The following is a 57671-nucleotide window of genomic DNA, read 5'->3' on the forward strand; positions in this document are numbered from 1 at the left end:
TATTTGAAATTGATATATTCTACGATCCACTTCGTTTCATTGAGTTTCTTAAAGGAAATACATATGATTTGTTTATTCTAGATATTGAGTTTCCTACTCGCTCGGGAATAGAGATCGCCGAGACCATAAGGCAGAATAACTATACATGTCCAATTATTTTTATTACCAGTTTCAAAGAATATATGGAAAAGGCTTTTAAGGTTAATACTTTTGATTACATTGTAAAACCAGTAACAAAGGAGAACCTCTACCCTGCCTTGAACCGCGCTATTAAATATTTAGATATAGATGATTCCAAGTTTATGTTTACCTTTAACAAAGTTTTTTACAGTCTTTCATTTCGTGAGATTATTTACTTTGAAAAAAACAAAAGGAGAGTGCTTATTCACACCCCCTCTGATACATATGAAACGATGCTTCCAACAAGAGCTCTTTTATCCAAAGTGAATGACAATTTTGTGCAGGTTCACACCTCGTTTATTGTTAATGTCAGATATATAAAGCAAATCAGCCATAATACAATTGTTGCAAATTTAAACGATAAGCAAACGGTTGAAATACCTATGAGTCGTAAATTTATAGAGCCTGCGAGAAAACAAATTTTGATGAAGTTAAGGGACTTAATATAATGGCTAAATTTTCGCCCAAAACAAAGAAGCGACCCATAAATGTTTTTCTCGTTATTGTACTAATTTCAATACCGATCATGCTATCAGTATTTGTGTTAATTACTTCTGTAGTTTCGGAAATCAACTTTATCAATCATCCAAACTTAATTTTTATATTGATTGCTTCTTTTATTGTTTATATGAATATATGTATTCTATGTCTGTATAAATCCCTTGGAAACTATTATAAAAAACTTGAAAAAGCTACAACGCAAAAAATAGCATTTGAATCAGAATTGAAGTTCTTCAAGCAACTAAAGCACTCACAATCCAGACTCTATTCCATGAAGCATGACTTAAAAAACCAATACGTAGTGCTGAAGGGGATGTTAAGTAAGGGGGATACCGCCGGGGCTGAAAAATATCTTCAAAGTTCGATACTGAAAATCGAACACATTGATTATTTTTTCACAAATAACTATGTCCTAAATTATCTTCTGAATGAAAAAAAGTCTGTTGCTGAAAGAAATGGAATAACTTTAAACATTAAATCTTTCCTTCCAGAAAAGATTAATTTAGATACTGATATTTTGGCAGTTGTGCTAGGGAATTTAATAGATAATTCCTTAAACGCAGTCTTACGTTTTTCTAATTCTAATGAACCAGAGATTTCACTTCTTATCAAACAATTTGATAATAACCTGCTTATAGAAATTTCAAATGTATTTGATATTATGGAGCTTAACACTCGAAAGAACAGACAAATCGAGGGAATAGGAATTAAAAATGTGAAAAAAATTATAGAAGAGAATGGTGGAATTTATGACCAGTGGGTTAAAGATAATCAGTATATTGTAAGTATACTTTTACTCAATGTATATGATATAGAAAATGAAGAATAGAGCAGACTGCTTCGATTAACCCTTGTTCATTGCCATACACACGAAAAGGCACCCGCTGGGTGCCCTTCGTATGCTAAACAACCGTATTACTAATAACCTTCACAAACCCACTATCGAATGCCTTATTGACTAGATGGTTAATGGATCCTAGCGCGCTCTCGCTAAATAAATACCATTGCTGCTCAGAACCGTCATACACCAAAACCTCGGGGTATTGTATGGCAGTATCATCTTCACCACGATATGTGGCAGGAAGTAAAGTATAGATATCGAAGCGCTTTAAACTATTCCCTTTGTTATCTAAAAAGTCATACTGCCCATTTTTATAATACGAACCTGGTACGTCAAGGTTAATAGTCCACGAGTAGCTAGCAGGGGCTTCGACCTTGGCACCTAAGTTATGTACAAACATGTTGTAAATGGCTCTGTTATAGGCATTCCCATTGATTTGCTGTACGACACCGCCCATAGTCATATGGTATTCTTCGCGCAAAGCCTTCACCTGCACACCTTCTATGATCAATGGCTCGGTATCAACAGTTACACCGGACTTGCTGTAATTGACCTTACAGCCAAACGTTTCTACGATAAAGCGGAGCGGAACGAATATACGATTCCTTTTGACATACGGCTTAACATCCAATTTCACGGTTACCCCGTTTTTTACCACCGTATTGCTATTAGGTTTTAGAGTCACTTTCATTCCATCCTTAGTGAATGTCACTTGGGAATTTGACCACTCAACCTTAGCTCCCAAACTCTCACTGATCACACGTAAGGGTACCATAGTACGACTGTTCTTCACTTCAGGGTGCACGTCAGATACGACAGCTACACCGTCAATTTTGATGGATGGGTCATCTGCATAAGCAGGCGGGGAAGTGAAAATCGTGAATGCGAGAATAATTAGCGGAATAATCTTCTTCATTTTGAATCATTCCTTTACTAATTTTTATCAATCATTTAATCCTTTTCCATCTAAAATCTTCTGCGCATATTTCTCAATCCGGGATTCGCGGGTTTTAGATTGTTTGGGTTCAGCAAAATAATGAAGGTATGCTCTCTGCCGCCCCGGCGTTAATGCCTCAAAGGCAGATTTCAAGGCGGGCATATCACTGAGTTTAGTTTGAAACTCTTCAGTAATGGCGTAATCTGCTGTCTTTTTGAAGTCCACTTCCAAACCCGCTTTTTCAACTTCGATAGCTTCCTGGATATAGGCTTTCAAGATGGTCTCCATTTCAACGATTTCCTGAACATTCGTGAACCGAATCTGGCGCGCCGCTTGGACATTCTCCGTTTGCTGAATTAGAATCCCATGGGCATCCTTTAACAAGACACCTTTATGAAACAGAAGCGCAATATATTGCTTGAATCCATGTATTAACACTATGTTCTTATTCTCGTAAGTGTAACAGGGGTGCATCCACTTGAATTCTTCGGTCAGGTCACAGTCAAGAACTATCATTCTCAACTTCTCATATTCTTCCTTCCACCTTTTAGATCGACTTATAAATTCATCAACCTTGGGATTCAATCTGCTGTTCGTCATTAAGAAAGCTCCCCCTTCTATTGTTTCATCTTATGTATTTCGTTCATTATTTCAATCTTGGTATCAAGAATGCTTTCTTGCTCCTACCACTTCTCGTTCATAATCTCTTTCCTCTTTTGACGATATTCATCATCAGAAATAAGGACTTCTTCTTTCAGACGTTCCAATCGGCGCAGCCTTGTTTCAATATCATTCGCCAAGCTTTTCCGAGGAATAGAAAGATCCTTATCATCCACTTCAATCTCCCATGTGGAAACTCCTCTCTTTCCGAAAAAATTAAAGGCGTGCCCAATCGTAATCCCAACTGCTATGAGCGTCCAGACAATCCCAAACCACCCCATGCTAGCAAATAGGGTTAATCCAATATAAGTAAATATTCCCCCTACAATCATTCCCATAAAGGATGCGGCCTTACTTGGTCTAGCACGTCCTCTCAATTAGTTCACTCCTAGCATATTTTATTTAACTTTGAATGAGACTATTTCCAAACATCCTGTCTGCTTAATGTAAATTAAAGTACTTGTACCGAATTATCATCAACAAACTGCTGGAGGTTCAACTCATTAGGTGATGGCTTGTAATCAAATGAAATTTGAATCAAGGCTCCAGGAGCTACTACAGTAGGCGTTTTGCCTTGTGCCAATGTTCTCCCATCAGCGTAATCAGCACATCCCAACTTCCCCCAGCAGTAAGTGCTTTGAGTCACTTGGATTTGTGTTGTCCCAAAAGTAACACGTGGAAGCGGCGGGGAATCCTTCTTAACGCTAATACCAACACTCGTAGCGAATCCTTCGAGCCTTGTATGTGCTACAAGCTGCCCAGCAGCAGGCGTCAAATACAGGAATGCCGTAATCAAAGCTAATAATCCAGAAGAAGCTATAATGATTGGTCTTTTTCTCAGCATGCCAAATTCCCTTGTCCCAAAATCCACTTCTAATAGTAAGACGTTGGAATTGACTAGAAAGTTGTTATTAAACAAACCATTCACCCTGCGCTATTTTTACTACTTTCCCTCCTACATGAACTTTGATTATTCCACTATCATCACTTGCTTCCAAGAACAATAGTGAAGGTCTTTCAATTTCGTACCCTTGTTCTACACGAACGTTTATTTTATTATTTTCAAAATAACGGTATTTGACCAGGTAAGCGGCTAAGCACCCATTCGAACTCCCTGTAGCCGGATCTTCAGGAATGCCGTAATACGCTGCAAAATCCCGCACGTTCAGATCATTTACCGAATGATACGTTTCAGGAGCGAAGACCATAATGGCTTTCGCCTCGGTCTGATCAATTAATTCGAAATATTTCTCTCTATTCAGCCTCACTTTCTTGACACCCTCCAGCGATTTCAGAGGAACAATGATGACCGGCAGTCCAGTTGAAACCTCTTGAACAGGATATCTGCCGTCCAGGTCTTCTTTTGCTATATTAAGGACATCTAGAACATGATGAGCATCCAGAATCCGGCCAAAAGCAGGTTCATTTTGTTTCATCCATATGACCCCTTCTTGAGGGTTAAAGGTAACTGGAATCAGGCCGCCTTTGAAATTTAAAGTTATTTTCTCAACACGCTTCGTTAAAATTTCATTTTGAATAACATAAGCCGTTCCTAAAGCCGGATGACCAGCAAAAGGTATCTCTTCCTTGGGTGTAAAAATACGCACGTCATAGTTATTATTTTTGGATTCAGAAACTATAAAGGTCGTTTCGGAATAATTAATTTCCTTTGCTATCTGCTGCATTTCAATATCAGAAAGATTACCTGCATTTTTAAAAACTGCAAGTGGATTCCCCGTATACTTCCCTTCTGAGAACACATCAACAATAGAATAATTTATAATTTGTCTCTCCATTAGTCCTCCTTGTGAGCTATACCACCAACTGCCCCTTCTCCTCCGCAATCCCGATCATCGCTTCGACCCCGGAGTTGAACTCCAAATAGTCAATTTCAATTCCGTCACTGAAGATCACCCCATCTTCAGGCATCTGAGACACGATTCTCAGAGGTTCATGCCGCTCAATTCTGCCAAAGACTAACTCTGCGCTCGTCGTTCTGCTCGGGAAAGGCTCTCTTACGGTAAAATAAAGATTAGAAGAATTCCACATAGCCCGCGTGTCGGGAACTCTTACCCCTTGCCTGTCAGGTTCTAAATTTCTTGGCTCTGCACCAAGTACCGTGTCCGGTGTAAGGGTTATGCGCTGCTGCATAACGCTCCCTACGATCCCCGCCGCTCCTGCGAGAACACTCTTGAACCAGCCTGTCGAGCCCAGTCCAGTCGACACAATAATCCCGCTTGAGGATTGCTGCTCTGTCACTTGGCCCAGCTTGAGCTGATACCGTGCTGAGACATGTGTCCTCCGTCCCACGAACAGATCATTCACCCCATAGAGACACTGTCCGTCATTTAAATGCGCCTTCGCCAGCGTAACTTCCTGGATCTGCCGCCGGTGATGCAGCACATCCTGTACGATTAGTCTAAGATCCTGCACGGTAAAAGGGAGTAGAATCCCGTCCCATCTACCAGGGTCAGGGTTCACACCAATCAGGGGCTGTGCTGCTGCATACTTCAGTGTATTGGCAACTAATCCATCCTGTCCAAGCACCACCACAATATCCTGTCCGCCAAAAATAAAGTTCGGCACATGCTCACGGTCAAGAGTCTGGACCCTGCCGATAGCAGTCAGTTCACTGACTGCTAAGTTAAGGGCTTCGCGGTAGATCTTATCCTCCTGGATATAATCACTAAAGTCCGCACCAAGTCTTTCGATATAGAATTCTGCCTGCTGAATAGTATTATACCGGACAACCAATTCCTCCAGCCGGGTTCTCCGCTTGACCAGAACTATCTTTCGTTCGGTTAAAGGATTGCTCATCTTGCACCCGCTCCTCTTCCACCATGATTACCATGAGCCGAATCCGCCATTAGACCCTGAAGAAGATCTGGTGTGATGTTAAGCTGACCAATTTTACCAGCATTCTCCGCAAGCTCCTGGAAGGCTATCGCAATCAGCTTATCCGGCTTCATATCCATATTCGTAAGTGCCTGAAGTACATTCGGCGGCACATCTTGAAGGGACTTCATTACCACAGCAAGCTCGTAGGCTTTGGCATCTGCTTCAGCTTTCTTATTGGCTACGGTAAGGCTGATCAATTCCTGCTTCTTCTCCTCGAGTTCAGTATCAAATTTCAATTGCTCTTCCTTCATCTCGTTCTGCTTCTGCTTCACCGATCTCTCGGCATCCAGCTGTGTCTCACGGATCTGTCTCTTCTTCGTCTCCACCGCAATCTCTGTATTCAGCTCATTCTCTTTGACCCTTCGTTCCTGCTCAATCGAAGCATTTCTGCGTTCATATAATGCTTCATCCGCATTCCGCAAAATTTCTTCACGGGCCTGTGCTTCAAGAGCTCTAATCGTCTCTCTGTTCGGCAGAATGGCTAGAATCGAAAGCCCCATTAGCTCGATCCCAAGATTCTCAATTTCTTCGTGTGCCCGGATCTCCCGTGTTACGTTCTGAGCCAATCGCTCACTTGCCTGTATAGCCTCCTTTAGAGGCATATGCTCTAGATGTTTCTTCGTCTGCACTTTGGCAATATTGATCACCCGCTGGGCGAGCTTGGCCGGATCGTCCGAAATGTAATTGTTCTTACGCAGATTATAAGTATAGTTCAGAATTTGCGTAATTTTCTTATAGTCCATGATTCGGTAAGTCAGCTGTCCTTGAACGGTTACAGTCTGATAATCGTTAGTAATCTCTTCGAACATGAAAGGAACATCAATCGAAGATACAGGTACAACCACGACCGAGGTCGTCGGAGCATAATAGTAGAATGACAGACCTACGCCCTCCCGGACAATCTTGCCATTCCGGACCTTCATCACATACTCACTAGGTTGAAATTTAACGAAATTGTATCCAAACATGACAACTACCTCACTTTCTTGTTGGATTGGGGAGTTACCCTCGAATAGCCAAGTCAAGCCGACGGTAAACGAACCGATGAAATCCAAACCGACCCGGATTGGGCAGCCAGCCAGGACATCGTACTCGATCCTACCTTGATGTTAAGCAGTATCCCATCCTCAACTTAGTAACTTTTTGATAATAACAAAACAATACCATATGTATTTGATATTATCAATATGGTACTAACAATAATTTTATAAAAGCATCTTTGTAGGTTGAATGAAATCAGGATCACTCATCGTAAAAAAGATCGGTATACCACACAAAAAATCCGCTCCTAGACAGAGCGGATTAACACAATTCATTTCAGTTATATGAATCGGAAGGCTGACCCAAAGCTCATCTTGAAGGTCTTTGATCCGAACTCCCAGCTAGCCAATGGGTCTCATGTCAGGCGGTACTCTTCTCGCCACACCCGTACGCATCGCAGCCTCGATCACTGCCCGGCGCACGTTTTTGACTACCTTCTCATTAAATATGCTTGGTATAATATACTGCTCATTAAGCTCGGAGGAGGAGACCACCGATGCAATCGCATGGGCTGCAGCAAGCTTGATCTCTTGATTCACCACTTTGGCCCTGCAATCAAGTACGCCCCGGAACACTCCCGGAAAGACCAGTACATTATTGATCTGATTCGGGTAATCACTTCTCCCTGTAGCGAATACGCTTACGAGCGGAAGCGCCAGCTCAGGATCGATCTCCGGCTCGGGATTAGCCATGGCGAAGACAATTCGGTCAGGTGCCATGCGCTCCACATCTTCAGCCCTGAGAACGTTCCCTCGTGATACACCGATGAATACATCGGCCCCCTCGATAACCTCAGGAAGCTTCCCCGGCTTGTCCTCAACCTGCGGCTGACTTGCAAGCCACTGCCACATCGGTTGGGTATAATCTCCCCCTCTAATAATGGCTCCCTCCCGATCAACAGGAATGAGGCGCTGAACTCCTGAGGCCAGCAGCATTTTGCAGATCGACACCCCCGCTGCTCCAATACCATTAACAACCACACGGATATTCTCCATTGATTTGCCTGTTACCTTCAGAGCGTTAATAAGTCCTGCGATCACGACAATGGCTGTTCCGTGCTGATCATCATGAAAAATCGGAATATCAAGCTCTTCAGCCAGACGAGCTTCAATCTCGAAGCAGCGTGGCGAGCTGATATCCTCCAGATTAATGCCTCCAAAAATCGGACTGATCGCTTTAATTGTTCTTATAATCTCTTCTGTATCCTTGGTATCCAGACAGATCGGGAAGGCGTCCACATCCGCAAGCTGCTTGAACAGCATCGCCTTACCTTCCATTACGGGAGCTGCCGCCTCGGGACCGATGTCTCCAAGTCCAAGCACTGCGGTTCCGTCCGTCACTACAGCCACAGTATTTCTTTTTATGGTAAGAGAGTAAGCTTTATCTACATTTTCATGTATAGCCATCGAGACGCGTGCTACGCCAGGTGTATATACTCTGGAGAGATCGTCACGGTTACGGATTGGCATACTGGGCTGAATAGAGATCTTCCCACCCAGATGTGCCAGGAAGGTTCGGTCAGATACGTTGATTATGGTGATTCCCGGCATAACCCGAAGAGCATTCACAACGAGCTTCTCCTTGTCATCGGCCACCTGGACCGTAATATCCCGCACAGAATTGTCAGAACCAGGCCTGATAACATCGATCGATATAATGTCTCCGCCGGCTTCACTTACCGCCGAGGCTACATCACCGAAGCTTACATGTGTGTGATTGAGTTCTAATCGAAGTATGATGCTGTTAAAAGCCATTTATTTCAGACCCCTTCCATGCCTCTTTTATGAAAACGCTTCACAACCTATGATATCCTCTCCGCATGAAACTCACAAGGACAGACACAGCATTTTTAGATGGTCATCAATCATGAATTCGAGCCACTTCACTTCACAGTCAGGCGATTAAAGGAAATAAAGTGTTAGACTCACTGCACAGGAGGGAGTTATGGGTGAATTAGAAAGACAGACCTTAACTAAGGTCTGTCCATCAGCTCGAACGGAACAGAAGCCATCTCTTGTCCGTTCACGATAATACCCAGTCGATGCTCTCCTGGATAGTACTTACGCGTGGTAATCAGCTTGAACGAGTGTTTTTTCACAATAGTGGTGACTCCAGGGTTGTACATCTTCTCGGACAGCTTGAATCGCTTCGATGACAGCTTGCCATTGCTTCTCATATAGCCGACTTCATACTCGATACGAACCTTTCTGGGCTCGGCAGACTGGTTCTGGATCTCGAAGGAGAAGTAAAGGTCTTCGCCTATAGCGACAATTGGATTAATCGCTTTAAGAGTCAGTACTTCCAAACCGGCACAATCTCCAAGACCGAATAGATCAAGAGCTTCCGGGTCACCTTTCTTTATCAGAGTACGCAAGCCATGTCTGACAATCCAGTCCGTAAGCGGGTTATGCCCGTACCACTCTTTAGCAATATCAAGCACAAGCCCTGGATGATCCCTAGAAATGTCATTGAGATTGTTAGCTACACTTTTGCGAACGTAATCGGAAGTGTCCTCTTTGAGTGCGTTCAGAATCGGCAGGATGGGCTGAGGGTCTCTCTTGAATAGGGTCAAGCTGACTCCCCAAGGTAATCTTGGTCTGCATCCTTCGGAAGCAAGCCTGCGGACGTGCTCATTCTCATGCGAGGACCACCTCAGCATTTGCTGCATCATAAGCTCAGGGTCCTGGATAATGAAGGGCCGCACTGCAAATTCTGCACTTGAATATGTAGTGAATTGCTCCAGGGCAGGAATTGAGATGTTGATCTGTTCCAGACCATTCAACTCAACAAAATCCGGGAAGAATAAATATTCAAATCCCCTGCACTGCGGCGCGATCTCGGTAAGAATGCCGATTGCCTCTTCATAGTTATTGGGAAGTGTACGCGTCAAAGTAGCTGCAACGTGCCGGATTCTTTGCTTAAGCTCCCGGCCTTCCCATGCATCGTCATAGATGAGGTCTAGGAAATGCTGCTCATCGAACGAGGAATAGGCTCCCTTCACAATCGATACAAATTGATCAAAAAAAGCTCTTGAATACATATCTTTCAGCGCACTCATCAAGGACCACCCCCTATCTTTGGTCTGATGATACCTGAAATCACTTGCAGTGTCTATTCAGAGCATAACTTCAATCGGTTTTTGTTTCTATTCTACTTGACTCTCTGGGCGGCAAAAGTTATAGACTGTGCCCGAAATTCAGAAGGCACCTCATACTTTTCCTCTTCAATAGATTGTAGAACCGCAGACTGCTCAAGTACATTCCAGTCCCCATAGACCCGCTCAAGAATTTGGACTGCCTTTGTTGATGACAAGTTAAGCTCAATCAGAGGCTCCAGTTCCTTGCCGGAGTCCATTTCAACTTCCTGAACATTGGTATTCATCCCGATACAGTGGATTCCGCCGATCCGGGTCCCCTTCTTCATTCGCTCCAGAACCTGAACGAAAGCTTCCTCTGAGGAGACATGCTCCAGACAGCCGCAGGCAATAATATAGTCATATTCTTCATCACCGAAATCCGTATGCTCCGCATCGCCTTTCTGTACTTCAACAAGTGTCTCCACGCCATACTCAGCTGCGTTCTCACGAAGCTTATTCACAGCCTCATCCAGCAGATCCATACCTATTACTCTGCTGCCTGATCCCTTAAGCTTAAGGGCCAGAGGTATCGTATTCCGGCCAGCACCGCTTCCGAGATCCATAATAACGATATCCTTCTTATATCGCAGCAGACGATCCTGCAGCTCCATTACCAAGGGGATTGGTTCAGACATCCAGGTTCCCGGTTCCAAAATCTCTTTCTCACTATATAATTTGCTATGATAAGTCTCTTCAGCCCTGCGGGCTTCTTCGAAATTAGCCTGGCCCATAAGTTCACTCCCTCTCTAGGTATTTTCGCAGGACATCAGCCCCGCGGCGGAAATGGATCATTTCCGTAGCTGTTGGATTCCGAAATCTTGCCATCCATGTTATGAATCTTGTGTTCCGTCTCTACCTTCTTCGCTTCTTCCCGGCCTCGTTCTTCAGCCTCAGCTTTGGTTCTATGATGGCTTATTTTCTCTCCATCCTGTTGATTATCCCAACCGCCGTCCGGATTTGGTGTAGTATGAATAAATTCATTAATTTTCGACATGATCTTCACTCCCTGGTCTTGAATTATAGTCGTTATTACCCAAATGAACGCCCTACTTCACAAAATCGAGCACAGCGTCCAGCGACTGCTTCGGCGTCTTTGCTATCAGATCCCCGAACTTGTCCAGCCGTTCCTGGATGGTCAGCAGATTAAATTCTTTGGGATCTACACCTTCTCGAACTTCGTCCCATAATAAGGGGGTCGAGACGGTAGCATGCTCCCTGGCTCTTGGAGTGTAGGGAGCCGACAGACTCTTGCCTGAAGCATGCTGTACATAATCTATATAGATCCTGTTCCCGCGGTCTCTGATCAACCGCTCGGTGGTGAACATTTCAGGATACTTTTCAGTTAGAAATTTAGCGAGAAATTGCCCGATCTTACGCAGCTGGTCAAAGGTATAACCCTTCTTCACCGGAATGATAATCTGCACCCCTGTTGCACCGCTGGTCTTGGGGACAGACTGAATCCCCATCGAATCCAGCGCCTCACCAATTAAAGCTACCGCTTCCATTAGCCTTGGCATAAGCTCTTCACTCGGATCAATATCGAGCACCCATTCCGCAGGCTCTTCACCTCCGATATATTCAAAGGAAGGATGGAATTCGAGCGCAGCCAGATTACCAAGCCATAATAAAGTTGGCAGAGAGTCCAGATTAATATAGTCTACGCCATCCCTCGTGGCGGTATGGACGAAATCTGGAAGCGGCTTCGGGGCATTTTTCTGGTAAAAGAACTTGCCTCCCACCCCGTTTGGATACCGGATGGTAGTTAAATACCGGTTCCTGCAATATGGAAGAAGGTAGGGAGCCAGCAAGATCAGCTTTTGCAAATACAGGGCCTTGTGAATCCCGAGCTCTGGCCAGAGCATCTTATCCGGGTGAGACAGCTCCAGCTCATGTCCTTCTACTTCGAAGATTCCAGTATTCTCGTTGCTCATAATGGAATTCCTCCTAAATCTACCAACCTGGGATGACGAAGCAGCCCAAGTGTGGTGGTCTCCCTCCCGCTTACCCTGGCCTCAAGTGGAGAGTTTAGCCATCTGACATCTGCATTTCTCAGCCCTTTCGGCAGATCAGGGAAATAATCCTCCTGCAGCGCATTGGCAGGCAGTTCTCTCAGCCTCATCTTCACCCGCTCGTTCAGACCTGAGGAGACACGCCCGAAATATAGTCCGTCCCTTCTCATGACTAGACTGGATACCCTCCCATCCTTCCAGATCACGCCCACGATCTCCACATCGAAATGAAGGATGGTCTTCCGCTTGAACCAGTCCTGATGATCCTTGCCTACCTTGTATTTGCTCTGGCGCTTCTTGCACACCATACCTTCCCAGCCCTGATGAACAACCCAGTCCCAGAGCGCTTCACCATCCTCGAATTCATCGGCAAGATATAGAGGCGATTCCCAGCCTTCTGTCAGCTTCTGTAGTTGAAATCTCCTCTCTTCATAGGCCAGGCTGCGAAGATTAAGATCTCCAAGCTGCAGGAGATCGAACATAATATACTGTACAGGTTGTCGGTTCGCCGCCCTCTTAATCAGGGAAGCGTCCGAGAGCTTGTCCCTCTGCTGCATAAGCTGAAAGCTGGGCTGTCCGCTGGCGCCATCAAGGATCACAGCCTCCCCGTCCAACAAGAAGGTTCCGGGGTATCGAGAGAGAGCCTTCACGAGATCCGGATAACTCTTGTTTCTTAAAAGCATTTTCTTGGAGTACAATTCAACTTTTCCTTCTTGGACCCAGGCTAAGATCCGGAATCCATCCCACTTCAGCTGATAGATCCATTCCTCCCCGTAAGGAATTTCGTCCGTTAGAATCGGGGACATGGGCGTAAAAGGGCGCATCGGTTAAGATCCCGTCTTTCTTCTGCGCGGTTTAGCTGTTGTCTTGGAAGCCGCTGAAGCTTTGGCAGATCTGGAAGAGGTGCTGCGCGCAGTTGTTGTGGACTTGGAGCTAGACTTGGGCTTGGGCTTGGACTTGGATTGGGATGAACGTTTGGCTGGCGGCTTGCTCGCTGAGGTGGTCTCTGATCTCCCCGTCTCCCCTTGCTTGTCTACGGCAGCTTCCTTGCTCATCTTGAGACTCGCTTTCAAGGCGTCCATAAGATCAATGACATTGGTCTTCTTCTCATCAGGAGCGAACTTCACTTCCTTGCCTTCTACTTTATCCTCAATGGCATCCATCAATCGATCTCGATACTCGTCTTCGTATTTGTCCGGTTTAAAAGGCGCGGCGAGCTGATCGATCAGCATTCGGGCCATTTCCAGCTCACGTTCGTCTACTTTCGTCTGCTTGGGCAGATTAGGGATCTGTTCCTTGGGACGGATCTCCTCAGCATAATACATGGTCGACATCGAGAGGACCCCATCGACAATCCGAACTGCTGCCAGACTGCTCTTGGAACGGATACTGACGTTCGCGATACCGATCTTCTTCGTATCCAGAAGTGCTTCCACCAGCAAATTATATGCGTGCTCCCCGCTTTCCTCAGGAGCAAGATAATAGGTCTTCTGGAAATAGATCGGGTCGATCTCGGACAGATCGACGAAATCTAGAATCCGGATTTCACGCGAGGTCTTTGAAGCGAGCTCTTCCAGTTCTTTTTTATCGAAGGTGACAAAATGACCCGGCTCGTATTCATAACCTTTGACAATTTCATTCCAGCTTACATTCTCTTCGCACTTGGGACATGTCCGGTGGTACTGAATGGGAACATTAAATTCTTTGTGCAGCATCTTCATCGGAATGTCGTTGTCATGAGTTGCCGAGTACATTTTGACTGGAACATTGACGAGACCGAAGCTGACCGCACCTTTCCATACAGTTTGCATAACTAGCCCTCCTCTGGGTCAATTCCCCGTTCGGGTAGATTAATTACTTCGTATTAACCTTAAGTAGCAGCCTGCTAATCAGTGGATACTGGAAAGGAAACCAGAGATCATAAATTGACGAATGCCCAAAATGGGTATAAAATTTAAATTTGCCTTAATAATATGGAATAACTCCCTAGAGATTTAGGAGTTACTCCATAGAAATATGGATGAACTCCATTAATCAAGGTATTTATATATTTCTAATAAGTAAGGGTGATTGCATTGTCCAGTCCATACCAGATTCTATTATTTTATAAATTTGTAAATATAGAAGATCCGGAAGCTTTTACTGCTGAACACCTTCAATACTGTAAGGAACTAGGTATAAAAGGCCGTATCCTGATTGCCAAAGAAGGCATCAATGGTACTTTGTCCGGCACCGTGGAACAAACCGAGAAGTATATGGCTGATCTGCGTGCTAATCCATTGTTTGAAGACATTGTCTTCAAAATTGATGAGTCCGAAGGACATGCCTTCAAAAAGCTGTTTGTACGTCTTCGGCCGGAGCTCGTCACCTTCCGGGTTGACGACAGAGAGCTTGATCCGAACAAGATCAGCGGGAAGAGATTGTCTCCCAAAGAATGGCACGACACACTTGAGCGTGATGATGTCATTGTTATTGACGGTAGAACGGATTATGAATATGATATCGGCCATTTTAGAGGCGCGATCCGGCCTGAAGTGGAATCATTCCGTGAATTCCCGGAATGGATTAAGGAGAACCTGAGTGAGTACAAAGACAAGACCATCTTAACTTACTGTACAGGTGGAATCCGTTGTGAGAAGCTGTCCGGATATCTGATGACGGAAGGGTTCAAGGACGTGGCCCAGTTGGAAGGCGGTATTGTGACTTACAGCAAAGATCCTGAAGTACAAGGCCGTCTATTCGATGGGAAATGTTACGTCTTCGACGAACGGATCTCCATTCCTATTAACCATACCGATGAAGATATCGTGGTTGGAAAATGTTATCATTGCGGAACAGCAAATGATCATTATGTGAACTGCCCTGTCTGCAATCTGCAGCATATCAGCTGCCCTGAATGTGAAGAGAAGCATGAGCACTACTGCTCTGATGCATGCAGAGAGAAAGCTGAGATGGTTGTATAAATGAAGCAAGGGGCGGTCCCTAGGTTGATACCTGGGACCGCCCCTTTTTGCATGTTCAATAAGATTGTGAGGGCGATACATCTTTGTTCAATGTATACTTGATTGAGCTCAGCTCTGCTGCTTCATCTCCTGAGCCAGCGCATTCAGCTTATTCATCGTATTCCAATTGCGGGAAGTGGAAGGGATTTTCAATTTATCTAGCGCACCTCCTAGCTTGGAATCCAGGATACTCTGGCGAAAGTGAAAATACACATCCCGCCCAATAACCGCGAACTCATCATTTCCCTTCTCGGATTGATCAATCTTATGTATTTGTTCTTCAGTCAAAGGTTCTCCCAGCAGGGATACATGCAGACTCTCTCCATCGCTAAGCTCACGATGCGCGAACGGCGAATTAACGATCAGATCTTCTAGTTCCTGAGCGGTTCGCAGCATGACTTTGAGCGCAATCCCGAAAGAAGTATTGATCTCTTCTTCAATTTCTGCCGCAAGTGTACGTTCATCCTTCTCGGACTCAAATAGCACATTTCCGCTTTGAATATACGTTTTGACCCGTTTGAATCCCCTGTTCTCCAATGCCTCCTTCAAATCAGCCATCTTGATTTTATTTTTACCCCCAACGTTGATCCCCCGCAGCAGAGCAATATAGATCATAGTGCAGCCTCCAATCAAATTTAGGATTTACAATACATTTTGCAGGCGTAACGCCTCCCAGAAGTAACCGAGTTCTTCAAGTTTATCGCATATTAAATTAAGTGACTGTATATCAGGGATCGCCTGATTCTGATAATCCCTTACGAAAGCCATAATAGTTTCGATTTGTTCAGTCTTGAGGAAGTGTCTAAGCTCCTCGTAATCGTGGAAAAGAATATCCTGCCCCGACCAAGGGTGCTTTCTAAAGCTGTTACAACGAATGTCTGATACTTGAATTACACCAAGTCCATCCTGCGTTTCGAGAACTATTTGCTGTCTTCGTTCTGCTCTGAGCTGCTGAATGTATGTATATGCATTCTCAATGGGCCGAAGGTTAAGAAAAGACTGTGCTAATTCGGCTACTGCGGCTTTCTCGGCTTTCCAACTTTTATAGTCAAAATAAACGTTAGATATATCCTTGTCTTGTTCTAATAAATACTCTAAATAAGCGTCTTCACTCTGAAAATCGTTAAATAGCAAATCTTGACATCCAAGCAACTGAAGACAAAAGAAATCCTTGATATTTCTGGCCACCAACTGAATCGAAGTAGGGTTCATAGGTGCCACACGAATGATCCTACATTCATCCAGATTATTGAATCGTCCAAAGTCAGTCAGGAATGCATAATGAACTCCGTCAGCACCTGTATTTGCAAATTGAACAGCATCCACAGGAGTACAAAAATAACCATGTGTCCCTTCGTAATCTACTCCCAAAAAAAGTTCAGAAGGCGTTTCTAAATCACGAATTTTTGGAGAAATTTCTGTCTCCCACCGCATCACCTTACTTAGGAAATTGGATTCTATCATTACTACCTCCGCCTAGTTCAGCTTCATTAGATTAACGGCCTACACACATATTACCATATAATACCTAACAGTCTGGTAACCCTTTCAGGTTTCCTTTATACTTATTCTAAACTTGGATTTATTGAATTCGACTACTTCCAGACGCGCTATGGCCTTCCAATTAACAGCTTATCATGGGGGGAAGTACGAATTCTGTATCTATATCTTAGAACAGAACAATGAGACATGGGGGAAAGTATTGATGGAACTTATTCCGTATATCCTGATCATTCTGGTTGCCGTGATTGGCGGGGTCAGCACGCTCGTGATTGGCCATTCCAAGGCCAACAAGGTTAGCAACCCGGAATATGACAACCGGACAAAGGTTAATTGGTCGAAGCTATCCTGGATTTATATTACGGCTGCAGCAGTCATCTTTGCGGCGGCAGCGATCTACCTGTCTATTTATTTTGCATAAGTCGGACTTAGGGTTCGCAAGGCAGCAACCTCATCCCCGCCTAGTGCCTTTACTTTACTTACCAGATTCTTTTCCCGGACATATCGGTTAAGCACATAGACATCCTTACCACTGGTACTCACAAAGTCAAACCCTTTGCCTTCTTTATGCCATACAATAACAGGGGTATCCTTGTATATTACAGAAGTTGGGATGTCGAGCAGCATTTTTTGATCGGCTTGGTAAAGACCCACGCTGCTTCGAGTTGCATCCCCATATGCCAAAGCCAAATGGTTCCCCTTGGGATCCCATTGATACGATTGGACTGTGTCCACCTTTCCCCTGCCATTCCTGCTTAAATAAGCGTTAAGCGAGTAATGGTCCCCAGCCGCCATATTTACGATAACCAGTTGATGTCCTTCGGTATATTTAAGGTGCATAGCTAAATACTGGTGATCTGATGACAACGAGACTGAAGAGATTGAGATAGGCGCTTGTTCAAGATCGATGGGATAGGCGAGGTCCCCATTTGAGACCTTAATAGAACCTATCACCGAGGAAGCCCCGGTCTGATTTGGCTGAACCATCACGGCTGACAGTGACACGTTATCCTCCTGCCAGCTGATCTGATTGTGATCCTGAATCTGAACCTGACCAACCTCCCGTATATCGTAGATTCCCTTATTTGATTGGCTGTCCGCCTGACCAGCGTTCTTGTTCTCAGTGTGCTGTTCTTGAGCCGGAGTCCGCAGCCCGTCTGCTTCTGCTTCTGTAGGGTTGTCCACTGGGGTACATCCAATTACTACAGATATAGTCAAAATGATTACGGCTGATCTGAAGAAGAATCTTATCCCTCTCATCCACTGCTCCCTCCTCACCCCTGGGATCTAGATCTATTATGCATAGCATTTCCTTGCTAAGGTGATTAAAAACATCCTTTACACCCACAAACCTGAACATTTTAAATACATCTTATACTAAATTAATCATCGATTCGCTCAGCAACAAGAGGTGACCATTCCTTCAAGATCCGATCGACTTCAGATATATAGATTGGCTTGGCTATGAAATCTTGCATTCCGCTGGCCAGACAGCTTTCTTTGTCTTCATTCTTCGCAAAGGCCGTTACCGCCACGATAATGGGCTTTTGGACATGTTCCGGATGCTTGCGAATGGTGGAGGTCGCTTCTAGTCCATCCATAATCGGCATTTGCACATCCATGAAGACCAAGTCATAATCTCCCTGTGTAACTGCCTCTACTGCTTCTTTCCCATTAGACACAATATCCGCCTCGTATCCTCGCCTAGCCAGAATTGTATGAAGAAGCTTCTGATTCACCGGATGATCCTCTGCGATGAGTATACGAAGCGGGCCATACTCCGCAGTAACGGTGGACTGACCGGTTGTCTCCACAGCATCTACAACCTCAATCTCCTCCAGATCCACATTCTGCTCAGTAGGATTCCGATACTGGCTTGACAGAAGCGTGAACCTGAAAGTAGATCCCTGACCAGGTTCACTATCCACGCAAATTGCTCCTCCCATGAGCTCAACCAATTTTTTGCTGATGGCAAGTCCCAATCCTGTTCCTCCATATTTCCGGTTAATTGAAGGATGAAGCTGGGAGAATGACTGGAAGAGCTGACTCTGCAGATCCACAGGTATCCCTATCCCGGTATCTTGAATGATGAATTCAAGGACCAGCGATTCCGGCGAGCTGCTTAACTTTTTGGCGGAGACAGATAACTTAATCATCCCTTGATCTGTGAACTTCACTGCGTTGCTAACCAGATTGATCAGTACCTGGCGAAGCCGCACCTCATCCCCCATGATTGGGCTTGGAACGGAAGCATCAATATCATAGATGAGCTTGACCTGCTTCTCTTCAGCCCGGGGAGCGAACAGTTCGATCACGCTCTTCATCACCTGAATGGGGCAGATTGGGTCATGACTGAGTACCATTTTACCGGCCTCGATTTTGCTGAAGTCGAGAATTTCATTCAGAATATGCAGCAGTGAATTGCTGCTCTGTACAATAATATTTGTATATTCCTGCTGTTCCTCGTCCAATTCCGTAGTGGCAAGCAGCCCCGTCATTCCAATGATTCCATTCATCGGAGTCCGCAGCTCATGACTCATAATAGCAAGAAACTCCGATTTGGCGCGATCTGCCTGTTCAGCGGATTCCTTGGCCCGGATGATCTCCTTCTCATCGGTTACGTCGCGAAATACAATAACGGCACCTTTCCGCTCACCCTTATCGACCAGCGGGCTGATCCGGTACTCAACCAGAAAGCTCGTTCCGTCCTTCTTCCAGAAGACTTCTTCCTTGCTCTGGTACCAGCGGCCTTCTTTGACCGCTTTATAGATCGGAGTCTCTTCTGGGGTGTAGTAGGTTCCGTCTCCACGCATCTGCTGGATCCAGTCCAGCTGAAATTGTCCAATAATATCTTTGGAGTCCAGACCAAGCATCGCTGCTGCTGCCGGATTAATGAAGGTCGTCTTCCCCTCATTGTCTACTCCAAATATCCCCTCGGATACCGAATTGAGAATTAGAGTATATTCGCTGCTCAGCTTCTCTATCTGCTTAATATAATCATTACGATCTGTTATATCACTGGATATTCCGTACACTCCCACGATCTCATCATCGATAATAATCGGTATATTGGCTACCGAGATATCCACCAAATGACCTTGCTTATGAAGAATCGAGATTTCGTAATTCTGCGGGAATCCCTTGGCGGCCAGGTTGAAATGATGAAGCGTCTTCTGTACAAAAGCTTCTGGAACAAGTGGGCCAAAATATCGACCAATCAGCTCATCCAGTGTATAACCCGTAAGGAGCTCCAAATTCTCATTCGCTGTTAAATAATCTCCGTCCAGATTCATGGAATAGACTGCTGCGGGATTATATTCAAATAAGGACTTGTACCTGCTTTCACTCTCCTTCAGCAGCCGCTCGGACTGTTTGCGCGAAGAGATATCATTGGCGATTCCATATGCCCCCACAATTTGATGATTCACCACGATCGGAAGCAGAGTCAGGCTGATATCAATGAGCTGCTCTCCCTTAGAAAGTATTCGGGTCTCATAGGATTTCGTATTTCCGCGGAATACATTCTGGGTACTAAGCTTGATCTCTTCCTGGTCATTGACATCGAAGAAGGGCAGCAGGAAGTCTCCCATTACATCTTCACGGGCATATCCAATCAGCGTCTCCATACTGGTATTGATCGAGATTAACCTGCCTTCAAGATTAATCGCAAATATGCCCGCGGGGTTGTATTCAAATAGTGACTTATACCTGCTCTGACTCTCCTGCAGCCGCTGCTCAATTTGTCTGCGCTCTGTAATATCGCGGGAGACTGCGATGATCTCCTCAACCTGCCTAGCCCCATCATAGGCATAGATCGAAGAAGACTCAAACCATACGTAATCGCCATCCTTGCGTTTGAAACGGAATACTACTGTCTCAGAACCAAGACCAAGCTGATTCATCTCAAGGAAATATTTAACCGCATCCCGGTCTTCTTCGTGAATAAAGGATACCCCCGAAACACCAACCAGCTCGTGAGGTTCGTATCCAAGAATCGTACGACAGGCAGGAGACGCATAGAGAAATGTGGCTTCTTCATCGGCTGCATGTCTGGAGATAAAGTCTAGAGAGCTTTCCGTGATTAACCTAAAATCCCTTTCACTCTCTCTTAGCTTGTCAATCGTCTCCTTACGTTCTGTAATATCCTGAACAGTCCCAAGCATCTGGATCGCTTGCCCGCTAACCGGATCCACTTCCATTCTCCATCTTGAGAATAGTGTTCTGATGCTGCCGTCAGGTTTGATCACACGGTATTCCGCCTCCCCATCAATTCCTTTGGATATCGTGCTTTCATACAGCTCTCTGATCCTCTCCAGGTCCTCAGGGTGTATAATTTTTGCCATAGGCTTCATCGTATCAACGGGCTTCACACCATAACTAAAGATCCTTCTCATTTCCTCCGAAAAAGTGACCTTGTTGTTCGGTATATCCCAGTCGAAGGTTCCCATATTCGCTATACTTTGAGCTTCAGCCAGCATTTTCTCAAAGTTAACTCTTTCGGTAATATTACGGCCGATGGCCAGGACTTTCTCAATGTTGTTCGATTCATCTCTGACAATTTGGAATGAAGTTTCAATCCACAGGTAATGACCATCCTTGTGCCGGACACGTCTTCGGTACACATCGCTATCTGAGTATAGAGTATTGTCTCGCATCATTTTATCGGCATCTAAAGGGTGATAGAACATCGTGCGGTGGCGGCCAAGCATTTCACTTTGCGTATAGCCCAGCATGGTTACACAGGAAGGTGAGATATAAGTGATATATCCATCGGGTGTGCTCACTGAAATGAGGTCTGGAGTATTCCTTGTGATCAGTTTATACAGATCATTATTAATCTCAAGCTGACCTTCATCGAAAGGTTCAACTGGAATCTCTGTAAATTGTACAATCAAGCATTCCGAGCTGTCCGAGGAATCCTCCATAATTGGAGAAACATCCAGCTTAAGGGTCAATATCTCTCCCGATCTATGAATATAACGCCCAGTCAGAGTTACTTCTTCTTGATCCTTATGTGAGGCAAGCAGTTTCATCATCTGAGAGGAAAAGCTAGCATGAGTGTCTTCTGGATGAAGCAGATCCGCAGGCCCATAAGCAAGCATTTCCTCTTCCCTGTATCCGAACAACTTACATAAGGCAGGGTTCACCATCAGGAATCGGCTTCCATCTGGTGCCATTATGGCTATACCTATGGGTGAACGTGTATATAATCGCTTAAATATTGCCAGTTGGGTAGATGAGGATACCGTCACTACATAGGCCTCCCTTTACATAGATACGACTAATCTTAGTTGATAACTTAAGTATACGATATTTTCAAACGGAATACTTTATATACGTTATCAAGTATATATATCCTAAAAAGGGCCCCGATGAAGCATCGGGGTCCTTTTTTCCAACTTTATTTTTGGGACTTTATTGTGCAGATCGATTAGTCTTATGGAGTGGCTTGAACAGCTCAGCTAAAGGGGCAACCTTAGGCCTTGAACAAAACAAGTCCGAAACAAGCAGCATTAAGCAGAAATGTAATTACGCCTCCAAGAATAAGTCCCTGGGCAATTCCGACTCTCTTTTTGACTAAAGCAATGACCACGGCAGGAATCAAATAGATTAACTGAGCTATACCAATCGCGAAATAGGCGAAAGGAAAGACAACCAGAAGAAGATGCAGGAGGCCCAACAGCAATACGCCTTTCAGTACTTCTTTGCCATGCTGCTGCTTCTCGTAAAGGTCGTGGAGTTCATTACGGTTCGAGTTATTTTGGTCACCTGGCTGAACGGATTGCGGATCATACGAAGAATCTTCCGTTATTTTGTCCCGGTCGTCACTCATGCCTTGGCTCCTTCCAGCTCGGCCTTCAGCTCGTTCAATTTCTCTTCCAGGTCCCCCCGATAGAACATGTTATAGGTATCAAATGGAATAATTCGTCCATCGGGATGGACGATATGAACACAGGATTTCTTGACTGAACGGACATCGAAATGATATGGGTCCAGAAACTGCATAATAATTACCCGAAATACATTATCGTAATTGATCGTCTCAGGTACTTGCACCAAAGGAAGACAACACAGCAGGCTCTTTAATGAAAGTGCTGAGGATTCCGGCGAATGACTTGTGGAGAACAGTTCAAATATGCGGTTCTTGATACTCTCATCCTGTTCAAAAACAATCGTGTTACGTCCACCCTCGAGCAGAATCTCAGGGTCCATCATACGCGTTAGAGGAATAACCTGATCGTCCAGCTTGAGTGCATACCCCATTGCCAGGCAGTCAGGATGACATGGAACCGGAATCATATCCTCAGCCTGGAACAGATTGGACTGGTCAATGATCTGCTGCCGAACTTCGCTTAAGGTAAGCCGGTCCGTAGCAGGGTCGAACTCTTCTAACCGTCCCGCCGCTTGGATAGGCTGGAAGGTCACCCCTCTGACTGCTCGCTGCTTCAGTCCATACTGAATGATCTCACCAATTTCATGGTCGTTCAGACCCTTCTTTAATGTGACCACCAGGGTCGTAGAAATGTTGAACTCATTCAAGTGCTCAATCGCCTTACTCCGAATCTGTCTGAGGTCCGCCCCGCGCAGCTCCTGTAAAGTGGATTTCTCAAAGCTGTCGAATTGCAAATAGATTTCGAGTCCAGGCGTGAACTGAGCAAGCTCCTTCACAAATTCACGATCCTGGGCAATCCGGATTCCATTCGTGTTAATCATCAAATGCTGTATGGGCTTCGATTTAGCCAGCCTTAGAATATCAAAAAATTGAGGATGAATAGTAGGCTCTCCCCCACTGATCTGAACGATGTCAGGCTCGCCTTCATTGCGCACGACAGCATCCAGCATTCGCTCTACTTCTTCCAGCGAACGCCATAATTTCTTGTCCGGTGAAGAATCAGCATAGCAAATTGGACATTTCAGGTTGCACTGGTCAATGATCTCCACAATCGTCAGGCAGCTATGCTGTTCGTGATCTGGACAGAGACCACAGTCATAAGGACATCCATACTTGATCGGCGTGTTCCAGTGAAGCGGCATTTCCGAGGGCTTGATGAATTCACGGCATCGCTTATAATACTCCACATCGGTGGAGATGAGCACTTTCTCCCGTCCATGCTCGAAACAATATTTAGACAGGTACACGCAGTCATTCTCAATAATAACCTTGGCTTCTACTTTCTTCATACATTTGGAGCAGATACTATTTGTTAGTTCATAGAACAGATATGGTCTGTTTTTGGTAGTCATAAGGAATTCGGCTTCCCTTCTCTATATGTATTGGACTTTATTGCTTGCTCCTGTGGTTTTTGCGGCTTATAGACAAATATGAAGTACATCATGCCCAGCACACAGGCGACTTGAATATTGTTCATCCCCAAATAAAGATGCGGGGTTGGCTTGATGAAATCGACCCAAAATCTGAAGAATAGATATCCAAACATGGACCATTGATATATGGCCCCATCTGGAAGGGGCTGAGATCGCCGGTTTCTCACTTTTTTGATCAAAAATAAGAGGATGACGAATAGAGATAAGAAGCCGATTTCATACAGTTGTGTTGGATGTCTAGGTATACCGTCGCCATAATCAAAGCCGGTGATCCAATCGGTTGGAATTCCATGCGTATGGTCATCCAGCCCTGTCAAAAAGCATCCGATGCGTCCTATGGCAATTGCAATTAATAGAGGAAAGGCAAAGTCATCTCCGGTAGAACGGGTGATGCCTACCCACTTCTTGGCCAGCTCTACGCCGATCAGGCCACCCAGCAAGCCGCCGACAATGGTTTTGCCGCCGAGCAGCTCCTTCCCATGATCCCAGAATGATATTAGAATCGATGGATTCTCAAACCAGTACAGCAGCTTCGATCCCAGTGCTGCACCAACCGCGGCCCCTACAATGACCCAAAACATATTTTTGGATGGGATTTCTGTCTTACGGCGGGTCCATAAGTAGATTCGGAACCCTATAAAGTAAGCCAAAGATTCAAATAAAACATGCGGATGAATAACCAAACTGCCGATATGTATATAAACTGGAAAATGCACGTATTCCCTCTCCTACTCTGCTGTTCTACTCCTATGTTCATATTAAATGAATTAAATAAGTAAATTCCAATCACGAAGTTCCGCGAAGACTCTCCGCCATTGATTCATAGTCAGCATAGCAATCCCCGCCCTAGTGAACTGGGAACTGCTGGCTGCCTGCTGTGGCTGAACGGGCAAACACAGCCGCTTCCTGCTTGCCCAGCTTCTCCTGAAGTGCTTCAAACACAACCTTGTTATAAAGAAAAGTGTAATAGTTGTGCATCTTCTCGGGATCAGACCCATCATGGTACACGACATCGACCGGGATTCTCTCCCCAAAGTCCGTCTTGAAGCTGTCCACGCCCATATCCACCAGTTCACGCAGATATCCCGCATACCAGTCACAGGCTTCCGGATTCGTGAAGTCAACCAGCGCCATACCTGGCTGCCACAGATTCCACTGCCATACATCGCCATTAGGACGCTTTACGAGGTAACCCAGCTTCTTGCCTTCCTCGAACAAGCGCGAACGTTGTCCAATATATGGATTGATCCAGACGCAGATCTTAAGACCTTTGGCTTTCAGTCTAGTCAGCATCCCCTGCGGATCCGGGAATACTCGCTCATCCCATTTGAAATCCGACCAGTGAAATTCCTTCATCCAGAAACAGTCGAAATGGAATACATGCAAGGGGAGGTCACGCTCAGCCATACCGTCCACGAAGGAGTTCACGGTCTCTTCATCATAATTCGTGGTAAAAGAAGTTGACAGCCATAGACCAAAGGTCCATGCAGGCGGAAGCGCGGGCTTACCGGTTAGATTAGTATATTTATTCAGCACATCCTTAGGTGTCGGACCATCGATGACGAAGTATTCCATCGTCTGACCTGTAACACTGAACTGAACCTTTTTCACTTTCTCGGATGCGACTTCATAGGACACGAGTCCAGGATGGTTAACAAACACACCGTAGCCCTTATTCGTAATGTAGAATGGAATGTTCTTGTAAGCCTGCTCGGAGCTCGTTCCGCCGTCCTGATTCCAGATATCTACCATCTGTCCATTCTTTTGGAAGGCTGTGAAGCGCTCCCCAAGTCCGTATACCCATTCCCCGACACTAAGATCAAGCTCTTCCCGCATATAAGCATTCCCTTGTGTATCGGTAACGTGTGCTGAAGATTTGAATCGGCTGCCTGTAAGACGTTCTGTACCGCGGTAGAAGTCAAAGGACCACTGTCCTCCTTTGGCAATACGAACACTTATATCACCGCTCTGCATAATCAATTCCTGTTCATTCTCTGTAATCTTGACGTGATGGCCATTGTCCTTCTTGAGCTCGAAATTCGGGCCATGATCACGTTCACCGTCCCAGTGAATCAACTTAACTCCAATAACTCCAGGGGCTGGAGAGTGGAACTTCACTGTTAATAAAATGGTATTAATCATTCCTCCGCGATCGGCAATAGGTGTAGTCGAGACATAAGCGGTCACACCATGATCTGTAGTTTCATAGTCATGCATCTGAACTGCAGTGGAAAGCGAGAATCCTTCTTTAACTAACCAGTTACCGTCTGTAAACTTCATAATTCGTCACACTGCCTTTTCAATATATTTTTACAAATTTGAATGTAAGCGTTATACTCGCATTATACTGATACTAATTATTTAAAACTTACATTATTGAATGTATATATAGCATTATTTTGATGAGGTGATTTCATGGATTCTACCCTTAAGAACTCGCTTAAGGAAAGTCGTATCCACGGTGAGCATTTACAGCCCTTCGGGGCTTACTGGATGGATTTTGGACCTGGTGAACACGTACTGGATTGTCACTGGCATGATGAATCGGAGATTTTTATCGTGCTCGAAGGTGAGGTTCTATTTCAATTGGATGAAGAGCATTTTCCAGTCCGTGCAGGAGAAGCGGTGTTCATCGATGGAGGTGACATTCATGCAGGGCATGCAATGGGAACAGAAGGCTGCAGGTTTTTTGCGCTTGTCTTTGGGGCCCAGCTCCTGGCAAGCGCACAATATGACGCCATTCAGGACCAAACCATCCTTCCCTTTCAAGAGCGGAAAGCCACCTTTCCCCGCTTGATTCGGCCAAGCGGAACTGCGGAGATCAGCTTGTTAGCACATATTTCTGCGATTATGGAGGCCTGTCGATCAGAGGTTCCCGGCTACGAAGCCGCGGTCAAAGGCAGATTGCTGATGATGCTATACGAGCTTACAGCAAGCGGACTGGCATGCAATCGCAGCATGAACCCTACTGGAGGAGCGGCCAAAATTGAGCGGCTCAAAAAAGTGATTCTATATATTCAGCAGAATTATGACAGTACGATCAGACTGCACGAGCTGGCTGATTTGATCCCCATGAGCGAAGGGCAGTTCTGCCGCTTCTTCAAATCCATGACCGGACAGACTCCCATGGATTATGTGAACAGCTACCGGATTAGGCAGGCGGCAGAAATGCTTAGAGTGGAAGACCGTAAAATCTCTGATATTGCGCTCGAAGTGGGCTTTGATAACATTAGTTATTTCATCCGGGTATTCCGTAAAATGATGAAGTGCTCGCCGTCCGCCTTCCGCAAAGGATCTGTGGAGATCTAATCTTCAAAAGTTGCAACATTATCCATTGAAGGCTCGTCTAGAAGGCAACAGGAATATGACTCCAGAAGGAGAGATAATGATTATGATAAAAAAATACAGCATGCTGCTGCTCAGTACGGTGCTGTTACTAGGTGCAGCCCTTCCCGCAAGTGCACTTCAGGATACAACGCCTGACCTCACAGCTAACAAAATTAATGTTATACCCATTCCGGGAAGCAGTCTGGATCCTCAGCAAAAGCTGGATTACGCTTCAGGTGTGACCTCCATCGTGAAAGGATTTGACCTGAATCTGAACACTTACAGATTTGTCAAAATGCCTGTAGCCTCCGATTATTTCACCAACATTAGCAACTCGGCCTGGTACTCGGATGCTTTTGTCATTGCCCAGATTCGTGGTCTGGACATACCGAAGGATGTAGCCTCCGATACGATAATGACCCGGGAACAGTACGCTCACCTACTGTACCAAGCGATCCAGATCCAAGGGGATTTTCCGATTATCGCCCGCTATAACTTCATTACTGATGGAAGCAGCATCACACCAGACTATAACGGCAGCATTCAGAATCTCCTGAACATGGGGATTTCCCTTCTTGATACCAAGCTTAATTTCAGTCCAAAGTCGCCTATTACCCGCAGCGTTGCTGCAAGCTGGCTTAATGAAAGCGTGGAGGCGGTGAAGAATATGCATGCTAGGTTGGACGGTCGTCCGCTTCAGGGATATAGCCTGACTTCCAAGACTATTGATGACCAGATTACAGAGGTTCGAGTAAGCGCGCAGGCCCCCCATGCCGGTTATGGACTTCGAATCTCATCAATTCAGTACGATGAGACGAATCAAGTGGCCGTGATCTACACCGAGGTGGTTAAACCTAGACCTACCGGGATGTATGCCCAGGTTATTACAGAGGTTCATGACACTGCCTATATCCCTGCCGGATATAAGAGCAGATTAGCAGTAGATGAGCAAAGTACAGATACCGGGATATCTACCGAATCAGGTCCTGTCTCCCAATAATACTAGACATTAAGAAAGCGGCTTTCCCATAACTCTGGGAAAGCCGCTTCTTTATAACTATTGGAGATTAAATCTGCTTATCGAGATGGATCCTTTAAGGATCAAGTACACGCTATGGCTGCCCTTAATACCTTCAAGTGGAATCTCAAGGGTTGTCCAAGCCTGGCTGCCTCCCGTTAACGGCATATGGCAGTGTCCTGCCAGCTGTCCATCCTGCGCGTCAAGTCTGACTTCGATCTCGGCACCCGGGTCCTTACACGCTACTCTCGCTTTTAGAACTCCACTGTCCTGTTCACCAAGTTCCACATCCCAGAAAGCGATCCAGCCGGGCTCTGACCGGGTTCGAACACTGCTCCCACCTTCGATACATTCGTCCAGATATACCCCTTCGTAATCATCGTAATTCTCTGCCTTGACCGGGCTTACCAGAGATCTTGGCGGCACCGCCTCTCCCTGAACGGTGAGGACAGCAGAAGCCCTTATATCCTTTGACGAGCTTCCTGCCATAATTGTGTACGTACCTGGCTCCACCACATAACGTTCCCTGGTCACATCCCAATATGACAAGTCAACAGAAGATACCTTGAACGCAATAGTCTCGGTTCTTCCAGGATCTATAGACACACGCTTGAATCCGGTCAACGTCTTGAGGGGTCTGGGTACTCTTGACTGATCAGCACGAACATACAGCTGAACTACTTCCTCGCCCGTGAGACTTCCGTTATTTGCAACTGTGATACTTATCTTAAGTTCATCTTCCGCAGAGATAACCGGGCTGCTGAGATAGATCTCACTGTACTCAAAGTCCGTATAAGATAACCCATGCCCAAATGGATAAAGGATCTCACCTTCAAAATACTGGTAGGTCCGCTTTCCTTTGATAATGTCGTAATCCATAATATCTGGAAGCTGCTCCTGAGAGCGGTACCAGGTCATAGCCAGTCGTCCAGCCGGATTGTACTCCCCGAACAACACTTCAGCTACGGCTGACCCTAGCTCAGGACCCGCATGGGAAGTATAGATTATAGCCGGAACGTGTTCCTGCTCCCAATTCACGGCAAAAGGATAACTGCCCACCAGTACGACGATCGTATTTGGATTGGCTTCCATAACAGCCCGAATGAGCTGCTGCTGTGCAGGAGGCAGCGTAATGTCCATCCGGTCAATCGTTTCTTTCCCATTAATGAAAGGAATGTTCCCCGCGAAGACAATAGCTGTCTCAGAAGCCCGCGCAGCCTCCACAGCTTCAGCAATTCCATCCTTCACCACTTCAATGGAGAAACGGCCTTTGCCTTTGTCTTCATCGGTATGATCGTTCACACTAAGCTCGCTGTCTGTGCCAATCCCTAACGGAGTTCCCTGCCAGTTTTTTAGCCTGCTCGATCCATCCTCCTGAGCTTCAGTCTGGAAGACTTCCTTAACGAACCATCCGCGTGCTTCTTCAGCTGTTGCTGAAAGACTGCCATCCTCAGTCTCAGTCACAAATTTTCCACTTGTGTCTTCACGCAGGGTCTCACTGCCCCAGCCCCAATCCGTTAATCTAAAGATAGCGGCTTGCTCCGGATTCTGTTCTGCAGCGTTCAGCTTATGGCCCTGTTCCTGATTCCCAACCGCGACGTACTTACCTGCATCCAAAGAGCGAATCCGAATTCGGTCGCTTCCCTCACAATAACGGATCTTCTCCTCGCTTAATTTGGATACAATGCCCTCAAGCGGGGTGATTCGATATTTCGGTGTTCCGCTGTACCAATCAGTAAGGGCAACATTTGCCATTGGACCTATAACCGCTACACTGCCAATCCCCTTCTTGAGTGGCAGAATGCCCGTGTTCTTTAGCAGGACAACACCTTCAAGCGCCGCCTTCTTGGACAGCTTCGCGTGAGTCTCTGCACATAGCTTGGACTCGTCAACATGTGCATACGGATTGCGCTCTGCCGGATCGAACTCACCTAATCTGAACCGGACCCGGAACGTATTCTGGAGCGCGTGATCCAGATCAGCCTCTGTAAGCAAGCCCAGCTCAAGTGCATCTCGAAGTGCCCTGAACGAGATTTCCTGATCATCAGTTATACTGTCAATTCCGTTCTTCACAGACCTGGCTACGGCTTCAGCATAGGACTGAACATAATTATGATCGTTCACTGTCCCTAGTACATCGCCCGCATCACCAACGACAAAGCCCTTCATGCCCCATTCGCCTTTGACAATCTCGTTGACCTCCGGATTCACATTACATGGGACACCATTAATTCCATTGTAAGCTGTCATCATTGAAGCAGCGCCGCCTTCTCTAAAGGCCGGCTCGAACGCTTTCAGGTAGTACTCCCGCTTATTGCGGGGATCAATGCTGACTGAAGCGCTCCCGCGATCCACTTCATTATTGTTGGAATAGAAATGCTTCAGTGTCGCCACCGTTTTGTAATAAAAGGGATCTTCACCCTGCATCCCCTTAACCAGCTCGGTCGTTAGACGGCCTGTAAGATAAGGATCTTCACCATAGGCCTCCTCCGTACGTCCCCAGCGCGGATCGCGTTCCATATCCACTGTGGGCGCCCAGATGGTCAGCCCGTTAATCTTCGGGTCCTTTTGATAATAGACCCTGGCTTCATCCCCAATAACCGAGCCAATTTCACGCATCAGCTCCGGGTCCCATGTACACGCAAGCCCTGTATTTTGCGGAAAAACAGTTGCCTCACCAAGCCAAGCTACTCCATGTGCACCTTCAGTTCCGTGCTTGTATGCTTGTATGTTCAGCCGGGGAATCTCGGCTTGATATTGGCACATTTGCTCTATCTTCTCGTCAAGGGTCAGTCTGGATACCAGATCCGCTACTCGGTCTTCAAGCGGCAGATCCGGATTCTGGTAAGGGTAAGCGTTTGCAGAATTCATAGTTAGCTTTACCTTCTCTCTCTTTTTGATGCTATCATAACGTTCTGCTTCCCGGCTTAATACCCTTACAATTAGCACTGATTTCATATAGAAATTTGATGCTTCCTGGCTTCTTCCCCCTGTTTGCGGTATAGAGAAGGCGAAGTTCCTACATATCTCTTAAATTTGCTGTGAAAATAATCGGCATTCGTATACCCGACCTTTTCTGCCACCTGGTACACTTTCATGCCTTCCTGAAGCATCCGCTTGGCTTGTTCGATTCTCACCTTATCCAGATAAGTATTGAAGTACTCTCCTGTAGCATTCTTGAACAGCTTCCCGAGGTAAGCATTGTTATAGTTCAGAACACCAGCCAAAGTCTCCAGCTTCAGATTATCGCCGTAATTACGGTGAATCATATCCAGCATAATCTTCACATCCTGGTGCTGGCATCTATCAATATGACTCGTCACAGTCTGAAGGATCTCCGCTGCATGTCTGGTCAGATAATAGAGGCTGCGCTTCTGGTACAGGTGAGCAATTCTCTCCGTATAGAGCTTAGGGATCCCGTCCAAATCCGGATTTCGCATGGACAGCTTACTGATCAGACCCGTAATCAGCTCAGCGAAATACCGCTTGATTTCTTGTTCTGTTCTTCCCTCATCTGTCAGGTATTCCCCCGCATTCTTCACCAATTCCGGTATTGGATCCGGGTTCCCCAAATCCAGTGCGTAGTACATTTGATCTTCAATAGATGTAAGATCTATATCCTCAGTTCTACCTGGAGCTGTCTTCGAATTCATTTCCTTGTACATTACACCTTCTTCTGCCCAGAAAAATTCACAGTTAAGCAGCTCTCTTGCATCATTGTAAGAATGTGAGATCTCTGTCAGACTTCTAACGACCGGTCCCAAGGATGCCGTGAACTTCACATTCATTCCGCTCAATACCTTGTCCAGATCTCTGGTAAGCTGCTGACGCATTTGCAATCCGACAAACGGTTTGCTCAGAAGAATTCCCGTCTGCGAATATAGCTTGAAGGCCACCCCAAGATTCGCCTGTTCAAAATAAACCTGCAGCCGCTCAGCTGCCTCCCCAAGCACCGTGTGAGTTTCCCCATCAGTTACATAGAGATCCAGTAACAGGATCTGGTACTCCTTCGAGCCGAGACCCAGCGATACGGCAGTTGACTGGATCTCAGCAGCCTCCTCACTGGTTCCGGTTAGCAAGGATTTTATGATACGTTCGCGGTTCAAGTTCAGCGCCGAGTCGGCCCATTTCTGCTGTTCATTCTCTTCCAGCCACTTCTGTCTGATTCGTTCAAGATAGCTGATTAATTCTTCCTCATCAACCGGTTTGAGCAGGTAGCCATCCGCTCTGCTCGCGATCGCCTTCTTGGCGTAATCGAAATCCGCATAGCCACTAAGAATAAGAATGTGCAGCTTATCGTCTTGTTCCCTTAATTTCTCTATGAGTTGAATTCCATCCATACCCGGCATGCGGATATCGGCCACGACCAGGTTCGGCTGAAGCTCGTTAAATTTATCCAAAGCTTCAAATCCATTAGCTGCTGTACCCACAACAGTATAATCGTAAGAATCCCATGGGATTAACTTAGTAAGACCTTCTCTGACCTTCGGTTCATCGTCTACAATCATTACTTTAATCATAGTACAACTCCTCTTGCTAAATGGATTGAACTAAAGACTACTTGATCGATTTCCTAAGGACAACAAGCGGTTGCCAGAATCCTAACGTTCACATTTTTAGTTCATTCCATATAGATTGGTCGGTTCTAAACTGCCCTAATATTGTTAAGCGCTTTCAAACTTTGTGAATAAGACAACCGTCAGCAAACTACACTTTCTAATAATTATAAATTTCCCGGACACAAAACTCTAACATTATTCAAAGCGCATGTTGCACAATCCTATCTTTTTTGAGAATTCAGGCTGACGGGTATACTACAATTAACGATATGCTAATACCTGCCTTCGGCTGTATGCTTACTCTTGCTGTCAACTTAACGAATCTTTTTGAAAGGAGGCATATCTATGAAACAAAGTCTGCTGTCTAAAAGTCTGGGCTATCAACCTGGACAGCACGATTGGAGAAGAGAACTTACCTCTGGCTTGATTTCTTACTTTGCGGTCGTATATATCGTCATGGTGAATGCTGCCATCCTAAGTGATGCGGGGATGCCGCTCCAGGCTGCAATGGTCGGGACTCTACTCACCTCGATCTCCGGCTGCCTGCTCATGGCTTTCCTTGGCAAATCTCCAATTATCGTTGTCCCCGGCATGGGGATCAATGCTTTCTTCACCTACACCCTGGTACATTCCATGAAGCTCACCTGGCAGGAAGCTCTTGCGGTAGTCGCCGTAGCTGGACTGTTATTTGCGATTGTTGCCTTTACCTCACTGTACAAAAGGATAAGCGAAGCCATCCCGCACAATCTTCAGCATGGAATTAGTGTAGGAATTGGATTATTCCTAACCTTTATCGGCCTGCAAAAGAGCGGTATCGTGATCGCCCATCAGACAACTTTTGTCGCAATCGGTCATTTCAATGATCCAAATGTAATTACCGCCTGCGTCACCCTGCTGCTGGCTCTGGTTCTCTTTGTCCGCAAGGTTAAGGGAGATCTTCTGATCAGTATTCTTGTGGGAACTGCTCTAGCCTACCTTCTTGGCGCAGTACATCCGGACGTGAACAAGCAAGGCAGCAGCCAGCCCATGGAGCAGTATGGGGAGATCTTCGGCAAGCTTTCTTTGTTTTCAGGAATAACGACCATCGCCTTTTGGATTGCCGTCTTCCTCCTGCTCCTGATCATTGTGTTCGAGAATATCGGCCTAATTGGAGCACAGACCCGTATGATTGAACGACCAGAGACCTTCAAGGGAAGTCTTCAAGCACTATCGTTATCCAACATTGCGGCCGGCATCCTCGGCAGCAGCCCGACTGTGGCAGCAGCTGAGTCAACCGCCGGAATCGCGGCCGGAGGACGAACAGGCTTAACACCATTGGTCACCGCTGTATTGTTCGGCGCAACCTTCTTCTTCATTCCGCTGCTGACCTATATTCCAGACAGCGCAATTGCTCCGATCCTGATCATTATCGGAAGCCTGATGGTTCAGAACATCAAGGACATGAATTTCAGCGATTTCACCGAGGCTTTCCCAGCATTCCTTGTAATGGTCATGATCCCGTTCACCTATAGTATTGTAGACGGCATGGCATTTGGCTTCATCGCCTATCCTATTGCCAAGCTCGCTGCCGGCCGTGGCCGGGAAGTTAAGGCCGTTATGTACGTCATTACGGTACTATTCCTTGCCAATTTCATTCTGCACGCTCTAATGTAGAGTCTCACCTGAAGTGGGGGCCGTCTTTTGAGACGGCTCCTGATTTTGTTTAGGAGTTCGGTTTATGTTCGAAAGGCATAGGGAACGAACGTTGCTCCCATCGCTGATGGTTTTGGATGTCTTGAATTATATTTAATGGATGAAATCCAAAGCCAAAGCCGTAAGTTTACTTGATATTGGGACGCCTACCTAATTGCTTAATTTCTAAATTTCTTCTCAAAGAAAGCACTTAAATCCCGGCGTAGATCCTCATTCTGTAAGTAGTACACGTTACGGATAGAATTAGGGATTATATCCAGCTTGAGTTCACCTTTCTCATACAGCATCATCCGGTACATAAATCCTGTGCGCTGCTCCTGATTAGGATCAGGCTGCAGAACATCATCCTTAATGCTATTCAGAAAGCTGCGGATCTCATCCTGACGATCCACGATGACCTTAGCTCCTGTAGAACCATCCTGAAGCGTAATTTGATCCACTTTGAGAATATCCCCCGGGTATTCTTTGGCCAATGTGGTAGGGACCAAAGCTTTCTGCTCTTCCTTATTGGAGCAAGCTGCACCAGCCAGGAGACAACATACAGCTATGATCACAAGAATAACCCTCTTCTTCATCTGTCCTCTCCCCATTTCGATTCAAATTCAATGTCTTCCAGAGATGTTACTCTTGACTGCTTGTCCAATATGAGGTTCGCTTGCGGCAGCAAAATCAAAAAGATCGCCCTCCCTAGCTTCCAATATTTGCATGGACTCAGTATCGAAGACGATCAATTTGTATTATAAGTTGCGTCTCAATACAATTGTTAAGAATAGCGTATGACTCTTACTTTGGTCTTCTTCGTTGCCTTCGGATCTACTACTACAATATGACTGCGATCATAAGAATGATTGGGACTGGACAAATATGATCTAATGAGCCGCTTTCTCTTCGTCAACCTGCCAATCTCGCTTCTTAATTTACGAATTCGGTATTTTTTATTCATGAGTTCACCACCTTTATGACTGCACTAAATCTGTTCAGGCCAAGGATGGGTTGATTACCCGTCCTTATTGAACAGTCTATGCGACGCGGCGTTATTGATCACGGCGAACACCCAGGAAGAGTATGTAGAGGTTTGCAAAATCAGGTTTCGGGTAATTATAAGTAAAGGTTGTGCAAGATTGATGACAAGCTACTTCAAGGAGGAATTACAAATGAATCAGAAATCTGAAGACCAACTTCGAAATGACCAGGATAAGAACAGGGATTCCCTTGCGGAGCAGAAGAAAATGGAGAACGGCGTAGATATTGAACCGCAAGCAGATGAATGGGTTGCCAAGCCGGTTCCTTTCACAGATGAAGATCTGAAATAAACGACTAAAACTATATACGACGCAGTTAAGATGTTTGCATTTTTGGGTACGGTCGTAACTACGGGGAATGCTTGGACTTTCGGTCGCTGCCCGCCTCCAGATTTCTTGATTTACACCACATTATGTGGTAGAAATCCGGAGACAAAGCATATGCTTCCGATGTAGCTTTCTTTCAGAAAGCCAAAGCATATGCTTCCGATGTAGCTTTCTTTCAGAAAGCTTAAGCAAATGCTTTCGATGTAGCTTTCTTTCAGAAAGCTTAAGCAAATGCTTTCGATGTAGCTTTCTTTCAGAAAGCTTGTAGCGATTCGCTTTCGCTCCTACAGTTCCAAGCTTCCCTTCCCTTACGCCTCCTCTGCATGTTATTTTTCTAACTGCATCTTATATAGACAATGGAACAACTTAAAGAACACCGCTGAAGTCATAGGACAAGGCGGTGTTCTTTATAATGATTAATTTTGATTCCTGGTTACTTGGCTGCATTCTTCGACCAGCTGATGGACAAGTCCATTCCTTCTGCATCGCCAGAGGGACTGCCAGAGATCGCGATCGTGTTCCCATCCAGCTCTCCTGAGAAGAGTAGAACATCCGATTGTACCATTTGCATAGAATTGCTAACGTTATTGTCTTTGAAATATTGTTTGTACATGGTCTCAAGTTCGCTAAGTTCTTTATTCGTATGGATGGTAACAATAATTGACTCCTTGCCATCAGCGTTTGTTTCAATTGAACCGGTGGTCTTGGCATCATCCGGGAGCGGGATGTCTTTAGGAAAACTAGCTGGGATTTCCGTGCTGCTCTTTACAGTGGTTTTCCCTCCTGATCCATCGTTTTTATTGCTTTCAATCTGAAACGTATTGTCATCCTGACTTTTAAACGTTGTCGTCTCCCCTTCGTTGGTGTTCACCGTGAACCCACTTCCGTCCTTCTTTACCTCAGCCGTTCCATTCTCTGTCTTAATCGTTGTGGTGCTCCCGCAAGCGGTCATGGCCATAGTAAGTATTAGTCCCGGCAGCCACATTAACATCCTTTGTTTAGCAATCATCCCTACGTCTCCCTTTCCTAATAACGGAATTCAATCCATAAGTTAACTTATACAATCAATCCCGATTATGCCATAAGGACAATGCCGAGTAAAACCTTTTTTTATGATGAATTTGAAAATAGTTATTTTTTACAGTCTCATGACTCCCTCATTTAAACTTTTCCATTAGCCTGTTCTGCCAAGATGAACCCTGCGGCCTTGGTTAGAAGAGCAGCCGCCTCTTGCCTAAGCATAGGACTACGTGAGTGATAATTGACCAATCCGTCTTGGTTTGGCTTTACTTCCGGACCATAAAGACCGGAACCTAACACAAACTCGACTGCCGGCTGCGCCCATGAATCAGTAATCCCGCTAAGCTTTGCTGATACTTCAGTATTTACGAATTGCTGGCTAATCCTCCACAACAGAACAGCAGCCTCTTCTCTGGTAATCGGCCTGTCGGGTTCAAACTTGTCCTTCGCATAACCGGTAACGGCTCCGTATTCAACTAAAGTCTGGATTTGGGCAGCATATCGGTGGCCAGTTGTATCCTTGAATTGGACCGGTGATTGAGTTGGTTGTATTCCTACTAGACCGAGAAGCTCCGCACTAAATTCACCCCGGGTCATCGTCTTCTCGGGTGCAAATTCTGAGCTCGTATTTACAGGAAACGCGTTTAATTTGCGCAAGTCGTTAATAAATCCCGCATAGGGATGATTCACAGGAACATCTGAGTAAGGCGGCTGATCTTGTACTCGCTCACTCCATGCATCCGGTATCATATAATAAAGATGGCTGATGACCCCCTTCTCATCCGCTTTGAATGCAGCCATTCTCCCATCTTCATCCTCGAATAAAAGATCCCCAACTGGTTTTAGCTTTTTCACTCCAACCGGAGTACTAATGCTTAGGTGTTCGTCTTCCAGCTTAATATCGAAGACCTGCATGGGAATTCGTAAATAGCGGTATGATCCTTCAAATTTGGCTAGATCTTTAGCTGAAACTGGAAACGCTGGATGGGATTTTTGATCGGCAGGGTAATAATGATCCATAAATTCCTTGAATAACTCTGTACGTACATCGATTGAATCACTGTTGGTTACAATGAAACCGCCCACCTTCCGATCAGGCAGCAGCCACATATAACTATGATATCCCCTCTCATCCCCACTTTTCTCGACCACATTCTGACCGTTGTATAGAGAGTGGTAGAACATCTCAAATCCGTAGCCCATGTTCGGCTGCTCAGGATGAATTCCTACTTGGACCTTTTGCATTTCTGAGACTGTCTCAGGCTTAAGAATCGCCGCTTCACCGAGCTTTCCCTTATTCAGCTGAGCAAGCATAAATTTGGAGATATCCGTACTTGTCGAGATCATTCCACCTGACGGAGAGATGGTAGGAGTATCCAAATAAGGCTTAACAGGCTGGTTCTTACTGTTATATCCGGTAGCCAGACGCTGTGCCAGTTGACTAGTGAGACCCAAGTAACTGTTATTCATATGGAGTGGCTGAAAGATACGCTCACGAACCACTTGCTCAAAAGGCTGTCCGGTCACACTCTGTACGAGGTATCCCTGCAAGTCAGAAGCATAATTGTCATAGCGGTAGGCCTGTCCAGGCTTACGCACGATAGTTGGTAATCTTTCTTGTATAAATGACCCCAAAGACGTTGTGTTGTCCAGATCGGTACTGTTTGGTTTTAAATTATCTGTGAAATCAAAACCGGTGGTATGGGTGAGCAAATGCTTTACCTTTAGCGGGCTATCCGTATTGTTGGGAATTTTCAAACCGCCTAAATACTTGTCCACATTCCCTTCAAGGTCAATTCGCCCCTGTTCGGCCAGCTGCATAACTGTGGTTGCTGTAAATACCTTTGTGACAGACGCAACTCGAAATAGTGTCTTATCCGGGTCAATCGGTTGTTTGCTCTCCAGATTAGCGTAACCGTAACCTTTGTTCAGCAGGACTTTATTGTCGCTAACAACCACAAACGCCGCACCTGCGAGTTTGGATCGAATCTCAGCACGGTTGAAGAATGCATCCGCAAATGCTTTTACTTCATCGGCTGAAGAAGGGCCCTTTGCTGCTGCCGCTTCTGCATTGGCCTGTGTCGATGGACCGACATAAGCAACACTTCCCAATACACATAGAACTAACAAAGCTTTACAAATTCTTCGATTCAGCACCTTTCTCCGGTACATCTTTTCACTCCTTACCTAGTGTATATATTATTTATATTTCCTGATAATTATCATATCTGGTCCCTCCTTCCATCACCTCATTCCCCCGACTGAAATTCCTCTGGCGCCTAAGATGTAAACTAGCTAAATCCGTAGTCGGGTTACGAACCACGACTTAGGTCTGAACAAGTACAAAAAAAGAACAGTATGCCCGAGATCTTACTCCTCGCATACTGCTCTGGTGATGTGATTATTCCTTGATTAACGATTCCCGAACGGTCTTCCAGCGGTGACGATACTTCTCAAGATTAGGATGCACATGCTGGGGCTCACTTTGAAGCAGGAGTCTCAGCCTCACAATCCACTCTTCAAATGAAGAGTAGGCTGCAATCTGATTGGCCGTCTCTGGTGACACATACAGGAAAAAGGGCGACGCATATTTGTCAGTCAGGTGCCTAAGCGCGGCTTCAAGCGGCGTGTATTTTTTACGCTTCCCTTCAAAACCTTCCACAACTACACCTGAGTGAGAAGAGTTATTCTTCCAGTCGTAGAGCTGCTGCTCACGCTTGTGATAGGCTCTGACGGGTTCCTTGGACATTCTTCGCACAGTCTCCTCATGCAGGGGATAGAGGACTAGCTTCTTGAAATCGAGCTTCTGAACGAGATCAGCCGCCGCTTCCAATTCCTCATCAGTGATATGCTCGAATGTATCGTAGAAGATTAACGTACCTTTTCTTGTCTCTTCGGGCGGTTCATACCCATAGGGCACAGAAATGCTGCTGCGTCTCAAGTCAACCCCAGCCCTTCTTTAGTTATTGTCCAGCTTCATCAAGATGAGCCTTGCAGAAGGCCTCTACTTCGGCAAGTTCATCCTCTTCCAGATCGAAATCCATATACTTGTCGGTTACTCTCTCGTGGATATGGTATTTCACAATCCCCATCTTACCCTCTTCTCCACCATAGATGACTCTTAGGTAAATTCCATTCTCCGAGTACAGCTCATCCTCTTCATCTATATCGAGATCCAGAATGAACTCGTAACGCTTGCCTGTCAAAATGCCAAATGGATCCTTAACCAGCTCCACACTATATGCAGTAATATTATCCATCATCTTCGCCCTTTCCATGCGGCGGTTGATCCAAAGCTTTCAAATTCTCAGATGGAAGCCGGATATGTGCCCCGCTGTTGTGCCTAATTCATATTATGTTATCTTATAATAATCCAATTGGGCAAGCAGGTACAACCCGGCTGGAGCGAACAGCCTGAACAGACCATAATCAAAAAAGGGATTGAACAGTCATCCGCACCTGTCCAATCCCTTATTGCTTATATCCCCGAAGCTTTTAGCATACTGGGCTAACTCCAGCTCATACTTACAATTCGATCTGCTTCTTCAGATAGCGGTCCAATTCCTTAGACCACTTGCCCTCATTGCTGTCCAGCAGCTTCAAAGCCTGCTTGATGGTTATTAACAGCTGACTGTCCGCCGTCCCCTTCTGAATTGCAGCCTCATAAGCTTTGCGTACTTTTGGAAGCAGCGTCATGAACTGATGCTTGCTGTTCTCATTATACACTGGCGTATTGCTCGATCCGTAGAAGACGTTGAACTTCATTCCTTCATATTCGAGCTTCACTGCCTTCGCCCGGTTGGATTTCGGATAGCTCTTCACGAATTTCTCCATCGCCAGCGTCCGTTTGATTAACTCATCCCAAGTGATTACAATTGCCGCATCTGATAAAGCAGGCTGGTTCGTCTTCGTTGCCATGATATCAATATAAGCCGCAATGTCCTTCGTAACGTAGGGCTTGAGGGGCTTATAGCTTTCATAATCCATCGTCAGGAAGTACATTCCCTCTCCGGTTCCAACTTTATAGCCTTTGTCCCTTGCCTCAGTCAGCAGACTCCGTATCTTGGCGTCTTTAATTAAACTTAACAGAGTCTGGTAGGACAGATCCTTCTTCTTACGGTAAGCCGTATCCAGTGCTTTCTGAACATTGGAGGGATATAGCTTCGCACTGGACGCGTCCAGCTGGGCCCGCTGGGCATTCTCCAAATGAAGGGTCATAATCATTGCAGTGTAGCTGCTAACTTTACTGATATTCTTCAGCAAATATTGTCTCGCAGCTGCAAGCTTAAGTTTCTTAATGTAGGATTCATACACCTGAAATACCTCATCTGAGGCTTTGACAGTAACTTTGGATGTGGGCTGCGCTGCAGCTGCCACACTTGTACTGTATGATGTCCCTGCAAGCCCGGCTGTTAACGTAACAGACAAGCCGAACATGAGAGCCTTTTTGAGCGGGATCAAACTCATTTGACTTCCTCCTCTGTCATGATTCATCTAAAGATCATATCTATATAAGTTGAACTACTGATTTACATGCTAGTCAGCCGTATGAAATGTTCCTACGATCGCTGTTGTTCTCAGACTTCTTAATTGAATTTTTATAGGTAGAAGTCTGATCACAAAGGCGAACGCTCCGCTTCTCCAGAATCATTTCACACTCTTGCCTATAAGTAATTCTTAAATTCAACTTATCTAACAGACGAAGCCAATATGGAAAAAGTTTCAAACTATATAAGCCGCAGTTAAAATGTTTACATTTGTGTGTACAGTCGTAACTACGAGGAATTCTTGGACTTTCGGCCGCTGTTGTCTCCAGATTTCTTGATTTTTACCGCAGGGCGGATGAAATCCGGAGACAAAGGCGATCGCTTTCGCTCCTACAGTTCCAAGCTTCCCCTCCGTTACGCCTTACCCTCAAGTCAATTTTTTAAATGCGTCTTATATACCACAATTATGCTGTATCCTACTCCGCTTGAGTTAAGCCGAAACCATCCTTCAGCCAAGACGCTGCCAAAGCTATCGCGCCCTTGGCGGCTTCCGTATCTGCCAAAGCATGCAGCATGACAAAATCATGAATAATCCCTTGGAATCTGACGGCGGTCACCTTCACTCCGGCTTCCCTCAGCTTACGGGCGTAGGCTTCACCTTCATCCCGAAGTACATCGGCCTCCCCTGTAATAACAAGTGCAGGAGGCAGTCCGCTAAGCTGCTCGGTGGTCGCTCTGAGCGGCGATGCAGTAATCTCGGTTCTCTGCTTCGGATCCGCTATATATTGATCCCAGAACCACTGCATCCCGTCTCTTCTGAGGAAATATCCTTCAGCGAACTGATGGTAGGAAGCAGTATCGAAAGAAGCATCCGTTACCGGGTAGAACAGCAGCTGCTGCCGAATCGCTGGCCCGCCTCGCTCCTTGGCCATTAAGGTAATGGCCGCGGTCATGTTCCCTCCAACACTGTCTCCGGCAATCGTAAGCGTGTCCGGTATCAGCCCATGCTCTACACCTTCCGAGGCCACCCACTGCACAGCGGCATAAATTTCTTCAATCGCGGTCGGGTATTTGGCTTCAGGTGAAAGACTGTAATTGGGAAAAACTACAGCAGCCCCCGCGCCCACAGATAATCGGCGGATCAGCAGATCATGGGTATGCGCATTACCGAATACCCACCCGGCACCGTGAATGTATACAATAACGGGAAGTGCACCTTTCGTATTTGGAGGGCGGACAATACGGACAGAGACAGTCCCATTCGGTCCTCCCTTTACTTCAAGATCCTGAATCTCAACTTCCGGTTTCTTAATATCACTAGATTGTACTTCGTTCACTTGTTCCCGGCCTTTCTCAGGCCCGAGATCGAATAGAAATGGCGGCTTCGCCGTATCCTGAACAAATTTCTCAGCAGCTGGTTCCAATTTCACTTGATCAGACATGAATAGTAACCTCTTTTCCGGAAATCCGTATTTTTTTGTATTCGGGTAAGTCCCCTTACATTTATTAAACCACTTCAGCCTACCCATAATCTTTAGGGGAGTAGACTGGTTCATTCCACTCAGATGATCTTATTTAGTAGTAACTTTACAATTTCCATATTGAACTGAAAAGGAGTATTGATATGCACCCACACCATCCCGATCCACGTACTTTGGCACAACAGGCCGTTGACTCCATTGAGGACTTCGACGGACCCTACCGCGGATTCCGACGGGCACATGCCAAAGGAGCCTGCTTCAGCGCCATATTCACTCCAAATGGCAGTGCATCATCCTTAACCACAGCTGCCCATCTTCAGCATCAGGTTGTTAATGCCGTTGTAAGATTCTCAGGCAGTAATCCAGACCCAGGGATGGCAGATTTGCTGTCGCCCGCCAAAGGCATGGCCGTTCAATTTCAACTGCCGGACAAGTCCATAACGAATATCGTTGCAGCTACCATCCCTGTATTCTTCGCTAGAACGCCCGAGTCATTCATCGATATGATGAAGACCGCGGCCGCATTCAAGCATAAGGAACTCTCCCTGCCAGAGAAGATCGGGGCTGTAATCGAACACTTCTCAGAGAGCAAGAACGCCTTCCTTCACCTAGGCGCATTGAAGCCGCCTGTCAGCTATGCGACCAGCCGATACTATGCTATACATGCCTTTAACCTCGTGAACGACAGGGGAGACAGACAAGCTGTCAAATACGAATGGGAACCGGATCTCGGCATACATACCTTATCTGCTAGAGAGGCCAAGTCACAGCCATCCGATTATCTAGAGAAAGACCTGATAACACGAACGACCCTTGGACAAGTCGGCTTCAAGCTCAATATTGTTCTCGGTGACAAAGACGACCCCACAGACGATCCTACCCTAAGCTGGCCTGATCAGCGGACACGGCTGGAAGTCGGAGCTCTCACCATTACAGGCCCGATAGCTGAACCGGACGATTTGGTTATGGACCCGACTCTCTTAACACCGGGAATCGAGCTGTCCGATGATCCCATTCTAAATTTCAGGCATGAAGCATATGCCATATCCCATTATCTGCGTAGTATGAAGGAATAGACATAGTAATTCTTATTCAAAAGGCTATGTTAAATTATGTTGTTGTAATATTATGGTCGAACAGATCATTATTGAATGAGGGGGGTTGCAAATATGTCAGAGGACAATGTAGGGTATGAAGAAGTGAATATTATCTGTGCAGAAAATTGCGGAAACGCACCAAAGAAGGAATTACTTAGAGCGTTTAATGCTGCCTGTGTTTGCAACGATACTGGCTTTATCATGGAGAACATTATAGATGATATCGAGTGGAACTTTATCGGTAGCAATGTACTAAAAGGTAAGGAGCAAGTCTTGGGAATACTTGAGAAGCTGGTCGATAAAAAGCCTAGGGAATTAGTTATTAGTAATATAATAACGCACGGATACTCCGGTTCGTTAAATGGCGTCCTAAACTTCGAAAACAATTCTAGCTACGCTTTCTCGAATATTTATCGTTTCAATAGCAGTTTAAACAAAACAAAAATTAAAGAAATTACTACGTTTATCATTGAAGTCTCAAAATAACAACCAAGAGATGCTAGCTAACTCGAGCAGTATGAGTGAATGTAGCCATTCAAAAAAAAGCCCTAACGGTCCCGTTCTCCAGTTAGGGCTTTACTCATTAGTGATTGATTTCTGCCTGACTTAAAGCGGCATTCCAGCTTCCAATTGGTTCATCGCTTCTTCCAGCAGGTCAGAGAAATTCAAGTCTGGATGTTCTGCATGCTGCATCGTAACCGAGATATTCACCCCGATAATTGCACCCGCCAAAGTGCTTACTGAGAAATCATCGGGACTTCTGCCAACACGCTTTGCAACCATTTCCGCAATCATCTTCATAGTGCTCATCATATTGTTGAGCAATGCCGCCCGAAGCTCTGGCACACTCATGATCAGCTGATTTCTCTCCCGCATTGCGGTTAATTCATTCTCAGACATTCCTGAGATGCCTGACAGCATGGCTGCCCGCACAGCTTGCAGCGGACTCAGGTCAGAGGGTTGATTCTCAAAGGCTTCAACCAATATCGGATCATAATTGTCCGTAATGACCACATCCTCCTTGGTTGAGAAATAACGAAAGAACGTGCTTGGGGAAATCTCCGCCGCTTCCGCAATTTGCTCAACTGTAGTCGCGTTATATCCTAATTCACGAAACAAACGCAGGGCATGCATTTGGATCGCTGCCATCGTCTTGGCTTTCTTTCGTTCGCGCAGCCCCATAACCTTTTGATTACCTGATGCCAACTTGCTCACTCCCTGAGATTAGTAATCTCGAATTCCGCACTCTCCTTCCGGTCAGAGCTTGAACGCAGGAATGCCAGTATAAGTATAAGTCCGAGCACGGCTATTCCTGCGCATACCCACAGCATCAAGTCCATTCCATGAATGAATGCCGTACGTACGGAATTCCGAAGATTCTCCGAATGTAACTGGTCCGCAACAGCTGTACCCGCTGACACACTCCGCTGCACTGCCTCTATGGCTTGACCCGGTATTTCGTCTAAGTTCAGTTTATCATGATATCCGTTACTAAGCACGGTTCCGAGCAGAGCAACTCCAATCGCTCCGCCGACTTGCCGCAGAGCCATAATCAGTGCAGAACCCACACCACTTCTCTCGGCTGATAATGTGGAGATTGCAATGTCCATAGCTACAGGAAGAACAAACCCAATGCCAAGACCTACAATGGAGATCCAGATTGATGTGAATCCATAATCATGTCCTAAGTGGGTTGTCGCACCTAGACTCATCCCGCCTGCCAGCAGCAGAAAACCAATCGCCAGGGTCCATCTCGCGCCCTTCCAGGCCATAATAGCCTCAGATACTTTCGCCCCTACAAGAAGACCTCCTATGATGGGCAGAAGACGCAGACCTGTCCCCATGGCATCGGCCCCTTCTACCGCTTGGAAATACTGCGGAGTTACGAACAGGATTCCGAACATGGCAAAGGAGACCAATGTGGCCAGAACCGAACCCCATGTGAACTCAGGAGAACGGAATAACGAAATATCGATTAGAGAATGGACTGTTCTTCTTTCCCACCAAATAAATCCCGCCAACATGGCAGCTCCTGCCACGATGAGGAGTAAAGATGGCAGGTCTCCCCATCCTTTCTCACCTACCTCAATAACTCCATAGGTAAGACCGACTAACCCTATGCTGGACAAAAGCACGCCAGGAACATCTACACGCGGTGACTTAGAACTTCGCGACTCAGGGAGCAGTACTGAGACTGCCAATACACCAACAATAATAATGGGAATATTGATGAGGAATACAGAACCCCACGAGTAATGATTTAACAACCAACCGCCGACAATGGGTCCAAGCGGGATCCCAATTGAATTGGCCATAACCCAGATTCCAATCGCCTTGGATCGTTCCTGTTCCGTGAATATCACGGGAATGATGGACATCGACAGCGGCAGCAGGAATGCGGCACCTAGCCCAAGTAACGCACGACCGGCAATCAACTGCCCAGTTGTGTGGGCATAAGCACATGCCGCAGATGCTGCTCCGAACAGGATCAAAGCAATAATAAGCATTTTCTTGCGGCCGAGCCGGTCCCCAAGCAGACCCGCTGGAAGCAGCGCCGCTGCCAGAACCAGATTATAAGCATCTGCGAACCACTGAAGCTGACTGTTTGAAGCATGAAGATCCTTCGCGATTGTAGGCAGAGCTAAATTGAGTACGGTCAAGTCAAGTCCAACTGTAAGCAGACTGATCGCCAGGGCACCGAGCACCCACCATTTCCGTTTTCCCAAATCCATCATTTCTTGAAATCCACCTTTCATTTATCAATAATTATGACACTTAGTTTCTTTTGATAGTCTATGTCATTTTATATCAACCGTCAACTTTTTCTTCTCAGCACAAAAAACCGTTCCCTCGAAAGGAACGGTTACATGTAAGAAGCTTTAGATCATTTGCCGCAATACAGCTATTAACCCAATCAGTTAAGATCCGGCGCCCCTGTATTTCTTCACACCGTAATTCCAGGCGGTCAAGCCAATAGCGAAGAAAATAATTCCCATCACCGGGGTCAGGTAAGCCATCCTCTGCATTTCCTCACGCTGCAGGAACAACGATGCGGGATAAATGCCTACAAAGGCAAAAGGCATAATCCAGGTTAGCAGTACTTGGATGGCACGGTTGTAGATCGTTACCGGGTAACGGCCATAGCTTTGAATGTTATACATCAAGGGAAGGATCCCTGTAGGGGCATCCGAATAAAAGGATAACGAAGTCAGCGTCGTATAGATCCCGGTATAAATGGCGACCGCGCTGAGGGTCAGAATGATCATGGCTGGAATGGTCCACCATTCCATAACAAGTCCCAAATTATTTCCGCTAATCACCATGATAATAATCCCGATGACTGAACCGACCAGCGCTGGCGGGTCCACATTCTCCAGGAAAATCTGGAACAGGTTATGAGCCGGCCGGGTCATAATGCGGTCCATCTCCCCTTTGACGATATACCGCTCGCTGAACCCCCATAAGTTGATAAAGCAGCTAAAGATCCCAAAGGGAACCATGAAGAATCCATACACAAATACGACCTCGTTCTCACTCCAGCCGCCAAGACTCTTGGTGTGCATGAATATAACAAAGATAAAGATGAGATTCGTTGCCTGGAAAAGCAGGTCCGAGATCACCTCCACCCAGAAATCCGCGCGGTAAGTTAGCCTCGTCTTCATATAATTCTTCAGATATTCACCAATCAGTCCTAAATAGTACATGTTCTTACCCTCCTTGCACGAACAAGCGCCGCCGCGCCAATCCATAGAGCCAGATCATTGGAATTAATAGCAGCACGAACCAGATGATCTGAACACCCAGTACGTTCCATATCCCCACCCCTTTGACCCGGCCCGTGAACACAGATCCGGGCAGATAGGTGATCGCTTGAAAAGGCAGGTACTCCAGCACCTTCGAAAGCCAGCCCGGGAAGAGGCTGATCGGTACGATCAGTCCAGAGAACAGGTCAACGATAACCCGCTTCATCCGCATCATTCCTTCGTTATTCTCCACGAAGAAAGCCATAATTCCGGTAATAACATTGATCTGTGAATTGATCAGGAAGCTGAAGAACAACATGACAAGGAACCCCACCCAGGATGACCATGCTGTCGGAAGTTCTATCGGATACAGCAGCAGAGCTACCGCCATTCCTGGAATCATGAGCAGCAAGAATCGGAACATCCCTTCCCCGAGACCCTGCATCATCTTCACAAGCATATAGTTATAAGGACGAATGAATTGAATGGCGATACTGCCGTCGCGGATATCCGTCGATATCTCCCGGTCCAGGTTATTGAAGTAGAAGGCTCTGGCCATCCAGGATACGGCGATGTACGTTGTCATCTGGATCACGTTGAATCCACCGAGGTCTCCGCCATCTCCAAATATTGCTTTCCATGTGAAATAATACACTCCGATATTCAAAGCATATATCACAATTCCTGAATAATAATTGACGCGATACGCGAGCATCGTTAGGAACCGGATACGGATGAAGTCCACATACGCGCTGTTTCTTAATCTAGACATGAGCCACCTTATCCTTCTCTGGCTCTGTCTCAGGGTTGTCCATCTTCACAGCCGAGCCGGACTGGTAAATACTCCGCACGATGTCGTCGGTATTCGTCTCGATAATTTTGATATCTGTAATATCCGCCTGTCCTACAACACGGCCGAGTACATCGGAGACATTAATTTCGAGGGGGATCCAGACCTTCGCATTTAAATCATTCTCGGCGGACCACTTCACAGGAAGCTCCTGTGTCCAGGCTTCAAGTTGAGCTAATTTGGTGCTGCGGCCGAATTGGAACAACACCTCGCGCCCTGTTCCCCAACGGTTCTTGAGCTCTTCAAGCCCCCCATCATAAATAATCCGTCCGTCATCAAGCATAATGACCCGTGAGCAGAGGGCTTCAATATCCTGCAAATCATGGGTGGTCAGCAAAATCGTAGTGCCGTGCTCACGGTTCATATCCCTCAGAAAATCTCGAATTTCAGATTTAACAACAATATCGAGACCGATCGTAGGCTCATCCAAAAACACAATAGAAGGATTATGAAGCAGAGCGGCCACAAGCTCACAGCGCATGCGCTGACCAAGGCTAAGCTTGCGGACCGGCCGACTGAGGAGATCCTGAAGCTGCAAACGCTCCACTAGCTCATCCAGCCGTTTCTTGAAGTCCTGTTCAGGTACTTGGTATACTTTGCGCAGCAGCTGAAAGGATTCAATCACACCAATATCCCACCACAGCTGGCTACGCTGTCCAAAGACCACACCTATATTCTTAACGAACTTCTCTCTTTCTTGATAGGGAACGTATCCTCCTACTGACAGGTGGCCTGATGTAGGGACAAGAATGCCTGTCAGCATCTTAATGGTCGTCGACTTGCCCGCTCCGTTCTCCCCGATATATCCGCAGATCTCCCCCTCTGGAATTTGAAAGGAAATGTCCTTGACCGCGGTCACTTCTTGGTATTGACGTTTGAATAAATCCCGGAACGCGCCCTTAAGCCCTTCCCGGTTACGCTGTACCTTGAACGTTTTTCTTAAATCCTCAACCTCTATCGCCAACAACTAATTCACCAACTCTCTGTTATTGTTCCAGTATGAAATTATAGTGCAATTCTCTCACTAGCACCACCTATTTAGACAATAAGGGGGAAAGCTTCTACGGAATCGTTTCGTTCTCTCCTCAGCGATGAACTGAGCGACGATACAAAATAGCCACTCTAGAATTAATCCTAGAGTGGCCACAGTTTACTTTTCGGGAGATACCAATTTTATAGCTTAAGTAGTTCTTACCTAATTAACGCTCATCATGCCAAAAATTCACGGGTGTCATCTCAGGTGTAATCAGTTCAAAGCTGTAGCCTTCTCGCTTAAGAGCGGTTAAGATACTCGGAAGCACCTTAAGCGTATCCGCCTGGTCATGGAACAAAATAACAGGCGCGATTCCCTTCTTGTGCTGAGCATGAACTTCACTCATTACGCGATTATATATCGCCTTGCTGTTGCTCTTATACTTCCAGTCTTCGGAATCCACATTCCAATCCCACAAATGATAGCCGTGAGTGAAGAGCTTATCACGGAATGATTGTACAAAATAAGGCTTACTGCCATAAGGAGGACGCACAAGCTTGGATTTCATCTGAACAGCTTTATAGAGATGCTCATTATCATCATCCATTTCCTTTAAGGCCGCAGCCGGTGACAGGTAAAATTTCGATTTGACATGGGTCATCCCATGCAGCGCGGGCTGATGACCTTCTTGAACCAATCGTTTGACGGAAGCGGAATAGGTATCAATATGATTGCCGAGCATGAAGAATGTCGCTTTAGCTCCATATTTATTCAGGATATCCAGCAGCTGATTTGTGTGTGCCGTCGGACCATCATCAAAAGAAAGATAAACCGGTTGTTTAGGAGTAACCTTGCCTTGTAACGGTTTGTTCTGGGCAGCAGTCTTATCTTTTTCCTTCTGCTTCTGCTCTAACTCCTTCTTCTCCTTCTCTTTTCTTGCTTGTTCAGCCTTACGTTCATTCTCTGCCTTGAGCTCTTTGTCCAGCTGTGCATTCTTCTCCTCGTTCTTCACCACCGCGTCCTGATTCTGCTGGACAAATATTTCGTCTGTCATCACTCCAGAAGCATTGACGAGTCTTAACAGCTTGGATTCCGCCTGATACGTTATCAGGTATCCGAACTCTCTAGCTATAGGTGCCACCGGTACCCATGTCTTACCTGTTTGGACAAGAAGCTTGACCACAGTCTCCGAACCGTCTGACTTGATTATTTTCCCCTCAGATGGCTTCAGTGTGATGTTCGTATTATTCCCATCCGTTAATCCAATTTCATCCGGTGTTCCTGCAACTTGCAAACTCAGAACAGCGGCAAGATCCCTGACCGGCATATAGTAATTGCCTTCTATTAGCTCGGGCTGAATCTCTGATAAATGATCATTCACACCAAGAATTGCGGTATGGTTACCCGCAGCGGCAGCGGTCTGAACCCAAACCAGACAGAAGACAAGCACAATAATTGAAGTTATTTTTTTGTACATGAAACCTGATTCCTCCGATTCTATCTCTATTAATCTACTTCATTAATTTATACCATTTAATTCAAAATGAATAGAGTCGAAGTTCTTATAAGCTTTTAATTGCAACATTAAGCAAGCGATCAGCTTGCATTCAGCGGACATTCAGCCAGTCAGGGGATAATTATTCAATAAAAGACAAGACGGTTACGAAGGAGGAATTCGCTGTTGAAGCTGATTAAACAACGCAAAATTGCCGTTCTCAGTATAGTCGTGCTGCTGCTGTCGTTAGGATTGGCCGTATATTCCGTGATGAGCTATAAAGGAAGCTCATCAACAGCAAGCGGCTGGAGCAGTTCGGGGCGAATGCAAATGCCTGCTCAGCAGGGCACACAAAGAGATGGTGCTGGTCCGCCTGGTCAAAGAAGTGGAAATGAAGGGAACTTCGCTCGTGAAGACGTGAACCGTCAAAATTCGTTGAGTGCGAACGGACAGAACAATAGCTCACCGCAGACCAGGACTGTCAACCCACAGACTCCTTCCGCTTCATCAGGTTCAGACACAGATTCAGGGAACACTGCCTCGAATTCAACAGGAGGGTTTCAGCATGACGGCAGCTCACCACCGGGAGGCGGAGGATTTAGGGAGATCAGCACTACTTCATCTTACGCATGGCCGCTTGCCCTATATACCGTACTATTCTTTGGTCTGGCAGCAGCTGCATATATCGTTCTAAGGAAGACAAAATTTGAAGTATTACGAACTGATAGAAGATTGCTGCTGTGGAGTCTGCTTGGAACCGGGCTGCTATTAAGGATTGCCGCTGCCCCTTGGATCGCCGGTCATCCTTTTGACATCAATCTATTCAAGAGCTGGGCAGCTTCGGCGGCCTCGGATCTGACCGGATTTTATCTAAATGGTTCCAGTGACTACCCGCCTTTCTATGTCTATATTCTATTTGTCGTCGGACAGCTTACCAGTACAGCAGCGTTAAGTTCGTACTCTACCCTGCTGATTAAGCTACCTTCTATTCTTGCTGATGTCGCGACAGCCTATCTTCTATATAAGGCGGCATGCAAATACTTATCTTACGACGCTGGCCTCCTGATCGCTCTATTCTATGTATTTAATCCAGCCGTATTTATCAATTCTACGGTATGGGGGCAGGTCGATTCCTTCTTCACCCTGCTGATTGCAGCTGCGATCTATCTTCTGTCAGAGGGAAAGCTGGTCTGGTCAACAATCATCTTAACGTTGTCTGTACTGATGAAGCCGCAGGGAATTATCTATCTTCCGGTTCTATTCTTCGCTCTTGTCGCATCTAGGAAATGGAAGTCATGGCTTGCAGCCGCAGCATCAGCTGTTCTGACATTGTTTATTGTAGTTCTGCCATTCTCAACAGGACAAAATCCGCTATGGTTGTATAATTTGTACTCAGGAACTGTAAATGAGTATCCCTTTGCCTCGGTAAATGCTTTTAACTTCTTCGCATTCCTTGGGGCCAACTATAAGCCGGATACGGATACGCTCCTGGTCTTCAGCTATCATACCTGGGGACTTATCTTCATCGTTCTGAGCACCCTGTTCTCATGGTGGATGTATAATCGGACACGCAGCATCCGCTTCGCATCGGCCTCGGCACTGCTGCTGATTGCCATGGTATTCACCTTCTCGTCCAGTATGCATGAGAGATATTTATTCCCGGCGGCAGCGCTAGCTTTGCTTGCCTACACTTATCTCAAGGACAAGCGGCTGCTCTGGCTCGCAGGCGGCTTCAGTCTGACGATATTTGTGAATACTTATTATATCTTTTACAACTCTACCAATGGTGGGACTTCCTATGGACTAACGCTCTTCTTCACTTCATCCCTGAATATTGTGCTGTGTATCTATCTGGCCAAAATCCTGTGGGATTGCGGCTCAGCACATCAGCAGCGACTGCTACCTAGTACTGATCAACTAGCTACAGTCCAGCAAATCCCGTAACTGCACAATAGGGTGTCTAAGCTGCCACGGAAGTGACAACTTAGACACCCTTTCTGTGTTTGTGAGGGCTTATACTTTGGTACGATACCAGGCAACTGTCTTCGCTATGGATTCTTCCAAAGGGGTCGCCGTCATCCCAAATTTCGAACTAAACTTGCTGCTGTCCACAATAAAGTCCTTCTCGAATTGATAGAGCATTTCAATGCTCTCACGGGCTGCCGGGATAAAGAGTCCGCCGATTCTGAGCATCATTCTGCTCATCGGTTGGATGCTACAGGTAGCACCAAGCGTTCTGCCAGCAAGCTCGGCGAACTGACGTGTTGTAACTGTAGGCGCATTCGGAACATGCCACACTTCACCTAATGCCTCATCATGAGACCCAAGCGTAACCAAGGCCCGCCCAAAATCCTCAATGAATGTATAAGTATGCTTCTTGTCGGGATCACCGAACACACTAGAAGGTTTGCCCTTTAGAAGGGGCATGAAGAACCTTTCCCCAACAGATGAGTTCATTACCCCAGGCCCGAAGAAATCCGATCCTCTTCCAATCGCCACCTGAACCTTACCCTCTTCGTGTGCCTTAAGAAGCCGCTCAGACATCTCACCTCTAACCCTGCCTTTCTTGGTACTCGCGGCAAATGGATGATTCTCCTTCATCACCGAATCAACAGGGCCATACATATAGAGATTTTCTGCCACTATCAGCTTGGCTCCCGAAGCCGCAGCTCCATTAATAATAAGATCCTGCATCCTTATAAAGAGCTGGTCCCATTTATGATAAGCAGGTGAAGCACATTGATAAATCACGTTAGCCCCTTTCATGATCTGGCGGGTCTGCCCTTCATCCATTAAATCCGCCTGAATCACCTGAGCACCTTCGAGCCGAGGCCCTCCCTTCCCGCTTGAGTTCACCATAGTTACGGGTTCGCCTCTTCTAATCAGCTCCTTCATTACAGATATTCCTAGTGGTCCTGTACCTAGCACAATGTTCATATCTTGTTCCTCCCTGAATCTTTAATGACATAAAAATAAACCCTATAGCAGCTATAGGGTCAATCTTTTTCTCACAGGAACTTGCAGCTCCACAATAAATTCTTCAGGCTTCATCATTTGGGACATATCCACAAGGTACTGTTCCATCGCCGGACCACAGGCCTCATAGCCGCCCGTATCCATCCAGGTTAACAGACGATGGTATATCTGCTTGCAGGAATCGGCGTTTGGAATCCCGCAATATAATGCTGTTATGTAATGTCCTTCAGGAATTGTACTAAGATAATCCGGCCGCTGGGCGGGGTCTTCTGGGCCTTCAAGTTCTTCCTGCTCAAGACGGACTGGAATGCATCTTTCAAGGTCAACATCATCACGGTCAAAAGTGAGTAAGTCTTCATGGTATATGGTCATGATATAGCCGTCCGCCTGCAGGCACTCCTGCTGCTCTATGAAGTGATAGAGCTCAGTAAATCCTATCACGGAGGCTTCCAGACCACAGCCAGAACGCTTGCGGAGAGAAGCAATCCTGCGCTGCGGTAGATATTTAAGCTCAACCAGGACATCCGTCTCTGGAATCCCGTGACCCAGCTCCTTCAAGAAATCAAGCTGACCGATTCTCTGCTCAAGGGAGCCCGCGACCTGCTTGAGTTCATTCAACTTGAGCAAAGTTTCTTCATGCTTCTGCATCATCATCGACCGAATCTCATCCAGGCTTCTAGAGCCGATGACCTGACCGATCTCCTCCAGCGAGAATTGAAGCACCTTCATATCCTGCACAATCTTGATATGCAGAAGATTGATATTCGAGTAGTATCGATACCCCGTGAAAGGATCGGTCTCTCCGGGCTTCACCAGGTTTATTTTGTCGTAAAATCTAAGTGTCTGTACTGAGAGGTTGCAGATCTTCGCGGCTTGGCCGATCGTATAGAGCTGATCTTTCGCCATATTGAATAACATTCCCCCTATTGCAGCTGATCCCAACTATGGGTGGATTTCAAATCCGAATCCGTTCTCTCTGGCTGATCTTTTCTTGCAAACCAGGCTTCGATTCGTTTCATAATCAATAGTGAACCCGCAACGAAAATCACAATATAGAGCAGTTCCAAAGGATGCTCCATATACTTGGTCACATCAGAACCAATCCAGGAGACCGCAAAGGTCATAATCCCCTTACCCACCAGAACGGCAAGCAGGAATGAACGCAGCTTCATTCCCGAGAGCGCCGCAGCTATATTGATTACCACGAACGGTCCAACCGGAAATAGGCTTAACAGGAACACATAGCTAAAACCGTTATTTTGAATCCAGTGTCTTGTCTTGGCAACCTTAGGCTTGCTCACAATCCGCTTCAGAAAGGGATGTCCGCCGATTCTCCGAACAATGAGGTAGGTAAGCATACATCCCGCGACCATGCCTACCCAGGAGTACAGGAAGCCCAGCCACAAGCCGTAGACCGCCGCATTCACTCCAACAATCACCAGGGTGGGCAGCGGAGGAATGAATGATTTCAAAAAGGGCAGCAGAACGCCCGGAAGAGGTCCGAGGGAGCGAAACTGCTCAATCCAGCTCTTAAGATTCTCTTCTGTCATATAAGACAGGATTTCCGATATTTGCATAGGACCTCCAAGCATGTTCCTCTGTTTTGAGTGTTACTTGCTAGCATACCTCATTGGGAACGACCTTGTCATGAATTAAGCTGATTTGACACAAGGTTGCCTAAACTATAAGGATATCTGGTATATTAATCTTATTAATTGTCAAACGGTCAATAAATTGAAATGCTCTCTGTTCAGCGATCATTCCGTGCAGAGAATTGGAACATTGGAGGAACAAGCTGTGCAATTTATCCCTAATATGATCTTGGAAGTCCGAAGCTGGTCACGTAACATCAGATTGTTTTTCCTGGCTAATATTTTTTATCAAATTGGAACTGGCATCTTCTCTCTGCTGTACAACCTGTATATCCAAGGACTTGGATACGGAGATACGATGAACGGAAGGGTGGTCAGCATTCAATCTCTGGCTACCGCCATTATGTTCATTCCCATAGGACTGATCGGAGACCGGACGAGTCGCAAGCGCCTTCTCATTATCGGAGGACTGTTCAGCGGGGTCCTCTTCCTTGGGCGTTCCTTCCTGGGATCCGAGAACAGTCTGGTTATCCTCGCGGTCTTAGTTGGGTTATTTGCTTCGATCTTTCAAGTGCTGGCTATTCCATATCTTGCCGAGAATATCAACAAAGCGCAGCGTCTTCGTATGTTCAGCTTCTTCTCGTCGGTTGTCCTGGCAGCTCAGGTCTTCGGCAGTATGGGCGGTGGCATGCTTGCCGATCTGCTGCAGGTTCTAGGCATCACCAGGCTGATGAGCCTGCAGGCGGTTCTATTGGTCGGAAGCATTACAACCCTACTCGCCGTTATGCCGCTACTGTTCCTTAAGGAAGCTGGCAGAGCAGAGTCTGAGAAGATCAAGCTAGCAGCCGGTCAAGATTCAGCTGGAGCTGAACATGACGTGCTTCTGAAAACCAAGGAATCCGCCAAAGATTACAAATTCATCTCCAGGTTCGTTGTTGCCCAGCTGCTTGTGGGCTTAGGCTCGGGACTTGTTGTCCCCTATCTTAATCTCTATTTCACCAATCGCTTCGCGGTGTCCCTTAGCGCAATGAGTGTTCTGATCTCGCTGGGACAGGTAATGACCATTGTATCCATGCTGATTGGTCCTTCACTCGCAGCCCGTGTTGGCCCGGTTAAGGCTGTAGTAATCTTCCAGATCCTGTCCCTTCCCTTCCTGCTGCTTACCGGCTTCACCAATTTCCTGTTGATTGCCTCGATCAGCTTTCTCTTCAGGCAGGCTCTCATGAATGCGGCTAACCCGATTCAGTCCTCCATCATGATCGACAGAGTATCAGACCGCAGACGCGGGGTTGCCAATTCTCTGATGCAGACCGCCTTTATGCTAGGCTGGGCAACAATGGGGCCGGTTCAATCTTACTTTGTCACAACCTACGGTAATTATTGGGGCTATGCCATTACTTTCAGCATTACTGGCGTGCTATATATCGTATCTTCACTAATGTACTTCTTCATGTTCAGAGAACGTCAGACAAGCGTAGTGAAGACATCGGGATAATAATTAAATAAAGGGAGCCTCAAGATCATCTGATCTGAGGCTCCCTTTGTATAATCCGGGCGGCTGAAGCTTGGGCCTTGGGCCCAGCATGTCACTTATGAGTCCTTCCCAAGAATTGTATGTTTGTCTAAATCCCCATCGAATTCTTCTTCAATCAAGTGAGCCTGAGCGCCTTCCTCCAGTCGCATTTACGAGTATAATGCTGCCCACGATCATAACGAAGCCAATAACCAGGTTCAAAGTCAGCGATTCTCCCATGAAGATCACACTGCAAATAATAGAGATGACCGGGATGAGGAAGGTGTATGAACCTACGGTACTTGCTTCTCCCGAGCCCACCAATTTGAAGAAGATCAGCCAGCCGATCGCAATGACGAATATCGCGATGAATAATGTATCAACCATGAACGACCCGGTCCACTGGATTGCAGACCAGCTCTCTGTAAAGCTTCCCAATACCAGAAGTACAATACCGCCGATCAAAAT

General features: G+C 46.1%; 53 protein-coding genes and 1 pseudogene (2 of these 54 cut by a window edge). 12 read left to right on the forward strand and 42 right to left on the reverse strand.

Annotation, left to right across the window (positions count from 1 at the left end):
• Together ACRRNK_RS12280 and ACRRNK_RS12285 are read left to right on the forward strand one after the other, a co-directional pair.
• Nucleotides 1–629, forward strand: the 3' portion of a protein-coding gene (locus ACRRNK_RS12280; protein ID WP_433943039.1) for a LytR/AlgR family response regulator transcription factor. Its footprint begins 85 nt before the window's first position; 629 of the gene's 714 nt are visible here — the last part of the coding sequence; its start codon lies off the left edge, out of view; its stop codon occupies nucleotides 627–629.
• Nucleotides 629–1510: a GHKL domain-containing protein gene (locus tag ACRRNK_RS12285; protein WP_433943040.1), complete on the forward strand. Its 882-nt coding sequence runs from the start codon at nucleotides 629–631 to the stop codon at nucleotides 1508–1510. The genes ACRRNK_RS12280 and ACRRNK_RS12285 overlap by 1 nt, the downstream gene beginning before the upstream one ends.
• Nucleotides 1511–1583: 73 nt before the next feature.
• Here ACRRNK_RS12285 and ACRRNK_RS12290 read toward each other — a convergent pair whose 3' ends face one another.
• The 14 genes from ACRRNK_RS12290 to ACRRNK_RS12355 form a co-directional block, all read right to left on the reverse strand.
• Entirely contained in the window at nucleotides 1584–2438 is an 855-nt protein-coding gene (locus ACRRNK_RS12290; RefSeq protein ID WP_433943041.1) for a copper amine oxidase N-terminal domain-containing protein, read from the reverse strand.
• Between the two features lie 27 nt (nucleotides 2439–2465).
• Nucleotides 2466–3059 (reverse strand): YdeI/OmpD-associated family protein, encoded by a 594-nt coding sequence (locus ACRRNK_RS12295; RefSeq protein WP_433943042.1) that lies wholly within the window; start codon nucleotides 3057–3059, stop codon nucleotides 2466–2468.
• Between the two features lie 83 nt (nucleotides 3060–3142).
• Entirely contained in the window at nucleotides 3143–3457 is a 315-nt protein-coding gene (locus ACRRNK_RS12300) for an SHOCT domain-containing protein (RefSeq protein ID WP_433943043.1), read from the reverse strand.
• A gap of 113 nt (nucleotides 3458–3570) precedes the next feature.
• Nucleotides 3571–3963, reverse strand: a complete 393-nt coding sequence (locus ACRRNK_RS12305; RefSeq protein ID WP_433943044.1) for a hypothetical protein — start codon at nucleotides 3961–3963, stop codon at nucleotides 3571–3573.
• Nucleotides 3964–4030: 67 nt separating this feature from the next.
• Nucleotides 4031–4915 (reverse strand): PhzF family phenazine biosynthesis protein, encoded by an 885-nt coding sequence (locus ACRRNK_RS12310; protein WP_433943045.1) that lies wholly within the window; start codon nucleotides 4913–4915, stop codon nucleotides 4031–4033.
• Nucleotides 4916–4931: 16 nt separating this feature from the next.
• Nucleotides 4932–5936, reverse strand: a complete 1005-nt coding sequence (locus tag ACRRNK_RS12315; RefSeq protein ID WP_433943046.1) for a sugar kinase — start codon at nucleotides 5934–5936, stop codon at nucleotides 4932–4934.
• Nucleotides 5933–6985 carry an SPFH domain-containing protein gene (locus ACRRNK_RS12320; RefSeq protein WP_433943047.1) on the reverse strand — a complete coding sequence of 351 codons (1053 nt, stop codon included), beginning with the start codon at nucleotides 6983–6985 and terminating at the stop codon, nucleotides 5933–5935. Before ACRRNK_RS12320 ends, ACRRNK_RS12315 begins: the two co-directional genes overlap by 4 nt.
• A gap of 414 nt (nucleotides 6986–7399) precedes the next feature.
• A complete protein-coding gene (locus ACRRNK_RS12325) occupies nucleotides 7400–8812 on the reverse strand; it encodes an NAD-dependent malic enzyme (RefSeq protein WP_433943048.1) in 1413 nt (470 codons plus the stop codon).
• 218 nt (nucleotides 8813–9030) lie between these two features.
• Entirely contained in the window at nucleotides 9031–10116 is a 1086-nt protein-coding gene (locus ACRRNK_RS12330) for a DNA alkylation repair protein (protein ID WP_433943049.1), read from the reverse strand.
• 92 nt (nucleotides 10117–10208) lie between these two features.
• A complete protein-coding gene (locus ACRRNK_RS12335) occupies nucleotides 10209–10925 on the reverse strand; it encodes a class I SAM-dependent methyltransferase (protein ID WP_433943050.1) in 717 nt (238 codons plus the stop codon).
• Between the two features lie 35 nt (nucleotides 10926–10960).
• Nucleotides 10961–11188, reverse strand: coding sequence for a DUF2188 domain-containing protein (locus ACRRNK_RS12340; RefSeq protein WP_433943051.1), 228 nt, complete (start codon nucleotides 11186–11188; stop codon nucleotides 10961–10963).
• 52 nt (nucleotides 11189–11240) lie between these two features.
• Nucleotides 11241–12125 carry a non-homologous end-joining DNA ligase gene (gene ligD, locus ACRRNK_RS12345; RefSeq protein WP_433943052.1) on the reverse strand — a complete coding sequence of 295 codons (885 nt, stop codon included), beginning with the start codon at nucleotides 12123–12125 and terminating at the stop codon, nucleotides 11241–11243.
• Complete coding sequence (locus tag ACRRNK_RS12350) at nucleotides 12122–13009, reverse strand: DNA ligase (protein WP_433943053.1); 888 nt, start codon at nucleotides 13007–13009, stop codon at nucleotides 12122–12124. The genes ligD and ACRRNK_RS12350 overlap by 4 nt, the downstream gene beginning before the upstream one ends.
• Before the next feature lie 21 nt (nucleotides 13010–13030).
• Nucleotides 13031–14014, reverse strand: a complete 984-nt coding sequence (locus ACRRNK_RS12355; RefSeq protein ID WP_433943054.1) for a Ku protein — start codon at nucleotides 14012–14014, stop codon at nucleotides 13031–13033.
• A gap of 258 nt (nucleotides 14015–14272) precedes the next feature.
• On the opposite strand from ACRRNK_RS12355, the gene ACRRNK_RS12360 reads away from it, so the two are divergent.
• Complete coding sequence (locus ACRRNK_RS12360) at nucleotides 14273–15166, forward strand: rhodanese-related sulfurtransferase (RefSeq protein WP_433946880.1); 894 nt, start codon at nucleotides 14273–14275, stop codon at nucleotides 15164–15166.
• 108 nt (nucleotides 15167–15274) lie between these two features.
• Here the strand turns inward: ACRRNK_RS12360 and ACRRNK_RS12365 are convergent, their stop codons facing one another.
• Together ACRRNK_RS12365 and ACRRNK_RS12370 are read right to left on the reverse strand one after the other, a co-directional pair.
• Complete coding sequence (locus ACRRNK_RS12365; RefSeq protein WP_433943055.1) at nucleotides 15275–15820, reverse strand: DUF1697 domain-containing protein; 546 nt, start codon at nucleotides 15818–15820, stop codon at nucleotides 15275–15277.
• A gap of 27 nt (nucleotides 15821–15847) precedes the next feature.
• Nucleotides 15848–16669, reverse strand: coding sequence for a hypothetical protein (locus tag ACRRNK_RS12370; protein WP_433943056.1), 822 nt, complete (start codon nucleotides 16667–16669; stop codon nucleotides 15848–15850).
• 112 nt (nucleotides 16670–16781) lie between these two features.
• On the opposite strand from ACRRNK_RS12370, the gene ACRRNK_RS12375 reads away from it, so the two are divergent.
• Nucleotides 16782–17126 carry a hypothetical protein gene (locus ACRRNK_RS12375; protein ID WP_433943057.1) on the forward strand — a complete coding sequence of 115 codons (345 nt, stop codon included), beginning with the start codon at nucleotides 16782–16784 and terminating at the stop codon, nucleotides 17124–17126.
• On the opposite strand, the gene ACRRNK_RS12380 is transcribed toward ACRRNK_RS12375, so the two are convergent.
• The 6 genes and pseudogenes from ACRRNK_RS12380 to yicI form a co-directional block, all read right to left on the reverse strand.
• Nucleotides 17114–17965, reverse strand: coding sequence for a hypothetical protein (locus ACRRNK_RS12380; RefSeq protein ID WP_433943058.1), 852 nt, complete (start codon nucleotides 17963–17965; stop codon nucleotides 17114–17116). The genes ACRRNK_RS12375 and ACRRNK_RS12380 overlap by 13 nt on opposite strands.
• 122 nt (nucleotides 17966–18087) lie before the next feature.
• On the reverse strand, nucleotides 18088–21957 hold the full coding sequence (locus ACRRNK_RS12385) for a PAS domain S-box protein (RefSeq protein ID WP_433943059.1): 3870 nt from the start codon (nucleotides 21955–21957) through the stop codon (nucleotides 18088–18090).
• 224 nt (nucleotides 21958–22181) lie between these two features.
• Nucleotides 22182–22538 carry a hypothetical protein gene (locus ACRRNK_RS12390; RefSeq protein WP_433943060.1) on the reverse strand — a complete coding sequence of 119 codons (357 nt, stop codon included), beginning with the start codon at nucleotides 22536–22538 and terminating at the stop codon, nucleotides 22182–22184.
• Nucleotides 22535–23950 (reverse strand): radical SAM protein, encoded by a 1416-nt coding sequence (locus ACRRNK_RS12395; protein WP_433943061.1) that lies wholly within the window; start codon nucleotides 23948–23950, stop codon nucleotides 22535–22537. Before ACRRNK_RS12395 ends, ACRRNK_RS12390 begins: the two co-directional genes overlap by 4 nt.
• A complete protein-coding gene (locus ACRRNK_RS12400) occupies nucleotides 23947–24747 on the reverse strand; it encodes a prolipoprotein diacylglyceryl transferase (RefSeq protein ID WP_433943062.1) in 801 nt (266 codons plus the stop codon). The genes ACRRNK_RS12395 and ACRRNK_RS12400 overlap by 4 nt, the downstream gene beginning before the upstream one ends.
• A gap of 133 nt (nucleotides 24748–24880) precedes the next feature.
• A pseudogene (gene yicI / locus ACRRNK_RS12405) lies at nucleotides 24881–26311 on the reverse strand (alpha-xylosidase); the annotation flags it as partial.
• Between the two features lie 135 nt (nucleotides 26312–26446).
• On the opposite strand from yicI, the gene ACRRNK_RS12410 reads away from it, so the two are divergent.
• Nucleotides 26447–27340 (forward strand): AraC family transcriptional regulator, encoded by an 894-nt coding sequence (locus tag ACRRNK_RS12410; RefSeq protein WP_433943063.1) that lies wholly within the window; start codon nucleotides 26447–26449, stop codon nucleotides 27338–27340.
• An 82-nt stretch (nucleotides 27341–27422) separates the two neighbouring features.
• A complete protein-coding gene (locus ACRRNK_RS12415) occupies nucleotides 27423–28358 on the forward strand; it encodes an S-layer homology domain-containing protein (protein ID WP_433943064.1) in 936 nt (311 codons plus the stop codon).
• Between the two features lie 57 nt (nucleotides 28359–28415).
• Here the strand turns inward: ACRRNK_RS12415 and ACRRNK_RS12420 are convergent, their stop codons facing one another.
• Both ACRRNK_RS12420 and ACRRNK_RS12425 read right to left on the reverse strand, forming a co-directional pair.
• Nucleotides 28416–31247 (reverse strand): glycoside hydrolase family 3 C-terminal domain-containing protein, encoded by a 2832-nt coding sequence (locus ACRRNK_RS12420; RefSeq protein WP_433946881.1) that lies wholly within the window; start codon nucleotides 31245–31247, stop codon nucleotides 28416–28418.
• Between the two features lie 83 nt (nucleotides 31248–31330).
• Nucleotides 31331–32896, reverse strand: coding sequence for a response regulator (locus tag ACRRNK_RS12425; RefSeq protein WP_433943065.1), 1566 nt, complete (start codon nucleotides 32894–32896; stop codon nucleotides 31331–31333).
• Nucleotides 32897–33280: 384 nt separating this feature from the next.
• Here ACRRNK_RS12425 and ACRRNK_RS12430 point away from each other — a divergent pair, with 384 nt between their 5' ends.
• The gene (locus ACRRNK_RS12430) at nucleotides 33281–34588 is read left to right on the forward strand and encodes an NCS2 family permease (protein ID WP_433943066.1); all 1308 of its coding nucleotides are present in this window, start codon (nucleotides 33281–33283) and stop codon (nucleotides 34586–34588) included.
• Between the two features lie 197 nt (nucleotides 34589–34785).
• On the opposite strand, the gene ACRRNK_RS12435 is transcribed toward ACRRNK_RS12430, so the two are convergent.
• Both ACRRNK_RS12435 and ACRRNK_RS12440 read right to left on the reverse strand, forming a co-directional pair.
• Complete coding sequence (locus ACRRNK_RS12435; RefSeq protein ID WP_433943067.1) at nucleotides 34786–35202, reverse strand: hypothetical protein; 417 nt, start codon at nucleotides 35200–35202, stop codon at nucleotides 34786–34788.
• 188 nt (nucleotides 35203–35390) lie between these two features.
• Complete coding sequence (locus tag ACRRNK_RS12440) at nucleotides 35391–35570, reverse strand: hypothetical protein (protein WP_433943068.1); 180 nt, start codon at nucleotides 35568–35570, stop codon at nucleotides 35391–35393.
• A gap of 211 nt (nucleotides 35571–35781) precedes the next feature.
• Between ACRRNK_RS12440 and ACRRNK_RS12445 the strand changes: the two genes are divergently transcribed.
• Nucleotides 35782–35940, forward strand: coding sequence for a hypothetical protein (locus tag ACRRNK_RS12445; protein WP_433943069.1), 159 nt, complete (start codon nucleotides 35782–35784; stop codon nucleotides 35938–35940).
• A 469-nt stretch (nucleotides 35941–36409) separates the two neighbouring features.
• Here the strand turns inward: ACRRNK_RS12445 and ACRRNK_RS12450 are convergent, their stop codons facing one another.
• The 6 genes from ACRRNK_RS12450 to ACRRNK_RS12475 form a co-directional block, all read right to left on the reverse strand.
• The gene (locus ACRRNK_RS12450; protein ID WP_433943070.1) at nucleotides 36410–36985 is read right to left on the reverse strand and encodes a hypothetical protein; all 576 of its coding nucleotides are present in this window, start codon (nucleotides 36983–36985) and stop codon (nucleotides 36410–36412) included.
• A gap of 152 nt (nucleotides 36986–37137) precedes the next feature.
• A complete protein-coding gene (locus ACRRNK_RS12455; RefSeq protein ID WP_433943071.1) occupies nucleotides 37138–39168 on the reverse strand; it encodes a serine hydrolase in 2031 nt (676 codons plus the stop codon).
• 229 nt (nucleotides 39169–39397) lie between these two features.
• A complete protein-coding gene (locus ACRRNK_RS12460) occupies nucleotides 39398–39937 on the reverse strand; it encodes a hypothetical protein (RefSeq protein ID WP_433943072.1) in 540 nt (179 codons plus the stop codon).
• 22 nt (nucleotides 39938–39959) lie between these two features.
• Nucleotides 39960–40256, reverse strand: coding sequence for a DUF6509 family protein (locus ACRRNK_RS12465; protein WP_433946882.1), 297 nt, complete (start codon nucleotides 40254–40256; stop codon nucleotides 39960–39962).
• Nucleotides 40257–40521: 265 nt separating this feature from the next.
• Nucleotides 40522–41463, reverse strand: a complete 942-nt coding sequence (locus tag ACRRNK_RS12470; protein ID WP_433943073.1) for a hypothetical protein — start codon at nucleotides 41461–41463, stop codon at nucleotides 40522–40524.
• Between the two features lie 496 nt (nucleotides 41464–41959).
• Nucleotides 41960–42925, reverse strand: coding sequence for an alpha/beta hydrolase (locus ACRRNK_RS12475; RefSeq protein WP_433943074.1), 966 nt, complete (start codon nucleotides 42923–42925; stop codon nucleotides 41960–41962).
• 182 nt (nucleotides 42926–43107) lie between these two features.
• Between ACRRNK_RS12475 and ACRRNK_RS12480 the strand changes: the two genes are divergently transcribed.
• Both ACRRNK_RS12480 and ACRRNK_RS12485 read left to right on the forward strand, forming a co-directional pair.
• Nucleotides 43108–44040, forward strand: coding sequence for a catalase (locus tag ACRRNK_RS12480; protein ID WP_433943075.1), 933 nt, complete (start codon nucleotides 43108–43110; stop codon nucleotides 44038–44040).
• 93 nt (nucleotides 44041–44133) lie between these two features.
• Nucleotides 44134–44547: a hypothetical protein gene (locus tag ACRRNK_RS12485; RefSeq protein WP_433943076.1), complete on the forward strand. Its 414-nt coding sequence runs from the start codon at nucleotides 44134–44136 to the stop codon at nucleotides 44545–44547.
• A 120-nt stretch (nucleotides 44548–44667) separates the two neighbouring features.
• Here ACRRNK_RS12485 and ACRRNK_RS12490 read toward each other — a convergent pair whose 3' ends face one another.
• From ACRRNK_RS12490 to ACRRNK_RS12515, 6 genes are all read right to left on the reverse strand, one after another.
• Nucleotides 44668–45276 (reverse strand): TetR family transcriptional regulator, encoded by a 609-nt coding sequence (locus ACRRNK_RS12490; RefSeq protein WP_433943077.1) that lies wholly within the window; start codon nucleotides 45274–45276, stop codon nucleotides 44668–44670.
• Nucleotides 45273–46796: a DHA2 family efflux MFS transporter permease subunit gene (locus tag ACRRNK_RS12495; RefSeq protein ID WP_433943078.1), complete on the reverse strand. Its 1524-nt coding sequence runs from the start codon at nucleotides 46794–46796 to the stop codon at nucleotides 45273–45275. The genes ACRRNK_RS12490 and ACRRNK_RS12495 overlap by 4 nt, the downstream gene beginning before the upstream one ends.
• 183 nt (nucleotides 46797–46979) lie before the next feature.
• On the reverse strand, nucleotides 46980–47765 hold the full coding sequence (locus tag ACRRNK_RS12500; RefSeq protein ID WP_433943079.1) for an ABC transporter permease: 786 nt from the start codon (nucleotides 47763–47765) through the stop codon (nucleotides 46980–46982).
• Nucleotides 47766–47769: 4 nt separating this feature from the next.
• Complete coding sequence (locus tag ACRRNK_RS12505; RefSeq protein WP_433943080.1) at nucleotides 47770–48576, reverse strand: ABC transporter permease; 807 nt, start codon at nucleotides 48574–48576, stop codon at nucleotides 47770–47772.
• Complete coding sequence (locus ACRRNK_RS12510; RefSeq protein WP_433943081.1) at nucleotides 48569–49621, reverse strand: ABC transporter ATP-binding protein; 1053 nt, start codon at nucleotides 49619–49621, stop codon at nucleotides 48569–48571. Before ACRRNK_RS12510 ends, ACRRNK_RS12505 begins: the two co-directional genes overlap by 8 nt.
• A 232-nt stretch (nucleotides 49622–49853) precedes the next feature.
• Nucleotides 49854–51104, reverse strand: a complete 1251-nt coding sequence (locus ACRRNK_RS12515; protein WP_433943082.1) for a polysaccharide deacetylase family protein — start codon at nucleotides 51102–51104, stop codon at nucleotides 49854–49856.
• Nucleotides 51105–51308: 204 nt separating this feature from the next.
• Here ACRRNK_RS12515 and ACRRNK_RS12520 point away from each other — a divergent pair, with 204 nt between their 5' ends.
• The gene (locus ACRRNK_RS12520; protein ID WP_433943083.1) at nucleotides 51309–53066 is read left to right on the forward strand and encodes a glycosyltransferase 87 family protein; all 1758 of its coding nucleotides are present in this window, start codon (nucleotides 51309–51311) and stop codon (nucleotides 53064–53066) included.
• A gap of 69 nt (nucleotides 53067–53135) precedes the next feature.
• Here ACRRNK_RS12520 and ACRRNK_RS12525 read toward each other — a convergent pair whose 3' ends face one another.
• Genes ACRRNK_RS12525 through ACRRNK_RS12535 form a run of 3 tightly spaced genes read right to left on the reverse strand, consistent with a single transcriptional unit; the run spans nucleotide 53136 to nucleotide 55675 of the window.
• Complete coding sequence (locus ACRRNK_RS12525; protein ID WP_433943084.1) at nucleotides 53136–54059, reverse strand: SDR family oxidoreductase; 924 nt, start codon at nucleotides 54057–54059, stop codon at nucleotides 53136–53138.
• A 51-nt stretch (nucleotides 54060–54110) separates the two neighbouring features.
• On the reverse strand, nucleotides 54111–55004 hold the full coding sequence (locus ACRRNK_RS12530; protein WP_433943085.1) for a MerR family transcriptional regulator: 894 nt from the start codon (nucleotides 55002–55004) through the stop codon (nucleotides 54111–54113).
• Nucleotides 55005–55021: 17 nt separating this feature from the next.
• On the reverse strand, nucleotides 55022–55675 hold the full coding sequence (locus ACRRNK_RS12535) for a TVP38/TMEM64 family protein (protein WP_433943086.1): 654 nt from the start codon (nucleotides 55673–55675) through the stop codon (nucleotides 55022–55024).
• Between the two features lie 220 nt (nucleotides 55676–55895).
• Here ACRRNK_RS12535 and ACRRNK_RS12540 point away from each other — a divergent pair, with 220 nt between their 5' ends.
• Nucleotides 55896–57185, forward strand: a complete 1290-nt coding sequence (locus ACRRNK_RS12540) for an MFS transporter (RefSeq protein WP_433943087.1) — start codon at nucleotides 55896–55898, stop codon at nucleotides 57183–57185.
• A gap of 150 nt (nucleotides 57186–57335) precedes the next feature.
• On the opposite strand, the gene ACRRNK_RS12545 is transcribed toward ACRRNK_RS12540, so the two are convergent.
• Nucleotides 57336–57671, reverse strand: partial view of a DMT family transporter gene (locus ACRRNK_RS12545; protein ID WP_433943088.1) — the 3' end only. It continues 552 nt past the right edge of the window; the window shows 336 of its 888 coding nt (coding positions 553–888); its start codon lies off the right edge, out of view; its stop codon occupies nucleotides 57336–57338.

Source organism: Paenibacillus sp. SN-8-1, assembly GCF_050995535.1.
GTDB lineage: Bacteria > Bacillota > Bacilli > Paenibacillales > Paenibacillaceae > Fontibacillus.

Excerpts from the sequence above, each read along its gene's own strand:
- ACRRNK_RS12285 (WP_433943040.1), top strand. The coding sequence starts at position 629 with ATGGCTAAATTTTCGCCCAAAACAAAGAAGCGACCCATAAATGTTTTT.
- ACRRNK_RS12290 (WP_433943041.1), bottom strand. The coding sequence starts at position 2,438 with ATGAAGAAGATTATTCCGCTAATTATTCTCGCATTCACGATTTTCACT.
- ACRRNK_RS12295 (WP_433943042.1), bottom strand. The coding sequence starts at position 3,059 with ATGACGAACAGCAGATTGAATCCCAAGGTTGATGAATTTATAAGTCGA.
- ACRRNK_RS12300 (WP_433943043.1), bottom strand. The coding sequence starts at position 3,457 with ATGGGAATGATTGTAGGGGGAATATTTACTTATATTGGATTAACCCTA.
- ACRRNK_RS12305 (WP_433943044.1), bottom strand. The coding sequence starts at position 3,963 with ATGCTGAGAAAAAGACCAATCATTATAGCTTCTTCTGGATTATTAGCT.
- ACRRNK_RS12310 (WP_433943045.1), bottom strand. The coding sequence starts at position 4,915 with ATGGAGAGACAAATTATAAATTATTCTATTGTTGATGTGTTCTCAGAA.
- ACRRNK_RS12315 (WP_433943046.1), bottom strand. The coding sequence starts at position 5,936 with ATGAGCAATCCTTTAACCGAACGAAAGATAGTTCTGGTCAAGCGGAGA.
- ACRRNK_RS12320 (WP_433943047.1), bottom strand. The coding sequence starts at position 6,985 with ATGTTTGGATACAATTTCGTTAAATTTCAACCTAGTGAGTATGTGATG.
- ACRRNK_RS12325 (WP_433943048.1), bottom strand. The coding sequence starts at position 8,812 with ATGGCTTTTAACAGCATCATACTTCGATTAGAACTCAATCACACACAT.
- ACRRNK_RS12330 (WP_433943049.1), bottom strand. The coding sequence starts at position 10,116 with ATGAGTGCGCTGAAAGATATGTATTCAAGAGCTTTTTTTGATCAATTT.
- ACRRNK_RS12335 (WP_433943050.1), bottom strand. The coding sequence starts at position 10,925 with ATGGGCCAGGCTAATTTCGAAGAAGCCCGCAGGGCTGAAGAGACTTAT.
- ACRRNK_RS12340 (WP_433943051.1), bottom strand. The coding sequence starts at position 11,188 with ATGTCGAAAATTAATGAATTTATTCATACTACACCAAATCCGGACGGC.
- ligD (WP_433943052.1), bottom strand. The coding sequence starts at position 12,125 with ATGAGCAACGAGAATACTGGAATCTTCGAAGTAGAAGGACATGAGCTG.
- ACRRNK_RS12350 (WP_433943053.1), bottom strand. The coding sequence starts at position 13,009 with ATGTCCCCGATTCTAACGGACGAAATTCCTTACGGGGAGGAATGGATC.
- ACRRNK_RS12355 (WP_433943054.1), bottom strand. The coding sequence starts at position 14,014 with ATGCAAACTGTATGGAAAGGTGCGGTCAGCTTCGGTCTCGTCAATGTT.
- ACRRNK_RS12365 (WP_433943055.1), bottom strand. The coding sequence starts at position 15,820 with ATGATCTATATTGCTCTGCTGCGGGGGATCAACGTTGGGGGTAAAAAT.
- ACRRNK_RS12370 (WP_433943056.1), bottom strand. The coding sequence starts at position 16,669 with ATGATAGAATCCAATTTCCTAAGTAAGGTGATGCGGTGGGAGACAGAA.
- ACRRNK_RS12380 (WP_433943058.1), bottom strand. The coding sequence starts at position 17,965 with ATGAGAGGGATAAGATTCTTCTTCAGATCAGCCGTAATCATTTTGACT.
- ACRRNK_RS12390 (WP_433943060.1), bottom strand. The coding sequence starts at position 22,538 with ATGAGTGACGACCGGGACAAAATAACGGAAGATTCTTCGTATGATCCG.
- ACRRNK_RS12395 (WP_433943061.1), bottom strand. The coding sequence starts at position 23,950 with ATGACTACCAAAAACAGACCATATCTGTTCTATGAACTAACAAATAGT.
- ACRRNK_RS12410 (WP_433943063.1), top strand. The coding sequence starts at position 26,447 with ATGGATTCTACCCTTAAGAACTCGCTTAAGGAAAGTCGTATCCACGGT.
- ACRRNK_RS12415 (WP_433943064.1), top strand. The coding sequence starts at position 27,423 with ATGATAAAAAAATACAGCATGCTGCTGCTCAGTACGGTGCTGTTACTA.
- ACRRNK_RS12420 (WP_433946881.1), bottom strand. The coding sequence starts at position 31,247 with ATGAATTCTGCAAACGCTTACCCTTACCAGAATCCGGATCTGCCGCTT.
- ACRRNK_RS12425 (WP_433943065.1), bottom strand. The coding sequence starts at position 32,896 with ATGATTAAAGTAATGATTGTAGACGATGAACCGAAGGTCAGAGAAGGT.
- ACRRNK_RS12430 (WP_433943066.1), top strand. The coding sequence starts at position 33,281 with ATGAAACAAAGTCTGCTGTCTAAAAGTCTGGGCTATCAACCTGGACAG.
- ACRRNK_RS12435 (WP_433943067.1), bottom strand. The coding sequence starts at position 35,202 with ATGAAGAAGAGGGTTATTCTTGTGATCATAGCTGTATGTTGTCTCCTG.
- ACRRNK_RS12440 (WP_433943068.1), bottom strand. The coding sequence starts at position 35,570 with ATGAATAAAAAATACCGAATTCGTAAATTAAGAAGCGAGATTGGCAGG.
- ACRRNK_RS12445 (WP_433943069.1), top strand. The coding sequence starts at position 35,782 with ATGAATCAGAAATCTGAAGACCAACTTCGAAATGACCAGGATAAGAAC.
- ACRRNK_RS12450 (WP_433943070.1), bottom strand. The coding sequence starts at position 36,985 with ATGATTGCTAAACAAAGGATGTTAATGTGGCTGCCGGGACTAATACTT.
- ACRRNK_RS12455 (WP_433943071.1), bottom strand. The coding sequence starts at position 39,168 with ATGTACCGGAGAAAGGTGCTGAATCGAAGAATTTGTAAAGCTTTGTTA.
- ACRRNK_RS12465 (WP_433946882.1), bottom strand. The coding sequence starts at position 40,256 with ATGGATAATATTACTGCATATAGTGTGGAGCTGGTTAAGGATCCATTT.
- ACRRNK_RS12470 (WP_433943073.1), bottom strand. The coding sequence starts at position 41,463 with ATGAGTTTGATCCCGCTCAAAAAGGCTCTCATGTTCGGCTTGTCTGTT.
- ACRRNK_RS12475 (WP_433943074.1), bottom strand. The coding sequence starts at position 42,925 with ATGTCTGATCAAGTGAAATTGGAACCAGCTGCTGAGAAATTTGTTCAG.
- ACRRNK_RS12480 (WP_433943075.1), top strand. The coding sequence starts at position 43,108 with ATGCACCCACACCATCCCGATCCACGTACTTTGGCACAACAGGCCGTT.
- ACRRNK_RS12485 (WP_433943076.1), top strand. The coding sequence starts at position 44,134 with ATGTCAGAGGACAATGTAGGGTATGAAGAAGTGAATATTATCTGTGCA.
- ACRRNK_RS12495 (WP_433943078.1), bottom strand. The coding sequence starts at position 46,796 with ATGATGGATTTGGGAAAACGGAAATGGTGGGTGCTCGGTGCCCTGGCG.
- ACRRNK_RS12500 (WP_433943079.1), bottom strand. The coding sequence starts at position 47,765 with ATGTACTATTTAGGACTGATTGGTGAATATCTGAAGAATTATATGAAG.
- ACRRNK_RS12505 (WP_433943080.1), bottom strand. The coding sequence starts at position 48,576 with ATGTCTAGATTAAGAAACAGCGCGTATGTGGACTTCATCCGTATCCGG.
- ACRRNK_RS12515 (WP_433943082.1), bottom strand. The coding sequence starts at position 51,104 with ATGTACAAAAAAATAACTTCAATTATTGTGCTTGTCTTCTGTCTGGTT.
- ACRRNK_RS12525 (WP_433943084.1), bottom strand. The coding sequence starts at position 54,059 with ATGAACATTGTGCTAGGTACAGGACCACTAGGAATATCTGTAATGAAG.
- ACRRNK_RS12530 (WP_433943085.1), bottom strand. The coding sequence starts at position 55,004 with ATGGCGAAAGATCAGCTCTATACGATCGGCCAAGCCGCGAAGATCTGC.
- ACRRNK_RS12535 (WP_433943086.1), bottom strand. The coding sequence starts at position 55,675 with ATGCAAATATCGGAAATCCTGTCTTATATGACAGAAGAGAATCTTAAG.